This window comes from Rhizobium sp. NPDC090279, from assembly GCF_044769665.1.
Taxonomy (GTDB): domain Bacteria; phylum Pseudomonadota; class Alphaproteobacteria; order Rhizobiales; family Rhizobiaceae; genus Rhizobium.
In genome coordinates, this window is record NZ_JBIVYI010000008.1 from 1 (window position 1) to 57671 (window position 57671).

General features: G+C 60.9%; 49 protein-coding genes and 1 pseudogene (1 of these 50 running past the window's edge). 30 read left to right on the plus strand and 20 right to left on the minus strand.

The annotated features are described in order from the left end of the window. From ACIQWP_RS20075 to ACIQWP_RS20105, 7 genes and pseudogenes are all read left to right on the plus strand, one after another. A pseudogene (locus tag ACIQWP_RS20075) lies at positions 1-112 on the plus strand (bifunctional methylenetetrahydrofolate dehydrogenase/methenyltetrahydrofolate cyclohydrolase); the annotation flags it as partial. Between the two features lie 112 nt (positions 113-224). Beyond that, the gene (locus tag ACIQWP_RS20080; RefSeq protein WP_402791053.1) at positions 225-1358 is read left to right on the plus strand and encodes an aminomethyltransferase family protein; all 1134 of its coding nucleotides are present in this window, start codon (positions 225-227) and stop codon (positions 1356-1358) included. A gap of 10 nt (positions 1359-1368) precedes the next feature. Then, entirely contained in the window at positions 1369-1974 is a 606-nt protein-coding gene (locus ACIQWP_RS20085; RefSeq protein WP_402791056.1) for a dimethylamine monooxygenase subunit DmmA family protein, read from the plus strand. Next, positions 1971-2936 (plus strand): PDR/VanB family oxidoreductase, encoded by a 966-nt coding sequence (locus tag ACIQWP_RS20090; RefSeq protein WP_402791059.1) that lies wholly within the window; start codon positions 1971-1973, stop codon positions 2934-2936. Before ACIQWP_RS20085 ends, ACIQWP_RS20090 begins: the two co-directional genes overlap by 4 nt. A 28-nt stretch (positions 2937-2964) precedes the next feature. After that, positions 2965-4005, plus strand: coding sequence for a heme-dependent oxidative N-demethylase family protein (locus ACIQWP_RS20095; RefSeq protein WP_402791062.1), 1041 nt, complete (start codon positions 2965-2967; stop codon positions 4003-4005). A gap of 68 nt (positions 4006-4073) precedes the next feature. Further along, on the plus strand, positions 4074-5411 hold the full coding sequence (locus ACIQWP_RS20100; RefSeq protein ID WP_402791065.1) for an NAD(P)-binding domain-containing protein: 1338 nt from the start codon (positions 4074-4076) through the stop codon (positions 5409-5411). Positions 5412-5527: 116 nt separating this feature from the next. Then, positions 5528-6127 (plus strand): PAS domain-containing protein, encoded by a 600-nt coding sequence (locus tag ACIQWP_RS20105; protein ID WP_402791068.1) that lies wholly within the window; start codon positions 5528-5530, stop codon positions 6125-6127. Between the two features lie 28 nt (positions 6128-6155). Here the strand turns inward: ACIQWP_RS20105 and ACIQWP_RS20110 are convergent, their stop codons facing one another. Both ACIQWP_RS20110 and ACIQWP_RS20115 read right to left on the minus strand, forming a co-directional pair. Continuing rightward, a complete protein-coding gene (locus ACIQWP_RS20110; protein ID WP_402791071.1) occupies positions 6156-6683 on the minus strand; it encodes a hypothetical protein in 528 nt (175 codons plus the stop codon). A 184-nt stretch (positions 6684-6867) separates the two neighbouring features. Next, positions 6868-9237 (minus strand): DUF1989 domain-containing protein, encoded by a 2370-nt coding sequence (locus tag ACIQWP_RS20115; protein WP_402791074.1) that lies wholly within the window; start codon positions 9235-9237, stop codon positions 6868-6870. 243 nt (positions 9238-9480) lie between these two features. On the opposite strand from ACIQWP_RS20115, the gene ACIQWP_RS20120 reads away from it, so the two are divergent. Next, positions 9481-11265 (plus strand): APC family permease, encoded by a 1785-nt coding sequence (locus ACIQWP_RS20120; protein WP_402791077.1) that lies wholly within the window; start codon positions 9481-9483, stop codon positions 11263-11265. A 101-nt stretch (positions 11266-11366) separates the two neighbouring features. On the opposite strand, the gene ACIQWP_RS20125 is transcribed toward ACIQWP_RS20120, so the two are convergent. Then, positions 11367-12821 (minus strand): MFS transporter, encoded by a 1455-nt coding sequence (locus tag ACIQWP_RS20125; RefSeq protein ID WP_402791079.1) that lies wholly within the window; start codon positions 12819-12821, stop codon positions 11367-11369. A 113-nt stretch (positions 12822-12934) separates the two neighbouring features. Here ACIQWP_RS20125 and ACIQWP_RS20130 point away from each other — a divergent pair, with 113 nt between their 5' ends. Together ACIQWP_RS20130 and ACIQWP_RS20135 are read left to right on the plus strand one after the other, a co-directional pair. Further along, positions 12935-13810, plus strand: coding sequence for a helix-turn-helix transcriptional regulator (locus ACIQWP_RS20130; RefSeq protein WP_402791082.1), 876 nt, complete (start codon positions 12935-12937; stop codon positions 13808-13810). A gap of 274 nt (positions 13811-14084) precedes the next feature. After that, the gene (locus tag ACIQWP_RS20135; RefSeq protein ID WP_402791085.1) at positions 14085-14387 is read left to right on the plus strand and encodes a hypothetical protein; all 303 of its coding nucleotides are present in this window, start codon (positions 14085-14087) and stop codon (positions 14385-14387) included. 106 nt (positions 14388-14493) lie between these two features. Here ACIQWP_RS20135 and ACIQWP_RS20140 read toward each other — a convergent pair whose 3' ends face one another. After that, a complete protein-coding gene (locus ACIQWP_RS20140) occupies positions 14494-15399 on the minus strand; it encodes a LysR substrate-binding domain-containing protein (protein ID WP_402791087.1) in 906 nt (301 codons plus the stop codon). 134 nt (positions 15400-15533) lie between these two features. Between ACIQWP_RS20140 and ACIQWP_RS20145 the strand changes: the two genes are divergently transcribed. From ACIQWP_RS20145 to ACIQWP_RS20195, 11 genes are all read left to right on the plus strand, one after another. Further along, a complete protein-coding gene (locus ACIQWP_RS20145; protein ID WP_402791090.1) occupies positions 15534-17084 on the plus strand; it encodes an ABC transporter substrate-binding protein in 1551 nt (516 codons plus the stop codon). 22 nt (positions 17085-17106) lie between these two features. Further along, complete coding sequence (locus ACIQWP_RS20150; protein ID WP_402791093.1) at positions 17107-17988, plus strand: dihydrodipicolinate synthase family protein; 882 nt, start codon at positions 17107-17109, stop codon at positions 17986-17988. A gap of 34 nt (positions 17989-18022) precedes the next feature. Then, on the plus strand, positions 18023-18982 hold the full coding sequence (locus tag ACIQWP_RS20155) for a nucleoside hydrolase (RefSeq protein WP_402791096.1): 960 nt from the start codon (positions 18023-18025) through the stop codon (positions 18980-18982). Beyond that, the gene (locus tag ACIQWP_RS20160; RefSeq protein ID WP_402791098.1) at positions 18979-19950 is read left to right on the plus strand and encodes a nucleoside hydrolase; all 972 of its coding nucleotides are present in this window, start codon (positions 18979-18981) and stop codon (positions 19948-19950) included. Before ACIQWP_RS20155 ends, ACIQWP_RS20160 begins: the two co-directional genes overlap by 4 nt. 5 nt (positions 19951-19955) lie before the next feature. Beyond that, positions 19956-20930, plus strand: a complete 975-nt coding sequence (locus ACIQWP_RS20165; protein ID WP_402791100.1) for an ABC transporter permease — start codon at positions 19956-19958, stop codon at positions 20928-20930. After that, complete coding sequence (locus tag ACIQWP_RS20170) at positions 20930-21868, plus strand: ABC transporter permease (RefSeq protein ID WP_402791103.1); 939 nt, start codon at positions 20930-20932, stop codon at positions 21866-21868. The genes ACIQWP_RS20165 and ACIQWP_RS20170 overlap by 1 nt, the downstream gene beginning before the upstream one ends. Positions 21869-21871: 3 nt before the next feature. Beyond that, entirely contained in the window at positions 21872-23677 is a 1806-nt protein-coding gene (locus ACIQWP_RS20175) for an ABC transporter ATP-binding protein (protein ID WP_402791105.1), read from the plus strand. A gap of 118 nt (positions 23678-23795) precedes the next feature. After that, the gene (locus ACIQWP_RS20180; RefSeq protein ID WP_402791107.1) at positions 23796-24860 is read left to right on the plus strand and encodes an ABC transporter substrate-binding protein; all 1065 of its coding nucleotides are present in this window, start codon (positions 23796-23798) and stop codon (positions 24858-24860) included. After that, complete coding sequence (locus tag ACIQWP_RS20185) at positions 24857-25891, plus strand: FecCD family ABC transporter permease (protein ID WP_402791110.1); 1035 nt, start codon at positions 24857-24859, stop codon at positions 25889-25891. Before ACIQWP_RS20180 ends, ACIQWP_RS20185 begins: the two co-directional genes overlap by 4 nt. Then, positions 25881-26669, plus strand: coding sequence for an ABC transporter ATP-binding protein (locus ACIQWP_RS20190; RefSeq protein WP_402791113.1), 789 nt, complete (start codon positions 25881-25883; stop codon positions 26667-26669). The genes ACIQWP_RS20185 and ACIQWP_RS20190 overlap by 11 nt, the downstream gene beginning before the upstream one ends. Continuing rightward, on the plus strand, positions 26666-27397 hold the full coding sequence (locus tag ACIQWP_RS20195; protein WP_402791116.1) for a molybdate ABC transporter substrate-binding protein: 732 nt from the start codon (positions 26666-26668) through the stop codon (positions 27395-27397). Before ACIQWP_RS20190 ends, ACIQWP_RS20195 begins: the two co-directional genes overlap by 4 nt. A 5-nt stretch (positions 27398-27402) precedes the next feature. On the opposite strand, the gene ACIQWP_RS20200 is transcribed toward ACIQWP_RS20195, so the two are convergent. Continuing rightward, positions 27403-28293 (minus strand): LysR family transcriptional regulator, encoded by an 891-nt coding sequence (locus ACIQWP_RS20200; protein WP_402791119.1) that lies wholly within the window; start codon positions 28291-28293, stop codon positions 27403-27405. Positions 28294-28463: 170 nt separating this feature from the next. Here ACIQWP_RS20200 and ACIQWP_RS20205 point away from each other — a divergent pair, with 170 nt between their 5' ends. The 5 genes from ACIQWP_RS20205 to ACIQWP_RS20225 all read left to right on the plus strand — a co-directional run bounded on the left by ACIQWP_RS20205 (position 28464) and on the right by ACIQWP_RS20225 (position 33721). After that, a complete protein-coding gene (locus ACIQWP_RS20205; protein ID WP_402791121.1) occupies positions 28464-29240 on the plus strand; it encodes a class I SAM-dependent methyltransferase in 777 nt (258 codons plus the stop codon). Positions 29241-29250: 10 nt separating this feature from the next. After that, on the plus strand, positions 29251-29895 hold the full coding sequence (locus ACIQWP_RS20210) for a pyridoxal 5'-phosphate synthase (protein ID WP_402791123.1): 645 nt from the start codon (positions 29251-29253) through the stop codon (positions 29893-29895). Positions 29896-29980: 85 nt separating this feature from the next. After that, complete coding sequence (locus tag ACIQWP_RS20215) at positions 29981-31210, plus strand: DUF2325 domain-containing protein (RefSeq protein WP_402791126.1); 1230 nt, start codon at positions 29981-29983, stop codon at positions 31208-31210. A gap of 153 nt (positions 31211-31363) precedes the next feature. Further along, positions 31364-31852, plus strand: coding sequence for a peptide-methionine (R)-S-oxide reductase MsrB (msrB, locus tag ACIQWP_RS20220; protein WP_402791129.1), 489 nt, complete (start codon positions 31364-31366; stop codon positions 31850-31852). 18 nt (positions 31853-31870) lie between these two features. After that, the gene (locus tag ACIQWP_RS20225; RefSeq protein WP_402792070.1) at positions 31871-33721 is read left to right on the plus strand and encodes a cytochrome c biogenesis protein DipZ; all 1851 of its coding nucleotides are present in this window, start codon (positions 31871-31873) and stop codon (positions 33719-33721) included. A 94-nt stretch (positions 33722-33815) separates the two neighbouring features. Here the strand turns inward: ACIQWP_RS20225 and dinB are convergent, their stop codons facing one another. Then, the gene (gene dinB, locus ACIQWP_RS20230; RefSeq protein WP_402791132.1) at positions 33816-34913 is read right to left on the minus strand and encodes a DNA polymerase IV; all 1098 of its coding nucleotides are present in this window, start codon (positions 34911-34913) and stop codon (positions 33816-33818) included. A gap of 392 nt (positions 34914-35305) precedes the next feature. Here dinB and ACIQWP_RS20235 point away from each other — a divergent pair, with 392 nt between their 5' ends. Next, a complete protein-coding gene (locus ACIQWP_RS20235; protein ID WP_402791135.1) occupies positions 35306-35617 on the plus strand; it encodes a hypothetical protein in 312 nt (103 codons plus the stop codon). A 67-nt stretch (positions 35618-35684) separates the two neighbouring features. Here ACIQWP_RS20235 and ACIQWP_RS20240 read toward each other — a convergent pair whose 3' ends face one another. From ACIQWP_RS20240 to ACIQWP_RS20270, 7 genes are all read right to left on the minus strand, one after another. Then, complete coding sequence (locus ACIQWP_RS20240) at positions 35685-36245, minus strand: GNAT family N-acetyltransferase (protein WP_402791138.1); 561 nt, start codon at positions 36243-36245, stop codon at positions 35685-35687. A 21-nt stretch (positions 36246-36266) separates the two neighbouring features. After that, positions 36267-38624 carry an Orn/Lys/Arg decarboxylase N-terminal domain-containing protein gene (locus ACIQWP_RS20245; protein WP_402791141.1) on the minus strand — a complete coding sequence of 786 codons (2358 nt, stop codon included), beginning with the start codon at positions 38622-38624 and terminating at the stop codon, positions 36267-36269. A gap of 97 nt (positions 38625-38721) precedes the next feature. Then, positions 38722-40074 carry an NCS2 family permease gene (locus tag ACIQWP_RS20250; protein ID WP_402791144.1) on the minus strand — a complete coding sequence of 451 codons (1353 nt, stop codon included), beginning with the start codon at positions 40072-40074 and terminating at the stop codon, positions 38722-38724. A 47-nt stretch (positions 40075-40121) separates the two neighbouring features. Beyond that, on the minus strand, positions 40122-41900 hold the full coding sequence (locus ACIQWP_RS20255) for an adenine deaminase (RefSeq protein WP_402791147.1): 1779 nt from the start codon (positions 41898-41900) through the stop codon (positions 40122-40124). After that, positions 41890-42888 (minus strand): LacI family DNA-binding transcriptional regulator, encoded by a 999-nt coding sequence (locus tag ACIQWP_RS20260; protein WP_402791150.1) that lies wholly within the window; start codon positions 42886-42888, stop codon positions 41890-41892. The genes ACIQWP_RS20255 and ACIQWP_RS20260 overlap by 11 nt, the downstream gene beginning before the upstream one ends. 160 nt (positions 42889-43048) lie before the next feature. After that, entirely contained in the window at positions 43049-44881 is a 1833-nt protein-coding gene (locus ACIQWP_RS20265; protein WP_402791153.1) for an ABC transporter ATP-binding protein, read from the minus strand. A gap of 29 nt (positions 44882-44910) precedes the next feature. Further along, on the minus strand, positions 44911-46107 hold the full coding sequence (locus ACIQWP_RS20270; RefSeq protein WP_402791155.1) for an aminotransferase class V-fold PLP-dependent enzyme: 1197 nt from the start codon (positions 46105-46107) through the stop codon (positions 44911-44913). 96 nt (positions 46108-46203) lie between these two features. Between ACIQWP_RS20270 and ACIQWP_RS20275 the strand changes: the two genes are divergently transcribed. Next, a complete protein-coding gene (locus ACIQWP_RS20275; RefSeq protein ID WP_402791158.1) occupies positions 46204-47037 on the plus strand; it encodes an IclR family transcriptional regulator in 834 nt (277 codons plus the stop codon). 10 nt (positions 47038-47047) lie between these two features. Here the strand turns inward: ACIQWP_RS20275 and ACIQWP_RS20280 are convergent, their stop codons facing one another. The 5 genes from ACIQWP_RS20280 to ACIQWP_RS20300 form a co-directional block, all read right to left on the minus strand. Further along, positions 47048-47560, minus strand: a complete 513-nt coding sequence (locus tag ACIQWP_RS20280; protein WP_402791161.1) for a RidA family protein — start codon at positions 47558-47560, stop codon at positions 47048-47050. Positions 47561-47578: 18 nt separating this feature from the next. Beyond that, positions 47579-48787 carry an amidohydrolase/deacetylase family metallohydrolase gene (locus tag ACIQWP_RS20285; RefSeq protein WP_402791163.1) on the minus strand — a complete coding sequence of 403 codons (1209 nt, stop codon included), beginning with the start codon at positions 48785-48787 and terminating at the stop codon, positions 47579-47581. Next, the gene (locus tag ACIQWP_RS20290; RefSeq protein WP_402791166.1) at positions 48788-49666 is read right to left on the minus strand and encodes an ABC transporter permease; all 879 of its coding nucleotides are present in this window, start codon (positions 49664-49666) and stop codon (positions 48788-48790) included. Then, the gene (locus ACIQWP_RS20295; protein ID WP_402791169.1) at positions 49666-50607 is read right to left on the minus strand and encodes an ABC transporter permease; all 942 of its coding nucleotides are present in this window, start codon (positions 50605-50607) and stop codon (positions 49666-49668) included. Before ACIQWP_RS20295 ends, ACIQWP_RS20290 begins: the two co-directional genes overlap by 1 nt. A gap of 183 nt (positions 50608-50790) precedes the next feature. Further along, complete coding sequence (locus tag ACIQWP_RS20300) at positions 50791-52317, minus strand: ABC transporter substrate-binding protein (protein WP_402791172.1); 1527 nt, start codon at positions 52315-52317, stop codon at positions 50791-50793. Positions 52318-52496: 179 nt separating this feature from the next. Here ACIQWP_RS20300 and ACIQWP_RS20305 point away from each other — a divergent pair, with 179 nt between their 5' ends. Together ACIQWP_RS20305 and ACIQWP_RS20310 are read left to right on the plus strand one after the other, a co-directional pair. Next, the gene (locus ACIQWP_RS20305) at positions 52497-54926 is read left to right on the plus strand and encodes a glucan 1,4-alpha-glucosidase (protein WP_402791175.1); all 2430 of its coding nucleotides are present in this window, start codon (positions 52497-52499) and stop codon (positions 54924-54926) included. A gap of 31 nt (positions 54927-54957) precedes the next feature. Further along, positions 54958-55698: an ROK family protein gene (locus tag ACIQWP_RS20310; protein ID WP_402791178.1), complete on the plus strand. Its 741-nt coding sequence runs from the start codon at positions 54958-54960 to the stop codon at positions 55696-55698. 57 nt (positions 55699-55755) lie between these two features. Here ACIQWP_RS20310 and ACIQWP_RS20315 read toward each other — a convergent pair whose 3' ends face one another. Together ACIQWP_RS20315 and ACIQWP_RS20320 are read right to left on the minus strand one after the other, a co-directional pair. After that, entirely contained in the window at positions 55756-56634 is an 879-nt protein-coding gene (locus tag ACIQWP_RS20315) for a hypothetical protein (RefSeq protein ID WP_402792073.1), read from the minus strand. Positions 56635-56781: 147 nt separating this feature from the next. Next, positions 56782-57671 carry the 3' portion of a LysR family transcriptional regulator gene (locus ACIQWP_RS20320; RefSeq protein ID WP_402791181.1) on the minus strand. The gene runs 37 nt beyond the window's last position, so the window shows 890 of its 927 coding nt (coding positions 38-927); the start codon falls outside the window, past its right edge; its stop codon occupies positions 56782-56784.

Here is a 57671-nt window from a genome sequence, read left to right on the forward strand (position 1 = left end):
CGCCATCACGCCGGTTCCGGGCGGCGTCGGGCCGATGACGATTGCCATGCTGATGGCCAATACCGTCATCGCAGCCCATCGCACGGCCGGAAAGCAGCCGCCGAAGTTTTGAAGAAAATGCCGTCCGGGAGATGACAAAAAACCACTCGGATCGGCTTGCCAAGGCATGAAAGACGACTATAGTCAGGAAATAAATATTCCATAGAAGAAAATGAGGGAACGAAATGGCATTATCATGGCGTTTCTCCGCCTTGGCGGACCGGCACCGTGCTCTCGGATCGAAACTCGAAGACTGGAGCGGCATGGGAACCGCCTGGACCTACGAGAAGGACATGTCGGACGAACATGTCGCGATCCGCACCAAGGCCGGGCTAATGGACGTTTCCGGCCTCAAGAAGGTGCATCTTGTGGGGCCGCACGCCATCGCCGTGCTCGACTATATCACCACCCGAGACATGTCGAAGATCTATCCCGGCCGTTCGGTCTATGCCGCAATGTTGAATGATCGCGGCTATTTTACCGACGACTGCATCGTCTATCGCACAGGGCCTAATTCCTGGATGCTGGTGCATGGTTCCGGCTCTGGCCACGAAGAACTCGTCAAGCAGGCAGCTGGGCGTAACTGCGCCGTCCTCTTCGACGACGATCTGCATGACCTGTCGCTGCAGGGACCGGTCGCCGTCGATTATCTGGCCAAATACGTGCCCGGTATCCGCGATCTCAAATATTTCCACCACATGCAGACGACGCTGTTCGGCGCTCCCGTGATGATCTCGCGCACCGGCTATACCGGCGAGCGCGGCTATGAAATCTTCGTGCGTGGCCAGGATGCGCCGATGGTCTGGGATCGCATTGTCGCGGAAGGCAAGGAGATGGGGATCATTCCCTGCTGCTTCAGTGTTCTCGACATGCTGCGTGTCGAAAGCTATCTGCTCTTCTATCCCTATGATAACTCGCAGATGTATCCTTTTGCCGATCAGCCGCCCGGCGACAGCCTCTGGGAGCTCGGTCTCGACTTCACCGTCAGCCCCGGCAAGACCGGCTTCCGCGGCGCCGAGGAACATGCACGCCTCAGGGGTCAGGAACGTTTCAAGATTTTCGGCATGCTCATCGATGCCGACGGCCCGGCCGATCTTGGCGACGAAGTCTTTGCCGATGGCAAAAAGGTCGGTGTCATTACCTGCCCGTGCTATTCTGCACTGACGAAGAAATCGATGGCGATCGCCCGTCTCGATGTCGACAAGGCCGTGCAGGGCACGAAGCTCGAGGTGCGTGGCAAGAGCCTGAAGGCGAGCGCGATTGCCCATACGCTGCCGTTCGACGATCCGGAGAAAAAGAAGAGGACGGCCATCGGCTAAGGAGGCGCTCATGCTTGTCGAAGGCATCAAGAGCCGACCGGTCTATAAGGGTCTTACCATCCAACCGCACGCCCGGCGGCATCTGTTTGCACTGGAAGGCGAGGGGGCCAATGCCCTCCTCGACCAGACGCCGGCGCTTGATGATGCAGCTCTGTCGCGCAGCGAAATCCTCTATGTCGCGCGCGGCTCGCAGGGCAAAGGCCATGACGAGGGCCTGCGCAGGCTCGGCGCCGACATGTTCTTCACGGCACCGACCATCGCAACGCTGCTCTTTCGTCTGAAAGGATCGCTTGCGACGGCCCATATGGGCACGCGGCTCTACATCGCCGGCACCGAAGGCTTCATCGGCCAGGCGATGATGGTGGCGCTCGACTACGGCATGGACCATGCCTCGATCATCTCCGAGCATCGCGGCTCGCTCGCCCGCCGCGTGCAATGCGTGCATTGCAAGGGTATCACCGACGATGTGACGCATAGCCCGTTCACCTGCAGCCATTGCGGGCTTCCGCTTCTGGTGCGAGACCATTATTCGCGCCGCCTCGGCGCCTTCCAGGGCGTCAACATCGATGCGGAAGAGCCAGGCAGTGCGCCCGATCCCGAGGAGTTGTTCCTATGAGCGGTGGTACGGAAATTCCGGTCCGCGTTGCGAAGGTCACTCCCATTGCCGAGCGCATCAAGCGTTTCCGCTTCGAGCGGCTCGACGGCAAGCCGATGCCTTATTTCTCCGGTGGCGCGCATGTGATCGTCTCGATGAACGACGAAGGCCACATGCGACGCAATGCCTATTCGCTGATGTCGCCGCCGCACGATTGTTCGGCCTATGAGATCAGCGTGCTGCGCGTCGAGGATTCGCGCGGTGGCTCCGCCTTCATGCATGAGAAGGTGCGCGAAGGCGACGAGCTCAAGGTCAGCTATCCCGTCAATCTCTTCCAGCCGGACTGGCGCGGCCGCAAGCATCTCCTGATCGCCGGCGGCATCGGCATCACGCCCTTCATCGCCATGATGCAGCAGTTTTCCCGCGAAGGCGCCAATTTCGAGCTGCATTATGCCGTACGTTCGCTGGATCGCGGCGCCTATTGCCGCGAGCTCGTCGAGCAATATGGCCCGCAGCGGGTGAAGATTTATTGTGACGCCGACCGCAATTTCATCCCTGTGGCACGTCTGCTCGAAAGCCAGCCGCTCGGCACGCATCTCTATGTGTGCGGTCCGGCAGGGATGATCGACGGCGTGCTGCGAACGGGCATCGAGGCCGGCTGGCCGGAACAGAACCTGCATTCGGAACGATTCCTGTCGTCGCAGCCCGGCAAGCCCTTCTCGATCGAGCTGACGCGCTCCGGCAAGACCGTCCATGTCGGCCATCACGAGAGCATGCTGGAAGCGATCGAGGCAGCCGGCGTCGACGCGCCCTTTCTCTGTCGAGGCGGCGCCTGCGGGCAATGCGAGACGGGTGTTGCCGCCTGCGACGGCAAGCTTCTGCATAATGACGTCTATCTGACCGACGAAGAAAAGGCTTCCGGCCGAAAGGTGATGATCTGCGTTTCCCGTTTCGAAGGAAGCGCACTGCATCTCGACCTTTAGGCATCCGGCCGAACCCAGGAGAACGGACATGGCAATCGCCTTCAAGCAGGAAACGTTCCGGGACGATTTCAGCTATCGCAACAGTCCGGACAACATCCGGCGCTTTCCGTTCCCGTTCGATCGCGACGAGTACATGTATTCCGTCAACATGGAACCGCATGTGAAAGGGCAGAAGGACACGGTCTACGAAAGCCTGATCGACGTCGACGAGCATTACGTCGCCGAGATGCGCGACCGGGCGCTGGTACTGAAGGAAGATCCGCTGCGTTATCAGGCGCTGCCGCACATGATGACCTCCCAGTGGGATACGCTGGAATTGCTGATGGAAGAGCAGGCAGCCGGCTATCCCGAGCACTTCACGCTCACCAAGAACGGCGACCAGTGGCGCTGGATCAACCGTCCCCTTGGCATCGACGACACATTCACCTTCGGTGACGCATCCACGCTGCCCTACGAGCCCTTCGAATACATTACCCGCCAGGCACAGGGCGATTTCTGCATCGTCGACCAGCGCGACGGCAATCTGTGGATGGATGCCGGCATGGTGACGACCCAGGCCGACTGGTCGCTCGATTTCGATATCGGCATGAACTTCATGGAGTGGCACGGCCCGGTGCCGCTCGCCCACCAGATCGGCGTCTTCGACCGCGCGCTGAAGTTCCTTTTGAACCTGCAGCAGGGCAAGCCGACGCGCCGTTTCAACTGGACGATGACGATCAATCCCCGCCTCGATACCAGCCCTGAAAACTATCCGAAATGGGGAACGGACCGCACCACCGTCACGCCTGACAATGTCGGCGAGAAGGTGCATCTGCGCGTCGAGTTGCAGAGCCTGTGGCGGCTGCCGCGCTCGAACGCCATCCTCTTCGTCATCCGCTGCTATCTGATGAACATGGACGAGCTGGTGACCGTGCCGAAATGGGCGCGCCGCTTCCCGCGCGTGCTGCGCACCCTGCCGCCGGAGCTCATCGACTACAAGGGCCTGACACGCTTCCGCCAGACGACGATCGACTGGCTTTCGACCTATGACGACGGGGCGCCGACCAGTCCGGGCATCTTCCCCGACTGATGCCTCCGGCCGCGCCAAACGACTGCATGCGATAAGAATTTCGATATAATCGAGAAGGGGAATGCGACATGACACGAGTTGCCGTTATCGGTGCCGGCCCTTCGGGCCTTGCCCAGCTGAGGGCCTTTCAATCGGCCGCAAAGAAGGGTGCTGATATCCCTGAAGTCGTCTGCTTTGAAAAGCAGGCGGATTGGGGCGGCCTCTGGAACTATACCTGGCGCACGGGCCTCGATGAATATGGCGAACCCGTCCATGGCAGCATGTATCGCTATCTCTGGTCGAACGGCCCGAAAGAATGCCTGGAATTTGCCGACTATTCCTTCGAGGAGCATTTCGGCAAGCCGATCGCCTCCTATCCGCCGCGCGCGGTGCTTTGGGATTATATCAAGGGCCGCGTCGAGAAGGCCGATGTGCGCAAATGGGTGCGCTTCAGCACGCCCGTGCGCATGGTCCGCTTCGACGATGCCACCAAGAAGTTCACCGTGACGGCGCATGATCGCACGCAGGACCGGATGTATGACGAGGAGTTCGACTATGTCGTCGTCGCCTCAGGCCACTTCTCGACACCTCACGTCCCCTATTTCGAAGGCGTGAAGACGTTTAACGGCCGCGTGCTGCACGCGCATGATTTCCGCGATGCGGTGGAGTTCAAGGGCAAGGACGTCCTGCTCGTCGGCCGCAGCTACTCGGCCGAGGATATCGGTTCGCAGTGCTGGAAATACGGGGCGAAATCTGTCACGACAAGCTATCGCTCCAAGCCGATGGGCTTCAAATGGCCTGCCAATTTCGAGGAACGGCCGCTGCTGACGCGGCTTGAAAACAAGACCGCCTACTTCCTCGATGGCTCGTCGAAGGATGTCGACGCGCTGATCCTCTGCACCGGCTATCAGCATCATTTCCCCTTCCTGCCCGACGATCTGCGCCTGAAGACGGCCAATCGCCTCTGGGCCGATCATCTCTACAAGGGCGTCGTCTTCGACAAGAATCCGCAGCTGTTCTATATCGGCATGCAGGACCAGTTCTATACCTTCAACATGTTCGACGTGCAGGCCTGGTGGGCGCGCGACGTCATCATGGGCCGCATCCAGCTGCCGTCGGAGACCGAGCTGCAGGCGAACTTCGACAAGTGGCGCGCCCGCGAAGAGACGCTCGAGGATGCCGAGCAGATGATCTGGTACCAGGGCGACTATGTGAAGGAACTGCTCGCCGAGACCGATTATCCGAGCTTCGACATCGAGGGCACGAACAAGACCTTCATGGAATGGGAGCATCACAAGGCTCACAACATCATGGGCTTCCGCGACCACGCCTATCGCTCGCTGATGACCGGCACCATGTCGCCGACGCATCATACGCCCTGGGTCGAGGCGCTTGACGATTCGATGGAGGAATATCTGCGTAATTGATCCGCGGTCATTTCCCCACCTAACCGGCAAGGGAGGCGAAGAGCAGCCCTTGCCGGCCTTTTGTGCGTTGAGACGAAACGAGTTCATCCGCAACCTTCTCTTCGGGCATGGCCTTCATGGATTTCCAGACGAGCGTTCTCGGCCGCATGGCCGGTTTCCTTTATCGCTGCCGGGCAGACGAAAACTATACGATGCTTGACATGACCGATGGCATCGAGCGCATCTTCGGCTATCCCGCCGATGAAATCATCGGTAACCGGGCACGAACATTCACCTCGATCATGTGCGAGGAGGATATTCCGCTGATGGATGCGCTCGTCGGCAGGGCTTTGGAAAATCGCGCCGACTGGACGATGGAATATCGTATCCGCCATCGCGACGGACATTTCCTTTGGGTGACCGAGACCGGCGGCGGTGTCTGGGACGAGGCCGGAGAACTGCTCTATCTCGAAGGCAGCATCCTGAACATCGAATCTCTTTATCAGCGTATCGACGAGCAGACCGCCGGCATGCGGGTCACGGCATCCAAGACCAATGAGATCCTGCAGTCTCTGCGCTACCTGAAGCTGCTGGCAGTCAATGCCGGCATCGAAGCGGCAAGGGCGGGGACGGCGGGTTCCGGTTTCGCGGTGCTCGCGGCGGAGATGCGCACGCTTGCCAACTCCTCTGAGGAGGCAGCGCGCGCGATTTCGAGCGCACAGAAGAAAGCGGAATAGGCTCTGTTGCAAGTTCTGTAAACGAGACCTAGGCCCCTTGGTGTCTTGAATATGCCTGTATCTCCGCCAACGAAGGTCGGCCACCCATCATAAAGAAATTCATTTTAATATAGTTCGGCAGATTGAGTTGAACCACGGTCTCTGAAACATCTGCAGTGGTCGCTTCTTCGTAAGATATCGACGCCTTTTGAAGAAGCATCTTCGCTTCCTCAAGCGACAAGCCGGGTCTGAAGCCGTCGAACTGAACATAGCGCCGGGCCGCGTATTTCATCTTTCCTTGCTTTGGCTCCGGAAAGCCGTCGATTGCTGCCCACATTCGAACACCGACTCTACGAACCTCTACCTGCGTGCCTCGTATCCAAAGTTCGACCTGAATATTTCCGTGATAATCGAGCAGGCTGTCGAAAGTTGCACTCCCGCTGAAATCCCACCAGCTCGGTATTCCGAAAAGGCGGCCAAAAGAGAAAAGGGGAACGTCCGGACGGAGCGCCTGAGACGGCGTTTTTCGAAGTAGCTCCAAGATCGAGAAGGCTTCTGGGCCATGTTTCGTGTGCATGAATAGCGGATATCATGGCCTCGGCTTTGCTACAATATAGCTCCAAACTATGCTTCTAACCGATGCAGGTTGTTTCGTCCAACAAAGCTGCAATTATCCGTGCCGACTACATGATTTCTGTCAAGATACGAGCGGAACGCCCTTTTTTCCGAGGGTAGTCGCTGGGTAGTTTTCCAGAAATGCCTTACGAGCGCGGCCGCGTCTTCTGTGGATCATAGTGGGACAGCGGCACGATAACGGCCGGAAGCCGCTTCTGCTGACCGTCGAGCTTGCCGATCTCGACCCTGGTGCCGACGCCTGCATGGGTGACATCGACGCGGGCAAGCGCAATGGTCTTGCCGAGGATCGGCGATCGCGTAGCACTGGTGATCACACCGATCTGCGCCCGGCCGATATGAATGCAATCGCCATGTCCGACTGCTTCGTTCGCCTCGATATCGAGGCCGACCATCAGATGCCGCGGGTTTTCCTTTCGCCGAAGCAAAGCGTCGCGACCGATGAAGTCGTCCTGCTTGGATTTCAACGGAACGGTGAAGCCGATGCCCGCCTCGAAGGGGTCGGTCTGGTCGTCGAATTCATGATGCGCGAAGACCAGGCCCGCCTCGATGCGCACCATGTCCAGCGCCTCAAGCCCCATCGGCTTCAGCCCATATGGCTCGCCGGCTTTCCAAACGGCGTCGAAGACGGTGGCCGCATCCTTCGGATGGCAGAAAATCTCGTAGCCGAGCTCGCCGGTATAGCCGGTGCGTGACACGACGACCGGGGCACCCTCGAAATGGCCGATCCGGCCGACCGCGAAACGGAACCATTCCAGTTCGCCGATCGTCGGCTGGCGCGGCGCCGTCCAGATGATTTCCTTGAGGATATCGCGGCTCTTCGGCCCCTGCAGGGCGATATTGTGCATCTGATCGGTGGAGGAGCGAACCCAGGCCTTGAAGCCTTTCTTCTCCGCCTGCTCGCGCAGCCAGATGCCGCTATAGTCGTCACCGCCGATCCAGCGAAAATTCTTGTCGCCGAGACGGAACAGCGTGCCGTCGTCGATCATGCCGCCATGTTCGTAGCACATGGCGGAATAGACGACCTGGCCGGGCGATAGCTTGCGCACGTCGCGCGTCAGGCAATATTGCAGCAATTCTTCCGCATCAGGCCCTGTCACCTCGAACTTGCGAAGCGGCGAGAGGTCGATGACGACGGCACGTTCGCGACAGGCCCAATATTCCTCGACCGGCCCTTCCGACGAGAAGCGGTTCGGCAGCCAGAAGCCGCGATACTCGGTGTAGTCGCGCGTCATGGCGGAGAGGTGCGGGTGGAACGCGGTTTCCCGCGTCAGTTCGGGGTCGGCGTCTGGGGTCATGCGATAGGCCACCGCTCGTGTGAATTTCTCTTTGCCGGAAAAGGTGCGCACGTGGATGTCGGTCGGGTCCCAGCCGTTGGCCGCATCGATGTCATCGGGGCAAGAGGAGGAGACGCAGACGAGATCCGTCAGCGCGCGCATCAGGACGTAATCGCCCGGTCGTGACCAGGGTTCGTCGAGATAGAGCTGGTTATTGTGATCGATGTTGGTGTTGTAGAAGTAATTGAGCGCTTCCCAGCCCTTGCGGCCGGCAATGCCATAGGGCGCGAGCGCCGCATTGAAATTGTCGGTGCAATTGACATGGCCGGGATAGCCCATGTCGTCATAATAGCGCGAATTGCAGGCCGTGGCGAAGGCGTCATGCCGGCCGACCGTGTCCTGCACGATCTCTATGAGAGGCTCGAAATCGCGATCGAAAGCCTTGGAGGGAAGGCCGGGTGTCGGATAGCTGCGGCCGAGCAGAGTGCGGGTTACGGTGGAATCGAGCGCGAGATCGAGCCCCTTGTCGACCTTGCGGGCGGAAAAGGCCTGAAAGTCGGTGCATTGCCGGCCATAGACATCGATGATCTGGATATATTCGCCGGCGCGGACGAAATAGGCCGAGGCGGTTGCCGCCTTGATGCGAATGTCTTCGATCGGGTCGGCCAGCGGTTCGGGCAGCGCGGAGGCATAGTCGCGCAGGATCGTCGCCCGGCGTATTCGCAATTCCAACGGCGTTGCCGTATCCTGCGCTTCGGGAGACATGGCTGTCCCTGGCGCGCAGGCGACAAGCAGGCCCCCGGTGGCAATGGTGAATTCCGCCGTGTTGCCCGCTGGCGATGACCCGCCGAAGAGGTGAAGTGCTGCCGCAGACGCCAGATCGGCGCCCCGTCGTTCCAGCGCTGTCTTGACGCGCGCAGCACCGTCTTTACCTGATGAAAGAAGGGCCTTCAGGCCCGTTGCTTCGCCGGTGAATGCGGACCCCAGTCCCGCGGATTGAAAACGGCCCTTTTCATCCAGGAAGGTGAGCTCGCAGAGCTGGCCGCCCTCGCTATCCGTCACCGAGACCCGGTCACCGGGCTCGACGCGCACGACCAACGATCCGCCACCCTTGCAGCGATAGCGTTCGGTGTCGCGCGGCAGCGCCGGAATGCCCGGATAGCGAATGATGCTCGCCGAAACGGGCCGAACTCCGGCGGTCGGCGGGTGGAGATCTCGCATATTGCCCTCTCGGGAAATGACGTCTGTCAGGACACCGGAATCATGCTGACAAAATGCCGTCCGAAAGTAAAGTGATATTGACTAAAAAGAAAATATCTTCACTATGTATAAAGGGCATGCATCTGGAAACCCGCGCACAGACTCGGCTCAAGAAAACCTCCAGCAAGCCCCGCAATGCCATGGGAGGCACGTTCAGGGAGACGTACGAAGATACGTCCGGAACATAAATGGGGAATATCATCGATGACGGATATCGTGGACGCCAGCGCTTCTGCTGGCACCGAAGGTAAGCTTATACGCGCGCTTGACTGGAAGGGCGCCTTCTGGGTGGCTGCGGGCGTGCCGCCACTTGTTCTTTTCTCCATCGGCGGCATCGCCGGCACGACGGGCAAGCTTGCCTTCGTCGTCTGGATCATTTCGATGATCATGGGGTTTCTGCAATCCTTCACCTACGCGGAAATTGCCGGCATGTTCGCCAATAAGTCGGGCGGTGCTTCCGTTTACGGTGCGACCGCCTGGCTGCGCTATTCGAAGTTCATTGCGCCGCTTTCGGTCTGGTGCAACTGGTTCGCCTGGTCGCCTGTCTTGTCTCTCGGCTGCGCCATTGCGGCGGGCTATATTCTCAATGCCTTCTTCCCGATTCCCGCGGCGGATTCGCAGGCTGTGCTCAGCTGGATCAGCGCACATGCAACCTCCATTGCCGCAGATAGTCCGCGGGTCGCCGAATATATCGCGGCCCACGCTGGCACGTCGCCGCAGGATGCGGTGACGGCGCTGCTCAGCGCCGATGGCGTTGCCGCGCTGACGCCGGCCATCCGCAGCTGGTCTTTCCTCAGCTTCAACATTCCCTTCCTTGCGACCGCCAACATCAATGCCACCTTCTTCATCGGCGGCATCCTGATGCTGATCATCTTCGCGATCCAGCATCGCGGCATCTCCGAGACGGCGAGCGTGCAGAAATGGCTGGCGATCATCGTTCTCGTACCGTTGCTCATTATCGGTCTCTACCCGATCGTCAGCGGCCAGATCGTTTCTTCCAACGTCACGGGCCTGGTGCCACCAACCGCGGCCTATGCCGGCACAGACGGCACATGGAGCAATGGCGGCTGGACGCTCTTCCTCGGCGGTCTCTATATTGCTGCCTGGTCGACCTACGGCTTCGAAACCGCCGTCTGCTACACGCGTGAGCTCAAAAACCCGAAGACGGATACATTCAAGGCGATTTTCTATTCCGGGCTTGCCTGCTGCATCTTCTTCTTCCTTGTGCCCTTCGCCTTTCAGGGCGTGCTCGGCCATGCCGGCATGCTGGCGCCCGGCATCGTCGACGGCACCGGCGTCGCCGAGGCGCTCGGTGGCCTGATCGGCGCCGGCCGCATCGTTACGCAGCTGCTCGTCATCCTGATGATCCTCGCATTGTTCCTCGCGATCATGACCGCCATGGCCGGTTCCTCGCGCACGCTCTATCAGGGCTCCAAAGATGGCTGGCTGCCGAAATATCTCGACCATGTGAACGAGCATGGCGCTCCGACCAGAGCGATGTGGACGGACTTCGCCTTCAACCTCTGCCTGCTCGCCATAGCCTCGGATACGAGCGGCTACTTCTTCGTGCTCGCCGTCTCCAATGTCGGATACATCATCTTCAACTTCCTGAACCTCAATTCGGGATGGATTCACCGCATGGATTCGGGTCACGTCGAGCGCCCCTGGAAAGCGCCCACCTGGCTTATCGGCCTCAATACCATCCTTGCCTTCGTCAACGCGCTATTCCTTGGCGCCGGCGCCAAGGTCTGGGGGTATGCCAATGCGCTCTGGATCGGCTTTGCCTTCGCGGCCCTCATCCTGCCGGTCTTTGCCTACAGGCATTATGTTCGCGACGGCGGCAAGTTTCCGGCCGGCGCCATGGACGATCTTGGGCTGGTCGGCCAGGATCTGGGCGTCAGGAAAGCGGGCATTCTGCCCTATGTGGCACTGGCCGGCGGCCTTGCCATCGTATTGATCGCCAACTGGGCCTTCCAGTTGCCGGCATAGCGATGTCTGGTCGAAAGTGATACTGATGCGTGCAAGTCCGGCCTGTTCGACAGGCCGGACTTCGTTATGGGATCAACGGATCGCGCGCCCTGTCTGCCCGATCACTCGGGCGCGACGATCAGGGTATCGTCGATCTCGACGGTTTCTTCGAGACGGGTGCGTTGTTGCGCCAACCGCAGAAGTGTGGCCGCCAGCAGAATGGCCATCAGCCCGAGCTCGACGGCGATGGCGGTGACGCCCGCCGCAAGATAGAAGCTCGAATATTGCAGGACCTGCGCGAAAACTGCGCCGAGGATCGCCGGCCCCAGGCCAAGCGAAACTTGCTGCATGGTCGCAAGCATGGCGCTGCCTGCGCCGGCATGTTCATGCGGCACGTCCGCTAGCCCGAGCCGGTAGAAGCAGTTGACGATCAGCGCCTGGCCGAAGCCGATCAGGACGGTGGACGGGATAAGGTTGATGACACCGGGTTGCGGCCAGACCGTTTCGAGCGTCACGATGAGCAGTACGAGCCCGGTCATCTGGATGACGCAGCCTATCGCCAGCATGGCTTCCCGGCGCAGACCCGCAAGCCGGCGCACAACGAAGACCGCCGAGACGAAATAGGAGCCACCGAGCGCGATCAGGGCATTGCCTGATTGCAGCGGTGTCAACCCGGCGCCTGCCTGCAGCGTCAGGGCGAAGACGAACATGAAGCCGCTCCAGCAGGTGAAAAAGAGTATGGCGATCAGGCCTCCGAACCGCATGCTGGAGATACGGGTGAGCGACGGAGGCAGGATCGGGAAGGCGCCGCGCGCCTCCTTGGCGCGTTGGATGCGCCATAGAAGCACCGCCAGTGGCAGGATCGGCGCAAAGCCCAGCAGGCAGAGCCAGTTCCAGTGCAAGGACGGGCCGAGCGCCGTTGGCAGCAGCACGGAGAGCGTCAGCAGCGCCAGCGTGACCATGCCGGACCAATCAACCGGAACTCTGCCTTGGCCGCGGGTCTCGGGAACGTAACGCCACATGCTGAGCAGGATAAGGATGCAGATCGGCAAGTTGATGAGAAAGATGCTGCGCCAGCCGGAGCCGGCAATATCGGCTGAAATCAGGAAACCGCCGAGAACCTGGCCGATGATGAAGGCGATGCCGCCGATCGCGCTATAGAAAGCGACGGCACGGGCATGGTCGCGTCCGGTCAGGGTGACATGGATCGTCGCCAGCACCTGCGGCACCATCAGTGCTGCCGCAATTCCCTGCAGCGCGCGGGCAACAATGAGGAAGGTGACGGAAGTCGCCATCCCGCAAAGCAGCGAAGCGAGGCAGAACATCAGGACGGCCAGGCCGAACATGCGCCTGCGGCCGAAATTGTCGCCGAGGCGGGCACCCATTGCCAGGCAGACGGCAAAGGCGACGCCATAGGCGGCGACGAAGAGTTCGAGTTCGGTCTCGCCGGCGTGCAGCGAGGCAGAGATGGCGGCAAGGCCGACATTGATGATGGAAAAATCGAGCTGCAGCAGCAATTGCCCGGCGAGCAGGATCATCAGGCCGAATTGGCCAAGCCGGATTGGTGCGGATGACATGGGGACCTCAACGCATTTTTCGAAACTGAGTCCACAGCGTTCTACACCTATGTTAAACTGGTACAAGATGCCAGTTTAGACTGGTATAAAAAGTGCCAGGCTGGAGGGTGAAAATGCACGGTATGCTCGATGTCGCTGCCAATCAGGCGCTCTCGCGGGCGCAGGAACTCGGCGAGATGCTGCGACGGCGGCGGGAAACGCTCGACCCGCAGCGACTGGGCCTTGGTCGCGCCGGCCGAATTCGTACACCTGGATTGCGGCGGGAAGAAGTGGCATTGCGTGCCGATATCGGCATCACCTGGTATACGAAGCTGGAGCAGGGGCGGCCGATCCGCGTGTCGCCGCGCGTGCTTCTCTCAGTCGCGCAAGCGTTGGAGTTCAACGAAGTCGAGACGGAGCACCTGTTCAGATTGGCCAATCTGCCGGTTCCGCCCCGGTTCGAAAATCCACGAGTCTGCGAGCCGCTCACCGCGGCAAGCCAGCGCATCCTCGATCAGCTCTGTCCTTATCCCGCCGTTATCCAGACGAAGCGCTACAATATACGTGGCTTCAACGAGGCCTATCGCCGCCTCGTCGGTGTCGATCTCGATGCGCTCCCGCTCGAAGATCGGAATTGCATCTATCTGTCCCTCGTCAATCCTGCCTGGCGCGCCAGCCAGGCCGATCCTGACGAGGTGCTGGCCAGCATGGCCGCCCTGTTTCGCGCCTCCATGGCGGAGCATCTCGACGACCCTGTCTGGGAGCGGCAACTGGAGCGCTATATGAGCGCGTCGGATCAGTTTCGCATCGTGTGGGACCGCTACCAGCTCAAGGGCATCGAGAATGTCGTGAAGCGTTTCCGTCTGGCGGATGGCGCGATCCTGGCGCTGCAATCCAACAATTGGTGGGCAAGCCCCACCAATGACGATCGCATGATCGTCTATACACCCGTTGACGAGGCCGGGGCTGAGCGGCTGAGCGCGATGATGAAGCGCAGGCGGGCTTGCTGAGCGATAGAGCCCGGAACCTCAGCGATCGATCACCGTATGCGATCTTGCGGCACGTCCTGCCCTCATGGGGCATCGGGCGTTCCTGCGGTGTCAAAAATGGACGTAGGCTTTAAACGGCAGTCTGCCTAACGTTACGGAAGCAGACATGAACGAGGCCGTTTCGGTCGCGCAAAGCCAAATGAGTAACAGATTACAATAGTTTCAGAGTAGTTTCACTTGCAGGCGCGAGACCCTTCGTGCTGCCGCGCCGGCAGTGATCCTCGAGGGAGTCATAATGGAACGCTTTCGCCACCTTATGGCAGGCGGCCTATCGCCGAAGCAAGCCGATATACTACAAAAGGTGCTGGACAGTGTCGCCAGCCAACCCTGGTTCGACAGCAATGACCATTGCCGTAAAGCCCTGGCCGGACGGTTGACATTCCTGATGAAAATCGGAATTGAAAATGCCGCGCATCTCCAAACCATCGGTGTGTGTTGGGCCGTAAACGACTTCAACCGGGATATGATGAAAACGAACCGGAGGAAGCCGATGGACATCACGGAGGCCGAACGGCTTCCACTTGGTGACTATCGCTAGCGCTCCCTATCCTCCATTCAATCTCAACGAGCATTCCGGCAAAAAATCTCGCATCTCGCAACGGGGCGCGATCTCATTTGCGCGGCGAACTCAATCAACGCCCGCTTCAAGCCGACATGAAAGACGTTGCCTCCGCGCCAATGAGCTCGCCCATTCGCTTGATCAACTCGTCCAGGATCAGGATACGGTGGCCGCCGGAGGGGCGAATGGCGAAGTAGGCGACCTCTATCTGCGGTTCGAACGGGATCTCGACGATATCGGCTCCGGCGGACCGCAGGCTTGTGTGGTCGACAATGCCGACGCCCATCCTTGCGGCCGCGAAATGGCAGCAATTGAGCATCGAGGTTTCCATCGTGCTTGTCGGCTGATGATCCTGCGCGGAGAAGGCGCGGTCGAGCGCCAGTCTGAGCGGCGAATTGCGGCCGGGGATCAACACGCGCTCGTCCATAAGGTCCGCGGGCCGGATGATGCTTCGGGAGGAAAGACGATGCCCTGGCGCCATGGCGGCGACGGCGTGGGAGCTGTGCAGGAGCACTGCATTCTTGTCCGCCATGCGGGGCGAACCGAAAACGAAGCCGAGATCGTAGCGGTTCTTGTCGACCATGTCCCAGATGTGCCGGCTGTTTTCGACATCGATCACAAGCGGAATGTCACGCCTGTCGCCAACGACATCAAGGATGGCCTGATGGAGATACGGCCTGACGAGCGACGTCACGCTCGCAATCCGCAGAACGATGTTCTTGTGCCGACGAATATCGTCTGCGGCCTGGGCGATCTGGTCGAGGCCGAGATACAGTCGTTCGACTTCCCGAAAGAGCTGCGTTGCCTCGACTGTCGGGACGAGGCGGGCACCCACGCGCTCGAACAGGGTGATCTCGAGGATATCCTCCAGGTCGCGGATAAGGCGGCTGACGGCCGGCTGCGTGACATTGAGCGCATCGGCGGCCGCCGTGATGCCGCCGGTCATCATCACGCTTCTAAATGCCTCTACCTGTCTTGGCTTCAATCGCATTTCATGCCCTTTCCATAACATTAGGGCATGGATCGAACACAAAATGCAATTTTTCTTTTTGCGGCAGAGTCTTTAGTGGCAGATCAAATCTGCTTGGAGAGCGCGGATTTTGGAAACGCCGGAGGAGCACCATCATGAAATTTCTTAAGGCCGCGGCCGTCTTGGCGGTATCCGCCCTTGCCATGCCGCTCATAAGCCACGCCCGGGACCTGACCGTTGGCCTTGCCGCCTCGACGACGTCGATGGACCCGCAATTTTACGTCGTCGGTCCGAACAGCGCGATGGCGCGCAATATCTTCGATGGCCTTGTCAATCAGGACGAGAAGCAGCGGCTTCAGCCGGCGCTGGCGCTGTCCTGGAAGACGATCGACGACACGACCTGGGAGTTCAAGCTCCGTCCGAATGTGAAGTTCCACGACGGAAGCGATTTTACCGCAGATGACGTCGTTGCCAGCATCAAGCGGGTTCCGCTTGCTTCGAAAAACAGCCCGAGTTCCTTTGCCGCCTATGTCAAGGCGATCACCGAGGTCACCGCGGTCGATCCGCTGACGGTCCGCATCAAGACCGACGGCCCGACGCCTTTGCTGCTGAACAACCTCAGCCGTATCGCGATCCTGCCGGGCAAGATGCGAGATACCACGACGGAAGAGATGAATTCCGGCAAGGGCGTGATTGGCACCGGCCCGTTCAAGTTCGTCTCCTGGACGCCCGATGACAACGTCGTGCTGGCACGCAACGACGCCTATTGGGGCGAAAAGGCTGCCTGGGACAAGGTCACGTTCAAGATCTTCAAGAACAGCAGCGCCCGTGTTGCCGCAATGCTTGCCGGCGATGTCGACATGATCGAAAGCATCCCGACGGCCGATACGCGCCGCCTGCAGGCTTCCGATCAGCTGAAGGTCGTGAACGTCGCCGGCAACCGGATCATGTATCTGCATATGGACCAGGCGCGGGAGGTCTCGCCTTTCGCCAAAGGCCCCGATGGCAAGAACCCGCTGTTGAAGCCCGAAGTGCGCCGCGCGCTGTCGCTTTCGATCAATCGCGAAGCGCTCGTCGACCGCATCATGGATGGACAGGGCGTTCCCGCTGGGCAGCTCGTTCCGGAAGGCTATTTCGGCTACGATCCAGCGATCAAGGTCGATCCCTACGATCCGAACAAGGCGAAGGAGCTGCTCGCCAAGGCCGGCTATCCCAACGGCTTCTCGCTGACCTTCCACGCGTCGAACGATCGCTATCCGAACGATTCCAAGGTCGCCCAGGCGATCGGTCAGTTCTTCAGCCGCATCGGCATCAAGACCGAAGTTGCGACCCTGCCGGGCAGCGTCTATTTCACTCGGGCATCCAATCTGGAATTCAGCTTCATCATGGGCGGTGCGGCGGTCGAGACCGGCGAGGCATCCGGCGTGCTCGGCCCGATTCTTGAAACCTTCGGGGACAAGGCCGGACAGGGCAATCGCGGACGCTATTCGAACCCGGAATTCGACAAGGCGCTCGGCGAGGCGCGCTCGACGCTCGATGACGGAAAGCGCGAGGAGCTGCTTCGCAAGGCGACCGAGATCGCCATGAACGATCTTGGCGTCATCCCGATCTTCTATCTCGCCAATACCTGGGCGGTGAAGAAGGATCTTTCTTATCCCGGACGGTCGGATGGTTACACGCTTCCCTATTACGTGAAGCCGAACTGAGCCGGTGAAAGGACGATCGAACATGTCTTTCCGCGGCGTATTTCCCTATCTCGTTTCCCCGATCGATCCGTCCGGTCAGGTGATGAAGGGTGTTTTGATCGACCTCGTGGACCACCTGATCGCTTCGGGTGTCCATGGCCTGACGCCGCTCGGAAGCACAGGCGAATTTGCCTATCTGAACTGGGATCAGCGCCGCAGCGTCGTCGATACGGTGATTGCGGTCAGCCGCGGACGCGTCCCGGTCGTTGCCGGCGTCGCATCGACATCGACCAGCGATGCCGTCGCACAGACCGAATATATGGTCGAGGCGGGAGCCGACGGCATCCTCGCCGTGCTGGAAGCCTATTTTCCGGTCGGCGACGAGGGTGTCGAAGCCTACTTCACGGCCATTGCCAAGGCCGCAAAGGGGCGGCCGGTGGTGCTCTACACCAATCCGCAATTCCAGCGTTCCGATTTGAGTCTGCCCGTTATCGAGCGGCTGAGCCATGTCGACAACATCCGCTACATCAAGGACGCCTCGACCAATACGGGGCGTCTGCTCTCTATCATCGAGCGGACCCGCGGTCGAATGGAGGTATTCGCCGCCTCGGCCCATATCCCGGTCTGCGTCATGATGATCGGCGGTGTCGGCTGGATGGCTGGCCCTGCCTGCGTCGTGCCGAAGCAGAGCATCGCGCTCTATGAGGCTGCCAATGCCGGTGATTGGGCAAGGGCGATGGAGTTGCAGCGGCCGCTCTGGCGCGTCAACGAGATCTTCGCGAAATACTCGATCGCCGCCTGCATCAAGACGGCGCTGGAACTGCAGGGATTTGCCGCCGGCGCGCCAATGCATCCGCAGCTTCCCCTTGACGAGACCGCACGAACCGAGATCGCGGATGTCCTTCGCGAACTCGGCGCCCTCTGACATCGCATTTTCCACTTATTGAAGGCATCTCACCATGAAGCCGATTTCGATCATTGTCGATTGTGACCCCGGAATTGACGATACGATCGCACTTCTGACCGCATTCGTGTCGCCGGAGCTCAACATCCTCGGCATTACGCCGGTCTGCGGCAACCAGCCGTTGGAGCGCACCGTGCGCAACGCCCTTCAGGTCTGCGAATTGGGTGGGCGCCCCGACATTCCGGTCTTTGCAGGCTGTTTCCGTCCGATGCTGCGCGAGCCGATCTACGGCCAGTTTCATGGCAAGACCGGCCTTGGCAATACGACCTTGCCGGAACCAGAAAAGATGGCGGAGAGCAAATCGGCGGTCGATTTCCTCATCGACACGCTCAGCGAGGCAGCGGCGACGGGAGACCGCGTCACGCTTTGCTGCCTCGGGCCAATGACCAATATCGCCGTGGCCCTGCGCATGAAGCCGCAGATCGCCGAAGGCATCGAGCGGATCGTCATGATGGGCGGTGCCTATCGCGAGCCCGGCAACCGGACGATGACTTCCGAGTTCAACATGCTGGCGGACCCGCATGCGGCGCATGTCGTCTTCTCGAGCGGAATTCCGCTCGTTGCCCTCGCACTCGATGCGACGCATCAGGTCATGCTGAAGCCCGAGCATGTTGCTGAGTTCTCGCGCGTCAGCGGACGTATCTCGCAGACGCTTGCCGAGCTGATGGCCTTTTGGGATCGCAATGACGTGCGCCGTTACGGCTCGCGCGGCGGGCCACTGCATGATCCGCTGGTGATGGCCTATATCCTCGCCCCGCATCTGTTTAAGACCGAGAAGGCCCGCGTCTTCGTCGAGCATGAAAGCGAGCTCTGCATGGGCCAGACCGTCGCCGACTGGTACGGCAAAAGCGGTCTGGAGCCGAACGCCGATATCGTCACCAAGGTCGATGCCGAGGGTGTGATTGCCTTCTTCCTCGACCGGCTGTCACGCTACGCCGAAAAGGCTGTCGTATGATACCGGAAAAAATCATCATCGATGCCGATCCGGGCGTGGACGATGCCGCAGCCATCCTGATGGCGCTCGCATCGCCGGAAGTGGATGTGCTCGGCCTCTCGATCGTCGCCGGCAATGTTGCCCTTCGCGATACGGTGCTCAACGCCTGCAAGATCGTCGGCCTCAGCGGCGGCCGTGATGTGCCGGTTCATGCAGGCGCGGCCGGACCGCTCGTGCGGGACCAGGTATACGGCAAATATGCCCGCATCGGCGCCTTTGACGATGCGCTGGTGAAAGCCGGCGATATCGGCCCATCCGAAGAACATGCCGTGCATTTTATCGTGCGCTCGGCGCGCGAAGCAGCAGAGGTCGGCGAACAGATCACCATCTGCGCCATCGGCCCGATGACCAATATTGCCTTGGCATTGATTCAGCATCCGGACGTGGCATCCGGCATAAGGCAGATCGTTTCGATGGGCGGTGCTTTCACGGCGCTGGGGCACCGCACCCCCTGGGCCGAGTTCAACATCTATGCCGATCCGCATGCGGCCGAGATCGTCTATCGCTCCGGCGTGCCGATCGTCGTGATGCCGCTCGACATGACCTTCCAGGCGCTGTTTACCTCGGAGCATTTCGAGCGGTTCCGAGCCGGCGGCGAGGCGGGGAATGCGCTCTTCAATCTTTTTTCGACCTTCGACCGCAGCGATGTCGGGCGGTTCGGCAGGCCGGGCGGCCCGATCCATGATGCCACCACGATCGCCTGGCTCATTCGCCCGGAGCTATTTAGCGGCCGCAAGGCTTTCGTCGGCGTGCAGGTGACGGGCCTCACCATGGGCTACACCTATGCCGACTTTTACGGAAAGATGGATCGCGCGCCGAATGCCACTGTCATCACTGATGTCGACGAGGACGGATTCATAGCACTGCTGATCGAGCGCATCGCCCGCTTCGGGCAAGGCGGCCTCGATGTCGCAGCGCAGGGAGGTTGAAAATCATGGGCGGATATTTGCTGAGCCGGTCGATCCAGACCGTTCTGACGATGCTCGTCATGTCGGTCCTGGTTTTTGCCGGGCTCTATCTCGTCGGCAATCCGGTCGACGTGCTCTTGAGCCCGACGGCAACGCCGGCCGAACGTCTTCAGGTCATCCAGTCCTTCGGCCTCGACAAGCCGGTCTGGGAGCAATACTGGCTGTTTCTGACGCGTGCGCTCTCGGGCGATCTCGGCAACTCCTTCGTCTATAATCAACCCGCATTGACACTGATCCTCCATCGCATGCCAGCGACCTTGGAACTTGCCTTCGTCGCGCTCATCATGGCGCTCGTCATCGGCATCCCGCTCGGCGTCTATGCCGGTCTCAAGCCGAAGGGCCTGATCTCGAAATCGATCATGACCTTCTCGATCCTCGGTTTCAGCCTGCCGACCTTCTGGATCGGCCTCGTGATGATCATGCTGTTCAGCGTGCATTTCGGCTGGCTGCCAGCATCGGGCCGAGGCCAGACAGTGCCGGTTTTTGGCGTGCCGCTTAGCCTCTTCACCCTGGACGGTCTGTCCCATCTGGTGCTGCCGGCCTTCAACCTGGCGCTCTTCAAGATTTCGCTCGTCATCCGCCTGACTCGTGCCGGCGTGATGGAGACGATGCAGCTCGATTTCGTCCGGTTCGCTCGCGCCAAGGGTCTCACGGAGCGGCGCATCGTTACCGTGCATGTCTTGAAGAACACGCTGATCCCGCTGATCACCGTGATCGGCCTCGAACTCGGGTCGCTGATCGCATTTGCCGTCGTGACCGAGACGATCTTCGCCTGGCCCGGCATGGGCAAGCTCATCATCGACGCGATCGGCGTGCTCGATCGCCCGGTCATCCTCGCTTATCTCATGATCACCGTCGTGATGTTCAGCATCATCAATCTTCTGGTCGACATCCTCTATTCGATCGTCGATCCCCGCGTTCGTCTCGAAGGGAATTCGTAATGAGCGACAACAGCGCAAAGGCCGGCTCGGTGCATGCGGGCCAGGGGGGTGCAGGCAAGCCGGCTTCACGCTCGCCCTTTCGTCAGACGATGTCGGCGCTCCTGCATGATAAGCTTGCTCTGGCGGGCCTGGTCATCGTCGCCATCTTCGTGATCGCAGCGATATTCGCGCCATTGCTCGTGCCGCAGAACCCTTACGATCTCGCCCAGCTCGACATTCTCGACGGTCGCCTGCCGCCCGGCTCGCATAGCGCGAGCGGCATGCTTTACCTGATCGGCACGGACGACCAGGGCCGCGATCTGATGAGCGCGATCCTCTATGGCCTTCGCACCAGCCTGCTTGTGGGCATATCGAGCGCGGCCGTCGCGCTGGTCATCGGCGCTTCGATCGGGCTCATCAGCGCCTATGTCGGCGGTCGCCTCGATGCATTCCTGATGCGCATCGTCGATATCCAGCTAAGCTTCCCCGCCATCCTCATTGCACTGATCTTTCTTGCCATCCTCGGCCAGGGCGTCGACAAGATCATTCTGGCGCTCATCGTCACGCAATGGGCCTATTACGCCCGCACGATCCGCGGCTCGGCGCTGGTGGAGCGCAAGCGCGCCTATGTGGACGCGGCCCGTTCCATGGCCTTGCCTGACGGCAGCATCCTCTTTCGCCATATCCTGCCGAACTGCCTGCCGCCCTTGATCGTCGTTGCCACGATGCGCGTGGCCTATGCGATCATGCTGGAGGCGACGCTTTCCTTCCTCGGCATCGGCCTGCCGGTTACGCAGCCCTCTCTTGGCCTCTTGATCTCCAACGGCTTCGAATATCTGCTCTCCGGCGACTACTGGATCAGCTTCTTCCCGGGCCTGGCGCTCCTCCTACTCATCGTCGGTATCAATCTCATCGGCGATGCGCTCCGCGATATCCTCAATCCAAGGCGGGAAGGCTGAGCCATGACCAAACCGATCCTTTCCATCTCCAAGCTCAACACGGCCTTCCGCGTCGGCGGTGAATGGCGCAATGTTGTCAGCGATATCAGCTTTGATATCGGCCCGAAGGAAACTGTCGCAGTCGTCGGCGAATCCGGCTCCGGCAAGAGCGTCACCGCCATGTCGATCATGCGGCTTCTGTCGCCGGCCAATTCGAAGATCACGGGCAGGATCGAATTCGAGGGACAGGATCTTCTGTCGCTGCCGCTCAACGCCATGCAGGCGATCCGCGGCAATCGGATCGGCATGATCTTCCAGGAGCCGATGACTTCGCTCAATCCCGTCCTGAAGATCGGCCAGCAGATCACCGAGGTTCTGGTGCAGCATCGCGGCATGTCGCAGTCGCAGGCCGAAGCCGAAGCGGTGCGCCTGCTCGAGAAGGTGCGCATCCCCTCGGCCAAGTCGCGCCTCAACGAATATCCGATGAATTTTTCCGGTGGCATGCGCCAGCGCGTGGTGATCGCGATCGCGCTTGCCTGCGATCCCAAGCTCTTGATCGCCGACGAACCGACGACTGCGCTCGACGTGACCATCCAGGCACAGATCCTCGGGCTCATCAAGACGCTACAGGAAGAGGAGGGGATGTCGGTCCTCTTCATCACCCATGACATGGGCGTGGTTGCCGAAATCTCCGATCGCACCGTCGTCATGTATCGCGGCGAGCAGGTCGAGACCGATGCGACGGCGGCGCTCTTTGCCGGCGCCAGGCATCCCTATACGCGCGCGCTTCTTTCGGCCGTGCCGCAGCTCGGCTCGATGACCGGGAAGGACCGGCCGCTGCGCTTTCCGCTGGTCGATATGGCGACTGGCGAGGTGCAGCCGGTGAAGCCGACCGAGGACACGGTAAAGCTCAATCAGCCGCCGATCCTGAAGGTCGACAAGCTCATCACTCGTTTTCCGGTCAAGCGCGGCTTCCTGCGCAGGACCATCGGCAGCATCCATGCCGTCGAAGGCGTCTCGCTCGAACTCAGGCAGGGTGAAACCCTGTCGCTGGTCGGCGAATCCGGTTGCGGCAAGTCGACGACCGGGCGCTCGATCATTCGTCTTACACCGGCCATCGCAGGTGAAATCCGCATCGACGGCAAGGATGTCCTGAAAGCCGGCAAGGATGATCTCGCCAATATCAGGCGCGAAGCGCAGATGATCTTTCAGGACCCGTTCGAAAGCCTCAATCCGCGTATGCGTGTCGGCCAGGCGATCGCCGAACCGATCATTGCCCATGGGCTAGCAAGCGCCGCGCAGGCAAAGGATCGCGTCGGCGACCTTCTCGAGCGGGTGGGCCTTTCCGCCGCGATGGCGGATCGCTTCCCGCACGAGTTTTCCGGCGGGCAGCGCCAGCGTGTCTGCATCGCCCGGGCGCTCGCGCTTGAACCGAAGCTTCTCATTGCCGATGAATCGGTTTCCGCGCTCGACGTCTCGGTCAAGGCGCAGGTCATCAATCTCATGCTGGATCTGCAGGAGAAATACGGTCTCGGCTATCTCTTCATCAGCCACGACATGGCAGTGGTGGAGCGCATCAGTCATCGGGTTGCGGTGATGTATCTCGGCGAGATCGTCGAGATTGGGCCTCGCCGGGCTGTGTTCGACAATCCGCAGCATGATTACACGAAGCGTCTGATGGCGGCAGTTCCGATTGCAGACCCGGCTCGGCGTCCGACGCGTCGTCTCTCCAACGAGGAGATAGGGAGCCCGTTCCGCGCGATCGACTACCAGCCGCCAAAGCGTGTTTACGAGCAGGCCGGCGATGGCCACTTTTTCCAGGTGGCTTGAGAGAGTCGTTGTCGCCGCGCCGTAGATGGCGCGCGCTCGCGACCCGGTTTTCGGATTGGCGATCGTTGTATACCAAGAAATATAATGATAGCGGTTGGGACCATTTCAGGAGAATCCCATGTTCCAGCTCCGCCATCTGTTTTTTATCGCTAAAATCTCTATCATTTTCAGTAGTTTGCTAATTTCCTCTCCCGCCTGGGCCGACCGTGTCGTGACCGATCAGATCGGCCGTCAGGTCCATATTCCCGATGCCGTCAACCGCGTCGTCATCCTGCAGCATCAGACGCTCAACATCGCGGTTCAACTCGATGCGATGGATAAGGTCGTCGGCGTACTTGACGAATGGAAGAAGCAGCTTGGCGCCAATTATGTACGGCTGGCGCCGCAGCTGCCGAATCTGCCGATGCCGGGCGGCCTGACCAAGGTGAATATCGAGGAGCTGTTGAAGCTGAAGCCGGATGTGGTCTTCGTGACCAATTATGCGCCGGCCGATATGGTGAAGCAGATCGAGGACGCCGGTCTTTCCGTCGTCGCAATCTCGCTGCTCGACGTGCCGCCGCAAGAGGCCGTCAAGCTCAATCCCTCCGTCAAGGATGAGCCTGTCGCGATCGATGCCGGTTTTGCGACCGGCGTGCGCCTCATCGCCGATGTTCTCGGGCGCAAGGACAAGGGCGAGGCGATGATTGCGGCCACCAAGAAGACCCGCAAGCTCGTTGCCGATCGCCTCGCCGATATCCCGGAAGACAAGCGCGTACCGGTCTATATGGCCAATCCGGATCTGACGACCTATGGCCGCGGCAAATATACCGGCCTGATGATGGAGCGCGCCGGCGCCCGCAACGTCGCCAGTTCGATCAGCGGCTTCAAGCAGGTGACGATGGAGGACGTGCTGACATGGAACCCCGCCGTCATCTTCATTCAGGAGCGTTATCCGGCCGTCGTGGATGAGATCAAGAAGGCACCCTCCTGGCAGACCATCGATGCCGTCAAGAGCGGCCGCATCTACTTGATGCCGGAATATGCCAAGGCTTGGGGCTATCCGATGCCAGAAGCCATGGCGCTCGGCGAACTCTGGATGGCGAAAGAGCTGTATCCCGAGCGCTTCAAGGATATCGACATGCAGAAGGAAGCCGACGCCTATTACAAGGAGTTCTACCGCACCGATTACCGCGCCGCGCAATGAGCGCGGTGGCCTCCAGCCGATACGGGCCTAGAGCGACGATCGCGGTACTGGCGATCCTGCTTGTGATTATCGCTGTCGTTTCGCTGGGCGTCGGCCGTTACGACATTCCATTCCTGCGGGTCGTGGAAATCCTGTGGTCGCCGATCTCGGCGCCGGCAGTGCCGGTTACGGCGACGGAGGCGAATGTCGTCTTCACCGTGCGCATGCCGCGTATCCTGCTGGCGCTGCTCGCCGGTGCCGGCCTGGCCCTCTCGGGCGCGACGCTGCAGGGGGTGTTTCGCAATCCGCTGGTTGGCCCGCAGGTGATGGGCGTTTCCTCCGGGGCTGCTTTCGGCGGCACGCTTGCCATCCTGTTGAACTTCTCACGTTACGGCCTGCTTGGCTCTGCTTTCGCATTCGGTCTTTCCGCGCTCGTGATCGTCTATGCGCTGAACGGTATCGTTGCCCGCCGCAATATTCTCGCGCTTGTTCTTGCCGGCGTTGTGGTGAGCGGCTTTTTCGGAGCGCTGGTGAGCCTCGTTCAGTATCTCGCCGACACCGAAGACAAGTTGCCCGCGATGGTGTTCTGGCTGCTCGGCAGCTTTGCAACGGCCAACTGGGAGAAATTCTGGCTGATCGCGGCGCCTGTCGTGATCGGCAGCCTGCTGTTGCTCGGGCTACGCTGGCGCATCAATCTCCTGTCGATCGGCGACGAGGATGCGCGCGCGCTCGGCGTCAATGTCGAGCCGCTACGCTGGCTGATCCTCGTGCTCGTCTCCTTTATCGTCGCGGCGCAGGTTGCCGTCAGCGGCATCATCGGCTGGGTCGGCCTTGTGGTGCCGCATATGGCCCGCATGCTTGTGGGGCCTGATCATCGAGTGATGATGCCGGCATCCCTGCTGATCGGCGCGCTTTACTTGCTTGTGATCGACACGATCGCGCGGACCGCGACCAGCTCCGAAATCCCACTTGGCATCCTGACCGCGCTGATCGGCACGCCGGTCTTTGCGCTGGTGCTCAGGCAAACCCAGCGAGGCGCCCGTGGTCTCTGATCCGGTCAAGCTGCGTGTCGAAGGGGCGAGCCAATCCTATGACGGCGAACGCTGGCAGTTCCGCGAGCTTGATCTTGAACTTCGTGCCGGCGAGATCACGACCATTCTCGGGCCGAACGGTCGCGGCAAGTCGACCTTGCTGCGCGTCCTGGCGGGGCTCTTGAAGCCAAGCGCCGGCAACATCGTCCTGAACCCGCGAACGGGCTTCGTGCCGCAAGAGTTTTCCGGCTCCTTCCCTTATTCCGTGCTCGACGTCGTGCTGATGGGCCGTGCCCGTCACATCGGGCTGTTCCAGACACCCCGCAAGGTCGATGTCGAGAAAGCCATGGAGGCGCTAGATCTTACCGGCATGGTCGGCTACGCGCAACGCAACATCGAAGCGCTCTCTGGAGGCGAGCGGCAACTGGTGCTGATCGCACGGGCGCTGGCCGGCGAGAACGCCGTGCTGCTGCTCGACGAGCCGGCCTCGGCGCTCGATCTCAAAAACCAGGATGTGGTGCTGTCGCTGCTCGCCACGCTTGCCGATCGGCAGGGCTTGGCGATTGCCTTCACCACGCATCAGCCGAACCATGCGGTTGCCGTCGCCGACAAGGTGCTGCTCATGCTCGACGAGGCAAGAACTGTCTTCGGCGCGAACGACGACGTGATGACGGAGGATAATCTTGAGGCGCTTTATGGTATTCCCGTCCGCTCGGCTACGCTCGGCAATGGCGAGCTTGTCGAGACCGCGTTCGTGCCGCTGTTCCGACAAAGAGACAGGAAAGGAAATCGCCCGTGAGTGATGCAGTTCAGGTCTTGTCCGCCGGCAGTCTGCGCCATGCCTTTCCTGATATCATCGATGCTTTTGGCCATGAATATGGCATTGGCATTTCGCTGACGCTCGGGCCTGCGGGACTATTGCGCGAAACGATCGAAACAGGCGCCAGGTTCGATCTCTTTGCATCCGCCAATATGGCGCACCCGCGGCGGCTTGTTTCGATGGGGCTTGCGGAGGATGCGGTCTGCTTTGCCCGCAATCGGCTCTGTGTGCTCGCGCGCGCCGATCTCGGCCTGACAACGGAGAATTTTCTCACGGTCCTATCCGGTCCCGCCGTGAGGATCGGCACGTCCACACCGGGCGACGATCCGGGCGGCGACTATGCTTTCGAGGTTTTCGACCGTATCGAAGCCCGGTATCCGGGAAAGGGCGAGGCAATCAGATCCCGCTCGCAGCAATTGGTGGGCGGGCGCAATTCGCCGCCGACGCCGGCAGGCAAGGGCGGTGGCTATCTGATCACCGATCGTGTGGTCGATCTGATGATGAGCTATTCTTCGAATGCGCGCCTGCTTTCCGCAGATCCGGCTTTCAGCATCGTCGATATCCCCGATGAGTTTCAGCCGCTCATCGAATACGGCATGGCAATTTGCAAGGATGCCGATGTCGAAACCAGAGAGCTGCGGGACTTTCTATTGTCGCCGACAGGGCAGGAGATCTTGAGCGAAGCCGGCTTTTCTCCGGTCGGCTGAGAATATCAGCTCCCCGGAGGCGTGCTGGAGTGCAGATAGACCTCGGCCTCGTTCTGCAGCCATTCGCAGAAAAGGGCGGATTTCCGGTTCCGGCGGGCGCGGCGAAGGGCGACGTATTCGTGGCCGCTTTCCAGGAAGCCATAGGGCGCCATCAACCGGCCGAAGCGGATATCGTCGCTGACGTAGGGCCACGGAGCGACGCAGACGCCAAGGCCGGCGCTGGCGGCCTCGAGCATGAAGTAGAAATGCTCGTATTCGACGCGCGGCCCGGTCGCGACCGACCGTTTTGAGCGGGCAAGCCAGTCGCCCCAGGCACGCAGCCTTGTACGGGTATGAAGCTGAGGCAGGCCACCGAACTCAGGGGTCGTCTCAGCCAAGAGCGATGGGGACAACACCGCGCCGGTCTGTTCCGGAAACAGGAAGATCACATCGGCTCCATCCGGCCATGGCGCGGTGCCGACCCGGATTGCGACATCGAAGCCGTCCCGGCTGAAGTCCACGGGCTTTGACGAGGCCGAGAGGCGCACCTCTATGTTCGGATATTTTGCCTGAAACCGATAGAGGCGGGGAATGAGCCAGCGCATCGTAAAGGTGCCGGGGCAAGATACATCCAGTTGACCGTCTTCAGTATCGGCCACGGCGCGCACTGATAGATCCATCTGGTCGAATGCCGCCGTCAGCCCGGACAGCAGGGTTGTCCCGCCTTCAGTGAGCCTCAGCCGGTTCTTCGGTCCTTCGAAAAGAGGAATACCGAGTACTTCCTCGAGATGCTGGATCTGCCGGCTGACGGCGCTGTGCGTCACATTGAGCTCGTCTGCGGCAAGCGTCATGCGGCCGAGCCGGCCGGCCGCTTCAAAGGCGCGCAGCGCATTCAGAGAGGGAATTCGTCTGGCCATGTGCATTTTCCGAACATTGAGTGTTCGAACATATCGTTTTTCTTTCGGGAAAATAACGTGTTTTTTGCCACCGAAACGAATGGGCGATGTGAACACGGAACAACGATGCGGCGATGCAACGGCATTTTCGCGTTCGGCGAAGCTTTGTCCCAAATACAACGGAGACGGAAATGCAAAGCAGACATCAGGATGGTAGCGCAGGCGACGCGAATTACGGCGTGATCGGATCGGGTTATACCAATTACCGCCAACCGGACCCCCATATTGCCGAATTCATCCGCGCCGCACTTGGCGATGCTGGAACCGTGTTGAACGTCGGCGCCGGGGCGGGCTCCTATGAGCCGGTCGATCGACAGGTCACCGCCGTCGAGCCTTCCGCCTCGATGCGTACCCAGCGGCCGGCACATCTTCCCGTGGCGATCGACGGCACGGCTGAACATCTTCCCTTTGCTGATCAGAGCTTCGATGCCGCGATGGCGACGTTCACGGTGCATCAATGGTCGGATCTTAGACGGGGGCTCGGCGAGATGCGACGCGTCACGCGCGGGCCTGTGCTGGTGTTAAGCTGCGATCCGGACCTGCTGGAACGGTCATGGCTGCACGTCTATGCGCCTGAAATGATTGCCGTCGAGGCAAGACGTTATCCGGCTATGGATGCGATTGCGGCCGCCCTTGGCGACGATGTGGACATCAAGGCAGTGCCGATCCCGCTGAATTGCATCGATGGCTTCGGCGAGGCCTATTATGGCAGGCCCGAACGAATGCTCGATCCCGGCGCACGGCTTGCCAATTCCGCATGGAGCTTCGTCGATTCTTCCGTGGGTGATCGTTTCGTTGCCGAGCTTGGCCGCGATCTGGCCGATGGTTCCTGGGATCGCCGCTATGGCGCCCTTCGCGCCCAGCCTTTCTTCGAAGGCTCGCTGCGCCTCATTGTTGCCACGCCTTGAGGAGGATGCCGTGAGGGACGAATTGCGCCTACTGAAGTCGCTGACTGGGCCGTTTCCGGCGTTCGAGGCGGATCTGACGCCCGACGAGCCGCGAGACCTGTTTTCCGCGTGGCTGCGCGATGCCATCGAGGCTGATATCATGGAACCGCATACCATGGTGCTTTCCACCATCGACGAGAACGGCGCGCCGGATGCCCGCGTTCTCATCCTGAAGAACCTCGACCGGCGGGGCTGGCACTTTGCAACGACGGGCAGGGGACCGAAGGGCCGGCAGATCGCCGCCAACCCCTCCGTTTCGCTGACCTTCTATTGGCCGCAGCTCGGGCGGCAGGTGCGGCTGCGCGGCATGGCGTTTCAGGCCGAGGCCCATGAGCGCTATGCCGATTTTCGTGCGCGCGCAACCGGCGCCAAGGCGGTCGCGCTGACGGGGCGGCAGAGCGAGGTGCTTGGCTCGTCGCAGGAACTGCACGACGAATTGGCCCTGCAGCATAGGCGATTGCAGGAAGAGCCCGATCTCGTCGCACCGGGCTGGGCGCTTTTCATCGTCATGCCGCATGAGGTCGAGTTCTGGCAGGGCGACGCCGAGCGCCGTCACCAACGCTTGCGATACCGGCGGGAAAAGGCCGGCTGGTTGAAGGAACGGCTCTGGCCCTAACGGCCCCGGTCGGGATGGCCGGGCTTGCCTGATGGCGAAAGAAGCACTAGCGTAATATTCGAAGAAATATAACGCTAGTGCGGACATGTCGGTTCTCCTCAATCACAAACGGCCCTTTGCGCTTCCGATCGTCGAACAGCACCCCGACGAACGGTCGGCTGCTTCCACAATCTCCGTCAGGACCCAGCGTCTGAAGACTTGGGAACTGGCGCCGATGTTCCATTGCTCCATCGTCGGCACATGCTTGACGACGACGGAGTTGCGGCAGGTGCTGGCGAAGGTGGGCGATATCGACACGAAGACGGCGACCGACCATGCTTTGCATAGTCGTGGTGTGCGGGCCGCCGGCCAGCGCGATATTGCGGCCAAGCTTCTGAACAAGGCGCTGGACCGTCGCCACGAGCGCATTCTCAAGCAGTTTTCAAAGCTTTCGACGCCGGTCGAGATCAAGGCACAATGGGACAGGGCCGTCGATGACGGCGATATATCGGGAGCCTATTGGGCTGTCATGAGCCACCCGGCCAGCGGTCGCCCGCTGATGAACGATATCTTTGGCGAAGTGCATATGCTGTCGCACCTCGTCGGCAGCTCCAGCCGACTTGATCTGGCGCGTCTGCGCCGGCTGCAATTGGACGTCGAGGCGAGAGACGAAAAGATCGCTCGCCAGGAAGCGCGCCTCCAGGCGGCAGCTGAAGACAATATCCTCTTGCAAAAGCGCATTGAAGAGCTTGAGGCAGGTTTGAGGCGCGCGCAGGCGTTTGCCGGAGAAACCTTCCCTGCAAGCGCGGATCAGCGACAGGAAGTGAGGCTGTCGGAGAAGCTGCAGGCAGCCGAGGAGCGAGCGGAGGCCTATGAGAAGCGCCTTGCGCAGTCCGAAACGAAGCTTGCCGATGCCCAGTCGCAAGCGTTCGCCTTTGCCGAGGAGAACCTGGCCTTGAAGCGCGAGCTGGATCTGCTTGAGGCAACGATTGCCGTCGCCGCCGATCCTGCTGCTGTCACGAGTTCGGACGGTCATGGCACGCTGCTTTATGTCGGCGGCCGCCCGAACTTGTTCGATCGCCTGCGAAAGCTGGCCGAAAGCCGGAACATAGAGCTGCTGTTTCACGATGGCGGTGTTGAGGATAACCTTTCCTTGTTGCCCGCCATGGTCGGGCGCGCGTCATCGGCCGTTTTCCCGGTCGACTGCATCAGCCATTCGGCCGCCGATATGGTGAAGCGGCTCTGCCGCGAGAGCGACAAACCGTATCTGCCGCTGCGCTCGGCAAGCCTTGCGAGCTTCGCTGCCGTGATTGCCGAGCCGCTGGCGGCGGAGTGAAGGACGATCACGTTTCAGTGTTCCCGCCGGCACGTGTGTAACAAGATGGCCCCCTCTTCCGTAATCCATAGCGGCGGGACTTGCCGCCTGCACAACCGGTTGCGGATAGGTGTTCTGCAAGCCGGCGCGTATTCGCTGAAGGAGAACGGTGCGATGCTGAACAGACGACGAGTGCTTCTGGCAACGGTCCTCGGTGCGATCGGCCTGCGATTGGGTTACGGTTCCGCCGCTGCCAAGACCCCGGTGATTTTCCCCGTTTCCCACACGGAGGAGGAATGGCAGAAGATTCTGACATCGGACCAATATGCCGTGCTCCGGGAAGAGGGCACGGAGCGCCCCTATACCAGTGAGTTGCTGAATGAGCATGGCAAGGGCAATTTCGCCTGCGCCGGCTGCGACCAGGATGCATTTTCCTCGACCACCAAGTTCGAGAGCGGCACCGGTTGGCCAAGCTTCTGGGCGCCGCTCGATGGGGCAGTCGCAACATCGCGCGACACGTCTTTCGGCATGGTGCGCGACGAAGTGCATTGTACTCGCTGCGGCGGCCATCTCGGGCATGTCTTCAACGATGGTCCGAAGCCGACCGGCCTTCGCTACTGCATGAATGGCGTCGCCATGAAATTTCATCCAGTTGCAGCCTGAACGATCAGAGACCGAATGATGCTTCTGTTTATCCTTGCTTATCTCGGCGGCGTTCTGACGATCGTCAGCCCCTGCATCCTGCCCGTCCTGCCATTCGTCTTCGCGCGGGCGGGCCAACCTTTCCTGCGCAGCACGCTACCGATGTTGATCGGCATGGCGGCGACGTTTGCTGCCGTTGCGACGCTTGCAGCCTTCGGTGGCGGCTGGGCTGTTGCGGCCAACGAATACGGACGCTACGCGGCGCTCGTGCTGCTGGCGATCTTCGGCATCATCCTTTTGTTTCCTGCGCTTTCCGACTATCTGACACGCCCGCTGGTCTCTCTCGGCGCGCGCTTGTCACAGTCCGCCGATCGTTCAAGCCGCAGCGGCGGCTCGGCGATTGCCGCATCGTTGCTGCTGGGCGTGGCGACCGGACTGCTTTGGGCGCCCTGCGCCGGCCCTGTGCTTGGCCTTATCCTGACGGGAGCCGCGCTGCAGGGGGCGAGCGTCGGCACGACATTGCTGCTGCTCGCCTATGCGCTGGGTGCCGCCACATCGCTCGCGCTCGCGCTTCTGATCGGAGGTCGCGTCTATCAGGCGATGAAGCAATCGCTTGGCGTCGGCGAATGGCTGCGCCGCGGCGTCGGCGTTGCCGTGTTGGTCGCGGTCGTCGCGATTGCCATGGGGCTCGACACCGGCCTGCTGACGCAGGCGTCGCTCGCAAGCACGGCATCGCTCGAGCAGAACCTGGTCGACCGTTTCCACGCTCAGGAGCCAAATAAGCCCTCATCGGTTGTCATGAAGAATGAAGGCGGTGCGATGATGAGCGCCACCAACCAGATGATGATGAGCGCAAAGCCGGATGGAGCAGCCGGCGGCGGTTCCATGACGATGGCCATGACACAAAAGCCGGCTGTGGCTCAGCTGCCGGTCGAAGGCTCGGTTCCCTCGCTCGACGGCGCGGTGCAATGGCTGAATTCGCCGCCGCTGACCGCGGCCGGCCTGAAGGGTAAGGTCGTCCTTGTCGACTTCTGGACCTATTCCTGCATCAATTGCCTGCGCGCCATTCCCTATGTCGAAGCATGGGCGCAGAAGTACAGGGATCAGGGCCTTGTCGTCATCGGGGTGCACGCACCGGAATTTGCCTTCGAGAAGAACGTCGACAATGTGAAGAAGGCCATTGCCGATCTCGGCATCACCTATCCGGTCGCGATCGACAACAATTATGCGATCTGGCGCGCCTTCGACAATGAATATTGGCCCGCCCACTATTTCATCGATGCGCAAGGGCAGGTGCGCCACCATCATTTCGGCGAAGGCGATTACGATCAGTCGGAAAGGGTGATCCAGCAGCTCCTGGCCGAAGCCGGCAAGAGCGATGTCTCCAGCGACATCGTGAATGTGAAGGCGACGGGCGCCGAGGCAGCCTCCGACGAGGCGGATGTCCAGTCGCCGGAAACCTATGTCGGCTATCTGCGCTCGCAGAATTTCGCCGATGATGCCGGCACGGTGAATGACGCCGCTCACGATTATGTCGCGGCGATGCCGAAACTCAACGAATGGGGCCTTGCCGGCAACTGGACCGTCGGGCCGCAGGAAGCGACCGCGAACAGCGCCGAAACACGCCTCTATTACCGCTTCCACGCCCGCGATCTGCATCTGGTGCTTGGACCATCGTCGGACGGAAAGCCGATACGCTTCCAGATCACCGTCGATGGCAAGGCGCCTGGCGACAACCACGGCGTCGATACCGACGCAGACGGCAATGGCGTGGTGACCGGGCAAAGGCTCTATCAGCTGGTCCGTGCGAGCGGTCCGGTTTCGGATCATACGTTCGAGATCAAGTTCCTTGACCCCGGCGCGCAAGCCTATGCCTTCACCTTCGGCTAAGGAAACGGCCTGGCTTTTCTCGCCCGCCTGTTCGGTCACGCCGGGAAAAGAGATTAGGTCGCGATCTCGGTCGATGGGAGGAAGGTCGGCCCCTTCAGATCCCGAAATCGAGCTGGGACTGCGATTGACCATCGTCCGCTTCTTCATTCGTCAGAGACGAAAGCGTGATGCCAAGCAGCCGGATTGGCCGCGTGAACGGGTGGGCGCTTGCCAGAAGCGCCGATGCAGCTTCGAGGATGTCGCTCGCGTTGGTCATCGGAAAGGGGCTTGTCCTGCTGCGTGTCGCCTGGGTGAAGTCCGAGTACTTGATCTTTACCGTCACCGTCCTCGCGCTGATGCCGCCCGTTTCGCAGTAGCGCCAGACCTTCTGCGCGAGCGGTCGCAGCTCTGCCGTCGCCAATTCGAGATCGTCGATATCCTCGGTGAATGTATCCTCCGCGCCAATGGATTTTCGAACCCGGTCGGGTTTCACCTGGCGCTCGTCGATGCCGCGGGCGATGCCGTAGAAATGGGGGCCGGCCTTTCCAAAATGCTCCTGCAGGAAGGCGAGGGATTTCGATTTCAGATCGAGGCCGGTGTCGATCCCGTATTTGTGCATGCGCTCGGCGGTCGCCGGCCCGACGCCATGGAATTTCTTGACGGGAAGCGTTTCGACGAACGCCGGCCCGTTCTTCGGCGTGATGACAGCCTGGCCGTTGGGCTTGTTGAGGTCGCTCGCCATCTTGGCGAGGAACTTGTTGTAGGAAATGCCGGCCGAGGCATTGAGCCCGGTGACCTGCTTGATCCTGCTGCGGATCTCCAGCGCGATCTCGGTGGCGATGTCCATTCCCTTGAGGTTCTGGGTGACGTCGAGATAGGCCTCGTCCAGCGATAGCGGCTCGATCATCGGGGTATATTCGGCGAAGATCTCGCGGATCTGCTGTGAGACGGCCCTGTAGACGTCGAAGCGCGGCGGCACGAAAATCAGATCCGGGCATTTCCGCTTCGCGGTGACCGAAGGCATCGCCGAATGGACGCCGAAGGCGCGGGCCTCGTAGCTTGCAGCGGCCACCACGCCGCGCGCTGCCGACCCGCCGACCGCAAGCGGCTTGCCGCGCAGCTCGGGATTGTCTCGTTGTTCGACCGATGCATAGAACGCATCCATGTCCACGTGGATGATCTTTCGGACTGGATTAGAGTTCGTATCGTTCATTGTGGTCTCGGTCATCAAACTGCAAGTTCAGTATGGGCCTCAATTGGCGGGGTTGAAACAAATGCAGAACATATCATCCCTGATGACGATATCAAACCGGCTCTATCGCCGTGCCAAAAAGAACCGGCAATCGCTCTGCGCCAGGCATGGCGCGGACGCCACCTTGAGATGCGCTCAAGGCTTCCTATCTGTTGTCGGTCCCCCACACGGAGCCTCAAGATGGGCCAACTCGCAATCGATCCGCTTTCCGACCTGCATATGGAGATCCTGCCGCCCGAGCGCGATGAGGAATCCGGGCGGGACTGCACGGCGTGTCTCTGCTGTCGAAGGATGCGATCGACGAAGAGGATGGATGAAGACGGCTGCGGTATATGCGACGAATGCTTGGCGCCATGACGAATGACGCGGCACAGTTGCAGCCCGGCGAATTGCCGGCATTCGGACATGCTCTCTCCCAGCTACCCGACGGCTATATGGAGGGCCGCTTTCAAGGTCAGCCTTGGGGCGTGACCGTCAGGCGGTCGGCCGACGGGAAGCGGATCTGGCTCTACGGTGAAGAGCTTGGCGGGACCGACGTCGTCAGCTTCAATCTCTACATGCTCTCCGGAGCGAGGCTCACTCTCAAGCCCTGTGAGATGTCTTCATCGAAGATCTTTGATTTCGTGGCGGGGTTCAGGCCCATTCCGATGCGGCGCTCGGGATAGGCATAGTTCTTTGTAGCGACCAGCTCAGAGCTTGCGACCACTTTATCACTGCGCCGATTCTGCTGGTTCAGCGGGTGGAGAGCGGCGGCGGAGGCGGCTGCGTCGTCGAGCCGGGGCCAAGCGAGCGCTGGACCATCACGGTATCGGCCCAGCGGCCGTAACGATAGGCAACCGCCGGCAACAGACCGACGCGAACGAAGCCGAAGCGTTCGTGCAAAGCGAGCGATGCGGCGTTGTCGGCGTCGATATAGCCGATCATCTGCCGGAAGCCAGCCGCTGCGCAGGCATCGATCAGCCCGCGCATGAGCAGGCTCCCGACGCCCTGGCCGACATGGTCGTGATGCACATAGATCGAGTGCTTGACGGTGTAGCGATAGGCCGGACGCTTGCGGAACAAAACCACATAGGCATAGCCCAAGACTTTTTCGCCCTCGACCGCAACCACATGCGGGAAGCGGCGATCCTTCAGATTCTTGCGCCTTTCGCGCAGGTCGTCCGGTTGCGGCGTGTCGCTATCATCAACCCCAGCCTCGATGCCGCGGTGAATGTGGCGACGATAGATGGCCAGCATCGCATCGACGTCGCTCTCCCGTGACGGGCGAACGATGATTGTTTTATCCTGCTTCATGATCGAACCCGAATTTCCAGCCTATTCTGCAACGACGTAAGTGTAGAGCCGGATTTTGCCGGATGTATCGATCTCGCGATAGAGCCCCTGAATCTCCACCTCGAAGCCGGGGAAGGTATTGAAGCAGGTTTCGAACATCTTGAGATAGTCGATCATGGGCTTTGCCTGTTCCGTAAGGCGCTCGCCGGGCACGATGGTCGCGATACCCGGAGGATAGACGACGAATGGCGTCGTTGCGATACGGCCGGCAATCGCATCGATCGGCAGATAGTCGACGTCGTTGCGCACCAGGCAGCGCGCAGCATCGTGCGGCGACATGGCGATCGGCGGTAGGTGGTCGGCGGAGAACTGCTTGGTCTGAAGCGCGCTGACATCGGCCTGGCGGAAGAAGTTGTGCATGTCCGTGCAGAGGTCGCGCAACCGCACGCCCGCGTAGCGGCCCGGGCGGCGGCGATAGAATTCCGGGATTGCCTCCTCCAGCAGCGCATTGTCGTCATGGAGCTTTTTGAAGGCGACAAGCCCGCTGATCAAGGTGCCGGCCTTGCTGGCCTCAACGCCAGGGGTGAGAAGGAACAGCAGCGAATTGAGGTCGTTCTTCTCCGCGACGATACGGTTTTCGCGCAGATATTGCGCAACGACCGGCGCCGGTATGCCGTGCTCGGTGTATTTCCCGCTTGCCCGGTCGAAGCCGGGGGTGAGCAGGGTGAGCTTGTTCGGATCGGTCATGGCGAAGCCCGGTTCCATCCCCGAAAAGCCGTGCCATGCCGCGCCGGGTGTCAGGTGCCAGAAGGCGGGATTTGTGGCGAGCTGGTCGGTGGCAATACTCTCCCACGCAACGTCATGCACCGCGCCGGGGCTCGACACATCCGGGATCGCCACCCGGTCCGGCACGAAAGGCTCGAAGAACCAGCGGCGTTCCGGGCGATGTTCCTTCTCCTCGAATTCGCGGCGCACGGCGCGGATCTTCTTGCGCAGTTCGATGCCGAGGCGGATCGTGTCGTCCCAAAGCACCTCGCCGGAACGGCCCTTCATCATCTGCGCGCCGACGTCGAGCGAGGCAAACAGCGGATAGAAGGGCGAGGTCGAGGCGTGCTGCATGAAGCTTTCGTTGAAGCGCCGGTGCTCCACACGGCGTTTCTGGCCAGTAATATGCCGATCCTTCATGTGGATCTGCGAGGCCTGCGAGAAGCTTGCGAGCTGCTTATGGGTGGATTGGGTGGCGATGATGCCAGGCGCATCCGGACCAAGGTCAGAAAGACCCATGGCAAAGCGCCCGGCATAGAGCGGATGGAACTTCATGAAGCCGGCCCATGCCTCGTCAAAGAGGATATAGTCGCACAGATGGCCGATGCGCTTGAGGATCATCTCGGCATTGTGGATGGTGCCGTCATAGGTGCACTGTTCCACGACAGCAACGCGGAACGGCCGCGGCTTCTTGTAGGCTTCCGGGTCCTTCACCAGCGGATGAGTGCGGATGCGCTCGCGAAGGGCGTCCTCGTCCATGGTTGCAAAATCCATGGGGCCGATCAGGCCATAGACGTTTCGGATGGTCGGCAGGTAGACCGGAATGCCGCCCGAGATCATCAGGGCGCCGTGATGGGCGGCCTTGTGGTTGTTGCGGTCGAACAGCACGAGGTCGCCATCGGTAACGAGCGCTGAGAGCGCGACCTTGTTGGAGGTCGAGGTGCCGTTGAGGACGAAATAGGTCTTCTCGGCGCCGAAGATCTTCGCCGCTTCCTTCTGTGCCGCCAGCGCAGGCCCCTCATGGGTCAGGAGGTCGCCGAGATCGAGCACGGAATTGTCGAGATCGTCGCGGAACACAGCTTCGCCGAGATGCTCCATGAAGACACGGCCGATGGGGCTGCGGCTGTAGAAGATGCCGCCATTATGGCCGGGGCAGGTCCAGAGGTGGTTACCTTCCTCGGCATAATCGACCAGCGCGCCAAAGAACGGTGTCTTCAGCGTCTCGGCATATTGCTTGAGCCGGCTGATGAGGCTTTTCGCGATGAAGGCGGGCGTTTCTTCGGAGAGGAAGACGTAGCCGTCGATGAAATCGAGCACCTCGACCGGCACGTCCTCGAAACGCTTGCGCCGGATCAAGAGGATGATCGGAAATTCAAGGCCGCGCCGACGCATGAGGTTGATGAGGGAAGCCGTCTTGCCCTCAAGCCCCTTCTTGCCCCAATCGACCAGCATGCAGCCGATGGCGGCATCCGTCTGTACGGCGATCTCTGCATCCTCGAGATTGCGCGCACGCACCACCTCAAAGCCGGAGCGTTCGATCTCCTCGACGATCTGATTGTAGCGGGCGCCCTCCAGATCCTCGTTGTCGAAGGCCGGCGTTGCGAACAGAAAGTTGAAACGTCTGAAATAATCCATGTCGATACCCGCTCCTGATTAGGCATGAGGTGTCGGCGTATTTCATGACATGGATGTGACAGAGTTGCGAATGCAGAATTTATGGATTTGTGACCGCTCAATGAGCCGCCACGGTCCAGAAATAATAGGCAAGCGGAACGGCAAGGAGGTACATGCCGATGGACACCTGCCTTGCTTCTCCGGACAACACCTTGACGATGACGTAGAACAGCAGTCCTCCGGCGATGCCGGTTCCAAAGCTGTTGGAGACGAGGGTCAAGAGGACCATCATCAAGGCGGAAAGACCGTCGGAGAAATTCTCCAGATCAACCCGCTTCAGAGCGCTGAACATCGACATCCCGACAAGGATCAAGGCGGGTGCGGTGGCGGCTGCCGGGATCATCAGCGCGATCGGAGTAAACAGCAGAGTGAGCGCGAAGAGGGCTGCCGTTGCAAGCGAAGCGAAACCGGTGCGCCCCCCCGCTTCCGCGCCGGTGGCGCTCTCGACGAGTGCCGTGGCCGAGGGAATGCCGAGCAGCGGACTGATCGTGGCGGCAATCGAATCGACGAGGAAAGGCTTTCCCAGATCCGCCATGTTGCCCTCTCCGTCGACCAGCCCGGCTTTGGCGCCGACGGCGAGCGTCGTACCCAGGGTCGAGAAGAACTCGGATGCGAAGAAGGCAAAGAGATAGGGGAAATATTCTATCTTCAGCGCACCGAAGAAATCGAGCTGGAGGCCGATTTCTGAGATGCCGTGCGGCGCCCCGAAGAATGCGGCAGGCACCTTGGTAACGCCAAGCGGAATGCCGAGCAGCGTGCTGCCCAGAATGGCCCAGAGGATCGGCCCCGGCACCTTGCGCCCGCGCAGAAAGATGGCAAGGAAGATGCCGAAGACGGCAATGATGGCCTGTCCCGAATTGAACGAGCCGAGCATGAGCGCGTGGCTCTTGGCATTGACGTCGACGAGACCGGCATTCTTGAAACCGAGAAGTGCTATGAACAATCCGATGGCGGCGCCGAGGCCGAGCTTGATCTGGGCTGGAACCATGCGGGCGATGACCTGGCGCACGCCGAGCACCGTCAGCAGAACGAAGATGACACTCGACCAGAAGGAGATGGCAAGACCGGTCTGCCAGGGAATGTGCTCCACGGCGGCCATCGTCGGGCCTACCAGAACCGAGCCGCCGATGCCGGGCCCCACCACGAAGGGCATATTGGCATAGAGCGCCATGAACAGGGTTGCGCCGATGATGACCAGAATGGTTGCGGTTGTTGCGGCGGCGCGATCGATGCCTCCGGCTGAAAGCAGGGAGGGGATCACGACGAGAAGATAGGCCGAGGCCAGGAAGGACGTCATGCCGGCGATGACTTCCGTCTTGGTATTGGTCTTGCGCTCGCGCATGCGGAAATAGGTCTTCCACCGCGGTTCGAATGCGTCGTCCGGCTGTCCGACATTCATATTTGAGGCCATTGCGAATATCTCCTAAGTCGGCAAACGTTGCCGTGTGGCTGATGACCTCAGTTTCGGCTTGCGGCCAGTAGCGATCGAATTTCCTGGGTCGTCCCGTCGGTCAGCCCGAGATCGGTGACGTGCGGGCCGGGGTTGCAGGCAAGGCTTGCCCCGACGACCGCCTTGAAGGTGCGAATGGGCGGCATCCAGTCGGCGATGGAATCGGCTGCCGTCCGCAGCCTGGCGAAATCGTCGGCTACTTCCTGTGCAGGCGCATCCGACAGCAATCCGCAGACGGGGAGGGGCAGCACGGCCGTCACCTTGCCGTTTGCCGCCGTCGCCATGCCGCCGCCGGCATCGATGACGGCATTGGCTGCCGCGGCCATATCCGCGGGATCGCGTCCGAAGACGGTGAGGTTATGGCTGTCATGCGATACGGTCGTTGCCAAAGCACCGCGCCAATGACCCCAGTCTTCCAGGATGCCGATGACAGGCGTCGGGTTTTTTCTTCCGTGGCGATGGATGACGGCCATCAAGAGCATGTTGTCCGGCAGAACGAGCTCGTCGTTTTCGACCTTGACGGCCGCCTCTCCCCATTTTGTGAACCGCGGGCTGACAACGGTGTTGACATGGGTCTCGGCCATGCCCGGCAGCTTGATGCTGAAGTCAGCGGCGGAAAGCCCTTCGAGCTTTATGATGTCGCGATAGGCATCCGAGGACGCGCGCTCGCTGCTTTCGGTAAGGCTGCCGTTTCTGGCGACTTCACGTCCCGACGCATAGACGCGGTCGACCACGATCTTTTCGAGATCGGACAGGATGACGATGTCGGCGCGGCGACCGGGCGCGACCAGCCCCAGATCGTACCGGTTCAACCACATGGCGGCGTTGAGCGTGGCGGCACGCACGGCATCGACGGGTTTCATGCCATAGCCGATAAGGCGTCTGAGAACGGAGGACATCGCTCCGTCGTTCACGAGGTCGTCGGGGAAGACGTCATCGGTGCAGATCGTCAGCGTCTGCGGCAGATGCGGCAGTTTTTTCAATGCCTCGATCACGCCAGGCAGCACATAATCATGAGAGCCGCGCAGCTCGATGGTGAGGCCAGCCCGCAATTTCGCCAGCAGGTCTTCGCCCGAGGTCAGCTCGTGATCCGATTGGATTCCGGCCGAAACGAAGGCCTGGAGTTCCGCGCCTTCAAGGCCGCGGGCATGGCCGCACACGCGCTTGCCGCTCGCAAGCCCGGCTTCGACGACACCGCGCATCGGTTCGCTTCGCTCAAGGACCCCGCGCATGTTCATCACTTCGGCGACGCCGGATATCTCCGGCCAGCTCAGCATGGTTGCCATTTCTCCCGATCGGAACTCTGCGCCGGCGAGCTCGAGACCTGGCGCCGAAGGCACGCAGGACGGCGCCAGTGTCAGGAAGCGTAGCGGCAATTGCCGTGTTTCTTCGAGCGCCCATCGAATGCCGTCGAGGCCGGCGACGTTGCCGATTTCGTGCGGGTCCCAGCAGATCGTCGTCGTCCCCTGCGGGACGACCGTTTCGGCATATCGCCTCGGCGTCACCATGGAGCTTTCGACATGCATATGCGTGTCGATAAATCCGGGCGTGATGAAGCGCCCGGAGGCGTCGATAGTCTGTCTTGCGTCTTTCCTTGTCCCGAAGGGATGAACGCTTGCGATCAATGGGCCGATAAGGCCGATATCTGCAGGTCTCATCTCCGAGGTGGCGACGTCGACAAGCGTCCCGCCGATGATGAGCACGTCGAACGGCTCGAGCCCCAATGCCGCCCGTACGGCATGATCGCGCAGGTCGGACGAATGGAGGTCATGGGGTTCATTCGGCATTTTTGCCTCCCTTGGCGAAAGCGGATGGGCGAGCGGTGGATTGCCGCAAGACAAGTTCCGTCGGGAATATTCCGCTGGTCTTGGTCTCTCCGGCAACGAAGGCGAGCGCGTGGTTCGCCACCGCCTCCAGATCCTGCCGGACTGTCGTGAGCGGCGGCGAGACGATTTGAGCCCACATCAGATCATCAAAACCGGTGAGCGATATGTCTTCCGGAATGCTGTAGCCCCTGTCTCTGACGGCAATGGCAAAGCCGATGGCGAGAGCGTCATAGGCGGCTGCGCAGGCTGTAAAGTGCCGCAGATCGAGCTCGCGACCGACGACGCTGCCGGCTTCGAAAGTCGCGTCGCCGTATCGCAATGCCGGTTCGATGCCGGCCCGGCGGAAGATTTCGCACATTCCCTCGACGCGCTCGCGCGCCACCAGCGAATTCTCAGGACCGGCGAGGATCAGAAGCCTGTCATGACCAAGTTCCAGCAGATGGCGGGCAATCAGGCGCCCGCCCTCGCGGTGATCGCTGGCGGCGATATTGCCGGCTGTAGCAGCGCTGTCGATGACGGCAACCGGCACCGAAACATCTTCGGGCATAACGGTCGTGCCGCGCGTCGGGATCACGATCAGTGCATCGACGCCGCGGGCGATCATGGTTCTGATTTCGAAATCCTGCTGCCGGGCATCGCCTTGGCTGTCGCCGATCAGGACGGCGAGATCGCGCTGCTTTGCTGCTCGTTCGATGGCTTGGGCAAAGGCAGGAAACAGGGGCTGCCCGATGTTCGGGACCAACAGGCCGACCGTATTGCTCTTGCCGGTGCGCAGCGCCCGCGCCGTATGGTCAGGCACATAGCCGAGCCTATCCGCTTCCAGACGAATCTGCGCCGCAAGGGCTGAAGACACCCGCCCCGTGCCGCGCAGGGCGTTCGACACCGTTGCCGTGGAGACACCCAGCTTGATTGCAATTTCACGAATGGACGAGGGGCGTGTACTGCTCATTAAGGAGTGCGCTCTGACTTCTTTGATTAAACGATTAATCAAAGCGACACGTTTTTGCAAGAGTATCTTTGCCGCGCGCAGATGAAGCGCGGTTTTACCCATATTGGCGCCTGCTCAAATTGCGGATGACGAACGGCCTTCAAGCCTGCCGGACTAAGCGTCAGACGGCAACCAGATGGCTGGGAGAGACGGTTCGATATTCCCTTGGCTTAGCCAGATAATCGACCGGCCGGATCGGGCTTTTCAACTCGTCGCTGGCTGCCGCGCGCTTTTCCCGTCGTCGATCGGGGTCCGGCACTGGAACGGCGGCCATCAACTTCTTCGTATAGTCGTGTTGCGGATTGCCGAAGACGGCCACACGCGGCCCGATCTCGACGATCTCGCCGAGATACATCACGGCGACACGATGGCTGACGCGCTCGACCACGGCCATGTCGTGCGAGATGAACAGGAAGGAAAGGTTCAGGCTCTGCTGCAGGTCGAGCATCAGGTTGATGACCTGCGCCTTGATCGACACGTCAAGCGCGGACACGCTTTCGTCGGCGACGATCACCTTCGGCTGCAATGCCAGCGCCCGGGCGATGCAGATGCGTTGACGCTGGCCGCCGGAGAATTCATGCGGGTAGCGGCTAGCCATATCCGGCGTCAGCCCCACCTTGCGAAGCATGTCGGCGACCACTTCCCTTGCATCCTTGGCCGTTCCCATCCTGTGTTCGAGATAGGGTTCGGCGACCGCCTGCCCGACCGTCATGCGCGGGTTGAGCGAGGCGAACGGGTCCTGGAAGATCATCTGCACGGATTTGCGCATCTCGCGCATATCTCGCTTGCCAAGCGAGAGTACGTCGCGGCCGTCGACGATGACGGAGCCGGATTGCGGCTCGATCAGCCGCATGATGGCGCGCCCCGTCGTCGACTTGCCGCAACCGGATTCACCGACGAGCGACAATGTTTCGCCGGCAAACAGGTCGAAAGACACGTTCTCGACCGCATGAACCCGGCCTTTGAGCTTTCCGAAGAGGCCCGAGTGGATGTCGAAGCGCTTCGTGAGGTTCTTGACCTGCAGGACCGGCTTTTCCGTCGCCACCGTATCCGGCACCTCGACCGGCGTGTCGGATTCTCCAGTCGCGGTATTGACGACCGGGAAGCGCAGCGGCCGTTCGTATCTCTGCATCGAGCCGAGCACCGGCACGGCCGACAGCAGCGCGCGGGTATAGGGATGCTGGCCGCGATGGAAGATATCGGCCGTTGCGCCGGTCTCCACCTGCTCGCCGCGATACATGACGACAGTGCGATCGGCGATCTCCGCGACCACGCCCATGTCGTGCGTGATGAACAGGACAGAGGTTCCCTCCTCCTCCTGCAGCATCTTGATGAGGTCGAGGATCTGGCCCTGGATGGTGACGTCGAGCGCCGTCGTCGGTTCGTCGGCGATCAGCAGCCTCGGCTTCGACGCAAGCGCCATGGCGATCATGACGCGCTGGCGCATGCCGCCGGAAAAGCGGTGCGGATATTCGTCGAAGCGCGAAGCGGCCGACGGGATGCGGACTTTCTCCAGAAGCCGGATTGTCTCGGCCTTGGCGTCCGCAGCCGACATCTGCTTGTGGCAGAGCAACGCTTCGGAAATCTGGTCGCCGATGGTGAAGAGCGGATTGAGAGAAGTCATCGGCTCCTGGAAGATCATCGATACGTCGTTGCCACGTACCTTGCGCATTTCATGCTCGAGCAGCGAAAGCAGGTTGCGGCCGCCGAGCATGATCCTGCCTTCGATGCGGCTTGAATCGCTCTGCAGCAACCGCATGATCGAGAGCGAGGTCACGCTCTTGCCTGAGCCGCTCTCGCCTACGATTGCCACCGTCTCGGCTGGCGCGACGGAGAAGGAAACGTTGCGCACGACAGGTTTCCATTCGCCATCAACCAGGAACGACGTGGTGAGGTTCTCGACGGAGAGGATAGGTTCGGCGGTCCCTGCGGCCTTTGCCTGCGATACGCTCATGTTCGCTTCCTTCTTGCTTTTGTGACGGCTCAGTCCGGCCAGTTCAGCATGCCGTCGAAGCGATGCCTGCTGCGGTTTTCGATCGGCGTCGCAATGATCTCGTTGGAGGCGCGCGCCTTGTCGAGTTCCTCGCCAAGGCGGGCCGCGACGATCGTCTCCTGACCGGGGTGCAGGTTGCAGGGATCGAGGTAGAAATAGTGATGCTCCACCTCATGGTCGCGCACGATGATGGGTGGGTTGCCGCGGGCAAGTGCTGCGGCTAGATCCCAGGCGCTGATATGCGCTTCTGGCGCCGAGATGATGACCCGCATGCGGTCGAGCGGATTATTGGTGGGGTCGGGCTCGATCAGGGCGGTGACGCCGGGCCGGCCGTCCAGGGTTCGCTTCCACAGGTTCAGATAAGCGGTCTCGCGTTCGCGGATGCCGGCATGGTCGCGCTTCTCCCAGGCCTCCAGCGCCGCCATGACGCCATAGATGCTTTCCTTGCCGACCTTCATGCCGCGGCCGATGCCCATGTTCTGCAGGAAGGCGTTGCGCACCAGCTCCTTATTGCCAGTGACGATGCCGGAGGTCGGGCCGCCGAGGAACTTGTGGCCGGAATAGAGCACGATGTCGGCGCCCTGAGCCAGGAAGAGCCTGAGGTCATATTCCGAAGCCGCATCGACGATCACGGGCACGCCCTTGGCATGGGCGATCTCGACGAATTCGGTCAGGTGCAGCAGGCCATAGTCGACCACATGATGGGACACGACATAGACGGCGGCTGCCGTCTTCTCGGTGATGGCATTTTCCATATGGAAGCGGTGTGTCGATGTCGCCTGGCCGATCAGCACGGTCTTGCCGCCGGCAAGGCGGATCGCCTGGTCGACCGGCGCGCCATAGCTCACCACATGGCCCATCTGCAGGATGACTTCGTTCTTCTCCGGAGCGACATCGGGCAGTCTCTCGATGGCGAGCAGGTTGTTGCTGGTAATGGCGCCGGCGACCGCAAGGCTGATGCCCGATGAGCACGATGCCGTCACGAAGCCTGCTTCGCCGCCCGTCAGCCGCGCGATGACGCCGCTTGCCTTGCGCTGGAGGTCGTTGACTTCAACGAATTGCGGCAGGATTGCCGTCATTGCCGCAATGGCTTCGGGCACGACGATCGACGCGCCGAGGCTGGTCATTGTACCGGATACGTTGATGACGGGCCTAAGGCCGATCTTGCTACGGATATCATCGGACATTCTATCTCTCCAAAGTGAGGACTGACTGCCGATTGCCATCGACAGCTATACCATAGTAATGTAATAGCTTCTCGAAATCTCACGAGGAGCGTTGATTTGGACGCCAAGACCCTACCAGCAGCACGGCCTGAAGACGCCGGTTCCACTGAGCAAGCCGAAGCCAGCGGCGCGCGCCGTTCGCGCGTAAGCGGCATCGACCGCGCGCTGCAGGTGATCGACTATCTCTACGAAACCGGTGCGCCGGCCGGCGCCTATGCAATTGCCAAGGCGGTCAAGGCACCTCTTTCCACCGTCTATGTCATCATCGATGACCTGGTCGAAAAGAACATGCTCGGCCGCAATGCCGACGGTTCCGTCTGGCTCGGCGCGCGCCTTTATCACTACGGTCTCGCCTATGCCCGGTCGCTTGATTTCATGAGCGTCGCCACCCGCGAGATGCACGACCTTTGCCGGCAGGCGAGCGAGACGGTGCAAGTCTGCGGCCGCGACGGCGATTCCATGCTGGTGCTGGCGATGGCCGACGGTCCGAGCCATTTCCAGGTCGCCTCCCGTGTCGGAACCCGTGTGCCGCTCAACTGGACGGCGTCCGGCCGGCTGCTGGTCGGCAACCTGCCGGAAGACGAGAGGATCGAACTTTTCAAACGCTGTGCCCGCACCTCGCCCACCGGTCGGGCCGAGGTTGACGCCCGCGTGCTTTCGGATTCCGCGGGCAAAGCCTTTGAGGAGCGCCTGTCGGTTCAGGTGGCGGAGTCCGATTATGCCGTTGCTTGCATCGCCTCGCCGGTTGTCGATCGTGATGGCCAATGTGTCGCGACCATTTCGATCGTGCTGCCGGAGCAGAAAGTCGTTTCCGACGGCAACCACTATGGAGAGCAGGTGCGCGCCGCTGCCGAGCGGATCGAAAAGCTGATGGGTTGGCGCAGCCACTGAGCTCATCTCCCTAGTCGTTGAGCGCGACGATCGCTTCGATCTCGACCGTGATGTTGCCGGGTAGCGAGCCGAAGCCGACGGCGGAGCGGGCATGTTGGCCCGCCTCGCCGAAGACTTCGATGAAGAGGTCGGAGCAGCCGTTGATGACACTTGGATGATCCTCGAAATGCGGCACGGCATTGACCATGCCGAGCAATTTCACCACCCGCTTCACCCGGGAGAGATCGCCGAGCGCGCCATGCATGACGGCAAGCAGGTTGATGCCCGTCAGCCGCGCGTGCTGATAGGCCCGGTCGACGCCGACGTCACCACCGACCTTGCCGGAGTGGAGATGGCCATCCAGCTCCCGCGGTCCCTGGCCCGAAAGATAGAGCACATTGCCCTCGCGGACATGGGTCACGAAATTGGCGATCGGCGGCGGCGGCGGCGGGAGCTCAATCCCGAGCGCAGCCAGTCGCTGGTAAGGTGTTTGCGCTGCTGAAGCGGCTTTTGTGGGGGACGTGTTCACGTATGCTCCTGCCATGCGATATCAAAGTTTTGATTAGCGCCACGAGTAACCGTGGCTGTGGCGGACGAGTTTGCGGGCGCGCGGAATGTAGCGGCTTGCGGTGATCGCCTCAGCGCCGATCACCGCGTAACGCGGTTCGAACAGCTTCTGCAGGCGCGAGACGTCGCCGTTGGAATCGGTCGCTTCGAGATCGGCGTCCACCAGATCGAAGATGGTGAAGTCGGCGCGCTCGCCGACCGACAGCCGGCTTTCCATCGAAAGCTTGATGACGGAAGCCGGTGCATGGGTGACGGCGTCCACCACCTTGTCGAACGGCATCCCGACCGACAGCAGCTTGGACATGGTGGTCGCGAGATCCCAGACCGGGAAATTCATCGAATGTCCGTGCAGGTCAGTCGAGATCGAATAGGGCAGCAGGCCGCGCCTGATCGCCGCTTCGGCGACCTTGAAGGAGAAGGATGCGCCTCCATGGCCGATATCGAGGCGGATGCCTTCGCCAGCGCAGCGCTCGGCGAGATTGTAGAGGTCCTCGTCCTCCATGATGCTCGAACCGGCCTTGCCGTTGAAGCAGTGGGTGACGACATCGCCAGGTCCAAGGATCTCGAGCACTTCGTCGTAGAGCGCCGGCGGCTCACCGACATGCACCATCATTGGCACTTTGAGAATCTTGGCGATCTTCTTGCCGAGCTTGACGGGCGTTACCCCCCAGGAGCCGGTGATCACGTGGCTGGCGCGCACCTTGATGCCAACGATGTGCTCGCTGTTTTGCGCGTAGCATTCGAGGATGCGGTCGAGGTCGATATCCTTGATATCCCGCAGTTCGGGGACGCGATTGCAGGCGACGAGGCCGATCGAGCCGAGATTGAGGAACGCCTTGATGCGCTCCCTGGACGGCTCGATGATATACTCGCGAAACCCATGAAAATTCGCTTCGCCGGCTGAACCCGCGTCGACCAGCGTCGTGACGCCGCGCTCGGCGCCGCATTCGGACGGACGGATCGAGATATCCGTGCCGCCATGCCAGATATGGACGTGGAGGTCGACCCAGCCGGGAGAAAGCCATGCGCCCTTGCCGTCGACGCGTTCGACGTCACCCGGCGCGGCGAGCTGCGTGCCGAAGGCGGCGATCTTGCCGTCGGCGCCGATGAGGATGTCTATGGCGCCGGCGGGCGCATCGCCGCCGAACGCCATGGGTTTCACATTGGTGAGGAGGAGCGGCTTGCCCGCTTTTTCACCGGTCATTTACAGGTCCTTTCGAAGTCTAGGGTCGAGCATGTCCCGCAGCCCGTCGCCGACCATCTGCAGCGAAAGCACGGAGAGGATGATGGCAAAGCCCGGGAAATAGGTCATCCAGTCGGCCTGACCGATATATTGGCGGCCGGCGGCGATCATGGTTCCCCAGGTCGGGATTTCGGGGCTGACGCCGAGGCCGAGGAAAGACAGCCCTGCTTCGGCGAGCATGGCACTGGCAAAGAGAAACGAGCCCTGCACCAGGATGGGCGACAGGAGGTTTCTGAGCACGTGCCGCGTGATGATGTGGAACGTCGAAATGCCGAGAGCCTTGGCTGCCTCCACGTAAGGGAGTTCGCGAATGACCAGAGTCGATGCCCTGACGACGCGCGCAAGCCGCGGCGAATAGACGATCGACAGCGCGACGATGACCGTCGTCAGTGACGGGCCGAGCGCTGCGACAAGCGCGATGGCAAGCAGGATATCGGGAAACGCCATCATGGCGTCGATCAGCCGGGCAATCGGCGTGTCGAGCCTCTGGAAGAAGCCGGCGAGCAGGCCGAGGGTGACACCGATCACCGCCGAAAGCGCCACGACGGCCACGCCGACAAGCAGCGACAGCCGTCCCGCATAAATGGTGCGGGAAAAGACATCGCGGCCGAATTCGTCGGTGCCGAACCAGTAGACCCCGCTCGGCGGCTTCAGTCGGTTGACGATCGAGAGTTTCGAGGGCGAGTAGGGCGCTATCCACGGTGCAAGGACGGCAAGCAGCACGAAGATCGTCAGCACGATGAGGCCAACGGCAACGGTCTTGCGCTTCAGCAGCCGGCGAAGGAACTTGCTTCGCTCGCTGGGCGCCTGTTTGGGTGTATCGGTTGCGATATCGGCCATCAGTAGCGCACCCTCGGATCAACCAGCAGGTAGAGCATGTCGATCACAAAATTGATGAGAACGTAGAGGCCGGCGATGACGAGCAGCGCGCCCTGGATCACTGGATAATCGCGACGCAGCACCGCCGAGACGACGAGGCTTCCGACACCCGGCAGTCCGAAGACCGTCTCGGTGACGACAGCGCCTGATATCAGCACGGCGGCTGTCAGCCCGAGCACGGTGAGAATTGGAATGAGCGCGTTCTTCAACGCATGTTTGAGGATGACGCGCCGTTCGATGAGCCCTTTTGCGCGGGCGGTACGGATATAGTCGTCTCCGAGCACGTCGAGCATCGATGCGCGGGTGAAGCGCAGGATCAGCGCCGACGAGACGAGACCGAGTGCTACGGCCGGCAGCGTCAGATGATACATGCGATCAAGGAAGCTTGCGCCCGGTCCGCCATAGCCGGAAACCGGAAACATCCCCAGGCGCACTGCGAAGATCTGCATCAGGATGAGGCCGAGCCAGAAGCTTGGGATACTCGCCGCGAGCATGCCGATCGCCATCGAAGCCTGATCGACCAGCGATCCGCGCCGATAGGCGGCATAGATGCCGATCGGCAGCGCGATGATGCCGGCGATGAGAAGCGAGAACAGCGTCAGGAAAAAGGTCGGCTCGGCGCGATCGAGAAGTGCGGAGGAGACCGGGATGTTGAGGAAGATCGACTGGCCGAGATCGCCCTTCAGCAACTGGCCGACATAGAACACGTACTGGACGAGGATGGATTGATCCAGGCCAAGCCGGGTGCGCAGCTCGGCAATATCCTGCGCGGTCGCGTCCGGGCCGAGCATGACGGCGGCCGGATCGCCGGGGGTCACACGCACAATCACGAAGACGATCGTGACGACGAGAAACATCACGACGATCATGCCTGCAAGACGTTGAAGAATGTAGCGTATCATTGGGTCGGTTCCTAGATTGGTTCCGCTCTTCTTCGAATCGCGGAACCAATCTATCTCTTTGTTCTCTCGCAATTCAGGACGGAAAACCGCTGGACGCTTTTCCTGGAATTGCTCTAGGTCCGCAAACGGACAGGGTCGGGAACGGGCGCCGGCCGTGACCGGCGCCCGAGCGCCTTGGGAGGCTTATTTCTTGATCGATGCGTTCCAGAAGTAGGGCCATGGCGCCGGGTCGACGCCCTGAAGCTTGGTGGAGACCGCCGCGACGGCGTTGAAATCGCCGATCTTCATCATGGGAGCTTCGTCATACATCGCCTTTTGAACGTTCGCCCAAAGCGCGATGCGTTTCTTCGGATCGACCTCCGTGTTGAACGCGTCGATTGCGGCCTTGCTCGTCGGCGTGTTCCACCAGCCGGGAGAGCTTGGCGACAGCGTACCGATCAAGGCCGGTTCCGGCAGGAAGGGGCTGTGGGTGATATAGATGTCCCACAATGCCTTGTCGGTGCGACGCTGGGTGAGGGTTGCCCAGTCGACCACCTGAAGATCGACCTGGAAGCCCGCAAGCTTCAGATACTCCGCAGCGACCTGCGCCATCTTGTAATGGAACTCGTACTGTCGGCTGGTCAGGATGCGGATCGGTTCGCCCTTGTAGCCTGCCGCCTTGGCGGCAGCGGCAGCACCTTCCGGATCGGCGACGTTGTAATTGCCCTTGACGCCGGCATCCGTGCTCCAGGTGTAGGGGGCAGGGTAGATGTTGCCATCAAGCGTGTAGAAATTCGTGCTGCCGAAGGCTGCCGCCAGCATGTCCTCCATGCTGAGTGCCTGACGGATCGCCTTGCGGATCGCGACGTTCTTGGCGATGCCGTCGGCGGTATTGAAGACGAAGACCGGATAGCCGAACGGCTTCAGGAGCAGCGGCTGGGTCGCCGAGGCGGATTTCAGCTTGTCGAAGGATTCGACCGGAAGACTGTCGATATAGTCGTACTGGCCGGAAATGGCCGCCTCGACGCGGGTATTGGCGTCCGGAACCGGAACGAAGCGGATTTCATCGAGATACTGATGGCGAGCGCCGCCGTAGCCGTTGCTTTCGCCGTCGCGCGGCTTGTAGCCGTCGAAACGGACGAGCTGGATATATTGGTCGGGCTTGCGCTCCTTCAGCTTATAGGGACCGGTGCCGATGAAATCGGTCATCGTGTCTGCCTGCTTGCTGGCCGGAATGATGATGGCGGCGGAGTTGTTGAACGCAAGCAGCGAGGTGAGGGGCGCGTAGGGCTGCTTCAGCTTGATGACGACAGTTGCCGGATCTTGGGCCGCGATCGATTCGATGAAGCCGCCAGCCTGCTTGCCGCGCGATGCCAGCTTGATCCAGCGGTTGAGCGAGGCGACCACATCGTTGGAGGTCATGACGCTGTCATCGTGGAACTTGATGCCGGTCCTGAGCTTGATCGTGTAGGTTTTGCCGTCGGCGCTGATCTCGGGCAGGCTTTCGGCAAGCAGAGGCGTGACGTTCCAGCTCTTGTCGAAGGTGTAGAGCGTCTCGAAAATATGCTGCGTGACGATGCCGACGAGGTCGGCGGTGGAGGTCATCGGATCGAGCGTCGGCGGCTCGCCGATCGTGGCGACGTTGATGACGCCACCTTTTTCCTGGGCCGTCAACAAGGAAGGGGCTGCAAGCAGGGCAGCCGCAATCAGGAATCCGACTCTGAACTTCATCGAGTTTCTCCCACTTATGTTCCACAATTATGTTATATACAATTTTATAACAGAATACAGAACGCATTGGGGCTGTCAATGGTAGCGAGAACAACGATGCGCCGGCGCGAATGCCGATAGGTTCCATCTTGCCGAAACGCTTCGGCCGGAGCAGATTGCAGCGATAGAGGAGATAGTGCATGGCGCCTTACGATGCTTCCGGCTCAAACGTGAACGGTATCGAGCCTCGCTGGACGTCCAGCGCAAAGAGTGGAGTTGGAACGGCACTTTCGCCGGCCTGCCGCATCTGGTTCACGCTCAGTCACGGCATCCTGAACGAAGTCTACTTTCCCCGCGTCGACAGCGCCTGTACCCGCGACATCGGATTGATCGTCACAGGTCCCAACGGTTATTTTTCGGATGAAAAGCGCGATACCAAGAGCGTCGTCACGACGGTCGAAGATGGCGTTCCCGCCTACCGGTTGATCAATACGGCGCTGGATGGCCGTTACCGGATCGTCAAGCGCATCATCGTCGATCCGATGCGCAGCAGCTTGCTTCAGCAGATATCATTCGAGCCGCTTGAGGGATCGATCCACGATTATCGTCTCTACTTGCTTGCCGCTCCGCATCTGGTCAACGCCGGTTACGGCAATACCGGCTGGGTAGGAGACTACAAGGGCACGCCGATGCTTTTTGCCACGGGCACGGACGGCGTCTCGCTCGCGCTTGCCGTCAGCGGCGGCTGGCGGACGGCATCGGCGGGCTATGTCGGGGTTTCCGACGGCTGGCAGCAGCTGCGCAAGGCGGCTCAATTGGACCCGGCCCTCGCGCGTGCCGCCGATGGCAACGTCGCATTGTCAGGCGAGATCGATCTGACCGGTGGCAACGACACCGTCGTCGTATCGCTTGGCTTCGGAAGTCACGCGAAAGAAGCCGGCTACAATGCTCTCGCCAGTTTGCAGGCCGGCTACGACAATGCGGAGCGCAGCTACGTCTCCGACTGGCGGACATGGCAAGACGGCTTGCTGGCCCTCGACGAACCGAGAGCGCCACCGCCCGAGCTCAATCGCTATCGCATATCGACAGCCGTCCTGGCAACGCACAGGCCGCTGTCCTTCGAGGGGCCGGCTGTTGCCTCGCTGTCCATTCCATGGGGCTTTGCCAAGGGAGATGAGGACCTCGGGGGATATCATCTGGTATGGCCGCGCGATCTGGTGGAGACCGCCGGCGGCTTTCTGGCCGCAGGCGCTTCGCAAGACGCGCTGCGCATTCTTGCCTATCTGCGCGTCATCCAGGAAGAGGATGGGCATTGGCCGCAGAATTGCTGGCTGGACGGTGAGCCCTACTGGACCGGGATACAGATGGATGAGTGCGCTTTTCCGATCCTGCTCGTCGACGCGCTGCGCCGTGAAGGGGCGTTAACCGGCGATCTGCTTTTGTCCTACGTGCCGATGGTCGAACGGGCAGCGGGCTACGTCGTCATCAACGGCCCCGTCACCGGTGAAGACCGTTGGGAGGAGGACGGCGGCTTTTCTCCCTTCACATTGGCGGTCGAGATCGCCGCGCTGCTTGCGGCGGCCGACATTTTGGAGATTGCCGGTCACAGTCACAATGCGGATTACCTGCGGCAGACGGCGGATGCTTGGAATGACCAGATCGAGCGCTGGACCTATGTCAGCGGTAATGCCGACCGCTCCGACCTCGGGGTTAAGGGCTATTACGTCCGCATTGCTCCGCCGGACATAGCCGATGGATCATCGCCTGCCGATGGTTTCGTACCGATCAAGAACAGGCCGCCTGCCGAATCGTTGTTGCCGACCGCGCGCGTCGTCAGTCCCGATGCCCTGGCACTTGTGCGGTTCGGATTGCGTGCCGCCGACGATCCCCGCATCCTCGATACCGTTAGGGTCATCGACGCACAGCTCAAATGCGAGCTGCCGCAAGGGCCGCTGTGGTATCGTTACACGGGCGACGGTTATGGCGAGCACGAAGACGGCGGCCCGTTCGACGGCACTGGCATCGGACGCCCATGGCCGTTGCTCGCCGGCGAACGCGCCCATTATGAGCTGGCGGCCGGTCGGCCGGAAGTGGCTTTGGAGTTGCTGAAGACACTCGAACAGTCCGCAGGTGAAGGCGGGTTGTTGCCTGAACAGGTGTGGGACCAGCCCGATATCCCGGAGATGGGTCTTGTTTTGGGCAAACCTTCCGGCAGCGCCATGCCGCTCGTCTGGGCTCATGCAGAACATATCAAGCTCCTGCGCTCGCTGAGTGACGGGACCGTTTTCGACATGCCGCCGCAGGGTGTCGAGCGCTATGTGAAAAACAAGGTTACGGCACCCTTCGTGCTATGGCGCTTCAACAACAAGCTGTCGCAGCTTTCGGTCGGCAAGCGCCTGAGGATCGAGGTCATGACGCGGGCCGCCATTCGCTGGAGTCTCGACGGCTGGGCCAGCGTCAACGATACCGAAACGCGCCAGAACGGCTTCGGCATCCATCTTGCCGAGCTCTCATGCGAACACCTGGCCAAAGGTGCGATGATCGCCTTCACATTTTACTGGCCTGACACCGACCATTGGGAGGGAGAGGATTTCTCTGTCGCGGTCGTTGAAGCGGCACGGAACGATTGATGCCCGTCATGGATAGAAAGTGTTGACGAAGATGAGCCAGGTAAAAGAAAGCCGCAAGGCGAAGGTGGAATCAAAGGAAAGTGCAGCTCCGGTTGCGGCGAAGGATCGCGTCGTGCTGGCAATCGACCTGGGCGGTTCGCATGTAAAGATGCGTCTCAGCTCCGGCGGTGATCGCCGCGCGGCGGTGTCCGGCCCGACGATGTCGGCGAAGGAAATGGTCAAGGCCGTCAAGGACCTCACTCAGGACTGGCAATACGACGTTGTCGGCATGGGATATCCGGGCCCGGTTCGAGATAACAAGCCGGCCGTCGAACCGCACAATCTCGGCCCCGGCTGGCAGGACTTCGATTTTTCCGCGGCCTTCGGCAAGCCAGTCAAGCTTGTCAACGACGCCGTGATGCAGGCGATCGGCAATTACAAGACCGGCAATATGCTGTTTCTCGGCCTCGGCACGGGATTGGGGTCGGCGATGATCGTCAATCACGTCTGCCTGCCCATGGAGCTCGCCCACCTGCCCTACAAGAAGCGCGGCACTTTCGAAGACTTTATCGGCGAACGCGGCCTTGAAAAATACGGCAAGAAAAAATGGCGCGAGTCGGTCGAGGAGATTGTCGAGAGATTGCGGTCGGCGTTGCTGCCGCATGACATTGTCATTGGCGGCGGCAATGCCGAAAAGCTCAAGGAGCTGCCTCCCGGCTGCCGCATTGGCGAGAACGAAAATGCCTTTCTCGGCGGATTTCGGCTATGGAAGGATACAACGCTGAGCTTTTAGCTCGCTTGCATCTTCGCTGTGGGGGCTGCGACCGTCACATCGACGGCGCTGGTATCGTCAAAGCTTTTGGTCCCGAATGGTCACGACCCCGAACGGATTGAATTTATATTCATCTTCGTCATAGCGGCGGTCGTCGGACAGGGTGGTGTGACGATCCGCCACCACCGCGTCGACGCCCTGTCGCGTCATTTGATCGCCGATCTCGTCAATCAAGGCGGCGATTGCGAGCTGCTCGGTATTGGTCGACGGTTGCTGATCGTCTTTGCGGATGAAGGTGATGAGCACATCGGGCAATCCGACCAGATGATTCCCCACGCTTGCCATGCCCTCGGCATCGTCGCCGATGGGTCGGCGGGCAAAGGCGAGACGGCAGGTTTTGGCAAGCGCCAGCAGATCACGGGAAGCTGCTGCGCTGCGCGCCTGTTCAAAGAGCTCCTTCCATCGCGATACTCCGTGCGCCACGCCAGCGGTCTCGCCTTTTGCGGCGATCGCACCGTGATCGAGCATATACTGGACGAACATCAGGGCTTTAGCCGATGTCGTAACGGCTGTTTCGGCCTCCATGGGTGGGCCGAGCACGTAAAGAACAGATCCATGGGTGGCGACGGCATCCTCGTCGGCCTCCTGATAGGCATCTGGGTCCACGCGGTCCCAGCAAATATTGAATGAACGAACCATGCGGTCGTCCGGCTCATTCCGCGAACCATCCTCATCGACGGTAAAACCATCGCCGAACCGGGCGATGGCAGCACGGGCGCTCTGCAAGAGCGCCGCAAGACCGTTTTCATCACCGAGAAAGCAGAGGATATGACGCGGCTTGTAACTGGACCGGGACGCCGCAAATGCCGGCGACTTGCCCGAAGCTCGACCGGAAGATGGCCTAGCCAGGATGAGGCCGCCCAGGAATGCAAGAACGCCGCGCCGCATCGAATTCATTCCGGTGTCCCCATGGTTTAAATCGATAGAGTTCACGGCACTGATAACGACAGAGCAACGCGCGCTATATCGCATCGGTTTTGTTTTCGCTGCAACCCGATTTTATTGCCGTCTCGTCATCGGTGCTCTTCCAGCTCGATAGCCGGCTCATGTATCGTATTTCAACGAGGCTTTCTCGCGGTGAACAATGTCGGCAAACAGCCGTAGTGCGCCACTTGGCTGTTCATCTCGATGCACGAGATAAAGCGGCGCCATGAGGTTGGCGCGAGGATCGAGCTTCAGATAGGCGACACCGTTTGTCTCCAACCGGGCCATCGATTCTGGGATGATGGAAATTCCGAGTCCCGCGGCAACGAGGCTGAGTTTCGACAGCAACCGCGGGGCTTCATGCCGTATTCTCGGGCTGAAACCTGCGGCAAGGCAAGCGGCTATGATGCTATCATACAGGCCAGGGCCTGACGGCCGCCGGTAAAGTATAAAGGCTTCGTTTGCGAGTTCTGACAGTTGAACGGGCCGGGGCTTCTCGCCCTTTGCCACTGCAAGCGGGTGACGATCGGGAAGCGCGACCAGCATCTCTTCGTCGAGAATTCGGGAAATGACAAGACCGCTTGACTGCGGAACGGGCGAGCGCACAAGCGCCACATCGAGAAGACCGGAATGCAGCTCCGCGATGAGATCGGGCGTGCTGGCTTCCTCAAGCTTGAGCGCAATATCGGGTGATGTCTCACCGAGCGAGCGGACGGCCGAGGTGACTAGCGGGTGAAATGCGGCGGAACTGGTAAAGCCGATGGCAAGACTTCCCTCTTCGCCGCGGATATTGCGTCTGGTCGCGTCGATTGCAAGATCGACGTCGTGAAGGATAGTCCTCGCTTTCTCCACGAAGGTCCGCCCTGCATCCGTCAGCTCTACACCTCTCGGTAGACGCTTGAACAGTGAGGCGCCGACGATGGCTTCCAGCTTGGCGATCTGCTGGCTGAGCGGTGGCTGCTGGATGCCGAGCCTTTGGGCGGCGCGGGTCATATGACCCTCATCAGCGA

Bases quoted from the DNA above. Each gene is read 5' to 3' on its own strand.
- ACIQWP_RS20080 (WP_402791053.1), top strand. From the start codon at position 225: ATGGCATTATCATGGCGTTTCTCCGCCTTGGCGGACCGGCACCGTGCT.
- ACIQWP_RS20085 (WP_402791056.1), top strand. From the start codon at position 1,369: ATGCTTGTCGAAGGCATCAAGAGCCGACCGGTCTATAAGGGTCTTACC.
- ACIQWP_RS20090 (WP_402791059.1), top strand. From the start codon at position 1,971: ATGAGCGGTGGTACGGAAATTCCGGTCCGCGTTGCGAAGGTCACTCCC.
- ACIQWP_RS20095 (WP_402791062.1), top strand. From the start codon at position 2,965: ATGGCAATCGCCTTCAAGCAGGAAACGTTCCGGGACGATTTCAGCTAT.
- ACIQWP_RS20100 (WP_402791065.1), top strand. From the start codon at position 4,074: ATGACACGAGTTGCCGTTATCGGTGCCGGCCCTTCGGGCCTTGCCCAG.
- ACIQWP_RS20105 (WP_402791068.1), top strand. From the start codon at position 5,528: ATGGATTTCCAGACGAGCGTTCTCGGCCGCATGGCCGGTTTCCTTTAT.
- ACIQWP_RS20110 (WP_402791071.1), bottom strand. From the start codon at position 6,683: ATGCACACGAAACATGGCCCAGAAGCCTTCTCGATCTTGGAGCTACTT.
- ACIQWP_RS20115 (WP_402791074.1), bottom strand. From the start codon at position 9,237: ATGCGAGATCTCCACCCGCCGACCGCCGGAGTTCGGCCCGTTTCGGCG.
- ACIQWP_RS20120 (WP_402791077.1), top strand. From the start codon at position 9,481: ATGACGGATATCGTGGACGCCAGCGCTTCTGCTGGCACCGAAGGTAAG.
- ACIQWP_RS20125 (WP_402791079.1), bottom strand. From the start codon at position 12,821: ATGTCATCCGCACCAATCCGGCTTGGCCAATTCGGCCTGATGATCCTG.
- ACIQWP_RS20130 (WP_402791082.1), top strand. From the start codon at position 12,935: ATGCACGGTATGCTCGATGTCGCTGCCAATCAGGCGCTCTCGCGGGCG.
- ACIQWP_RS20135 (WP_402791085.1), top strand. From the start codon at position 14,085: ATGGAACGCTTTCGCCACCTTATGGCAGGCGGCCTATCGCCGAAGCAA.
- ACIQWP_RS20140 (WP_402791087.1), bottom strand. From the start codon at position 15,399: ATGCGATTGAAGCCAAGACAGGTAGAGGCATTTAGAAGCGTGATGATG.
- ACIQWP_RS20145 (WP_402791090.1), top strand. From the start codon at position 15,534: ATGAAATTTCTTAAGGCCGCGGCCGTCTTGGCGGTATCCGCCCTTGCC.
- ACIQWP_RS20150 (WP_402791093.1), top strand. From the start codon at position 17,107: ATGTCTTTCCGCGGCGTATTTCCCTATCTCGTTTCCCCGATCGATCCG.
- ACIQWP_RS20155 (WP_402791096.1), top strand. From the start codon at position 18,023: ATGAAGCCGATTTCGATCATTGTCGATTGTGACCCCGGAATTGACGAT.
- ACIQWP_RS20160 (WP_402791098.1), top strand. From the start codon at position 18,979: ATGATACCGGAAAAAATCATCATCGATGCCGATCCGGGCGTGGACGAT.
- ACIQWP_RS20165 (WP_402791100.1), top strand. From the start codon at position 19,956: ATGGGCGGATATTTGCTGAGCCGGTCGATCCAGACCGTTCTGACGATG.
- ACIQWP_RS20170 (WP_402791103.1), top strand. From the start codon at position 20,930: ATGAGCGACAACAGCGCAAAGGCCGGCTCGGTGCATGCGGGCCAGGGG.
- ACIQWP_RS20175 (WP_402791105.1), top strand. From the start codon at position 21,872: ATGACCAAACCGATCCTTTCCATCTCCAAGCTCAACACGGCCTTCCGC.
- ACIQWP_RS20180 (WP_402791107.1), top strand. From the start codon at position 23,796: ATGTTCCAGCTCCGCCATCTGTTTTTTATCGCTAAAATCTCTATCATT.
- ACIQWP_RS20185 (WP_402791110.1), top strand. From the start codon at position 24,857: ATGAGCGCGGTGGCCTCCAGCCGATACGGGCCTAGAGCGACGATCGCG.
- ACIQWP_RS20200 (WP_402791119.1), bottom strand. From the start codon at position 28,293: ATGGCCAGACGAATTCCCTCTCTGAATGCGCTGCGCGCCTTTGAAGCG.
- ACIQWP_RS20205 (WP_402791121.1), top strand. From the start codon at position 28,464: ATGCAAAGCAGACATCAGGATGGTAGCGCAGGCGACGCGAATTACGGC.
- ACIQWP_RS20215 (WP_402791126.1), top strand. From the start codon at position 29,981: ATGTCGGTTCTCCTCAATCACAAACGGCCCTTTGCGCTTCCGATCGTC.
- msrB (WP_402791129.1), top strand. From the start codon at position 31,364: ATGCTGAACAGACGACGAGTGCTTCTGGCAACGGTCCTCGGTGCGATC.
- ACIQWP_RS20225 (WP_402792070.1), top strand. From the start codon at position 31,871: ATGCTTCTGTTTATCCTTGCTTATCTCGGCGGCGTTCTGACGATCGTC.
- dinB (WP_402791132.1), bottom strand. From the start codon at position 34,913: ATGAACGATACGAACTCTAATCCAGTCCGAAAGATCATCCACGTGGAC.
- ACIQWP_RS20235 (WP_402791135.1), top strand. From the start codon at position 35,306: ATGACGAATGACGCGGCACAGTTGCAGCCCGGCGAATTGCCGGCATTC.
- ACIQWP_RS20240 (WP_402791138.1), bottom strand. From the start codon at position 36,245: ATGAAGCAGGATAAAACAATCATCGTTCGCCCGTCACGGGAGAGCGAC.
- ACIQWP_RS20245 (WP_402791141.1), bottom strand. From the start codon at position 38,624: ATGGATTATTTCAGACGTTTCAACTTTCTGTTCGCAACGCCGGCCTTC.
- ACIQWP_RS20250 (WP_402791144.1), bottom strand. From the start codon at position 40,074: ATGGCCTCAAATATGAATGTCGGACAGCCGGACGACGCATTCGAACCG.
- ACIQWP_RS20255 (WP_402791147.1), bottom strand. From the start codon at position 41,900: ATGCCGAATGAACCCCATGACCTCCATTCGTCCGACCTGCGCGATCAT.
- ACIQWP_RS20260 (WP_402791150.1), bottom strand. From the start codon at position 42,888: ATGAGCAGTACACGCCCCTCGTCCATTCGTGAAATTGCAATCAAGCTG.
- ACIQWP_RS20265 (WP_402791153.1), bottom strand. From the start codon at position 44,881: ATGAGCGTATCGCAGGCAAAGGCCGCAGGGACCGCCGAACCTATCCTC.
- ACIQWP_RS20270 (WP_402791155.1), bottom strand. From the start codon at position 46,107: ATGTCCGATGATATCCGTAGCAAGATCGGCCTTAGGCCCGTCATCAAC.
- ACIQWP_RS20280 (WP_402791161.1), bottom strand. From the start codon at position 47,560: ATGGCAGGAGCATACGTGAACACGTCCCCCACAAAAGCCGCTTCAGCA.
- ACIQWP_RS20285 (WP_402791163.1), bottom strand. From the start codon at position 48,787: ATGACCGGTGAAAAAGCGGGCAAGCCGCTCCTCCTCACCAATGTGAAA.
- ACIQWP_RS20290 (WP_402791166.1), bottom strand. From the start codon at position 49,666: ATGGCCGATATCGCAACCGATACACCCAAACAGGCGCCCAGCGAGCGA.
- ACIQWP_RS20295 (WP_402791169.1), bottom strand. From the start codon at position 50,607: ATGATACGCTACATTCTTCAACGTCTTGCAGGCATGATCGTCGTGATG.
- ACIQWP_RS20300 (WP_402791172.1), bottom strand. From the start codon at position 52,317: ATGAAGTTCAGAGTCGGATTCCTGATTGCGGCTGCCCTGCTTGCAGCC.
- ACIQWP_RS20305 (WP_402791175.1), top strand. From the start codon at position 52,497: ATGGCGCCTTACGATGCTTCCGGCTCAAACGTGAACGGTATCGAGCCT.
- ACIQWP_RS20310 (WP_402791178.1), top strand. From the start codon at position 54,958: ATGAGCCAGGTAAAAGAAAGCCGCAAGGCGAAGGTGGAATCAAAGGAA.
- ACIQWP_RS20315 (WP_402792073.1), bottom strand. From the start codon at position 56,634: ATGAATTCGATGCGGCGCGGCGTTCTTGCATTCCTGGGCGGCCTCATC.